Genomic DNA, 46,541 nt, shown 5'->3' with positions numbered 1-46,541 from the left:
ATGTGGCGGAGCCACCTGGCCCGCCACCCCGTGCGTCGAGCGTGCGTGCCGGGCGTCGCGACGCCGCGGAGATCCATCAGAAGGGCCCTAGCCGCACCTCCCCCGCTGCCCCGCGCCCCTGAGTCAGCCGACCCGCGCCCGTCGAGAAGAGCCGTCTGCCCATGACCACCGAACACCACGTCCTCCGTGCCGAACTCGACTCGCTCACCACTGAGGCGTTCAGACCGGAGCTGGCCGGTATCGACACGCTTCCCACCCTCGACATCGCCCGCCTGATGAACGGCGAGGACGCCCAGGTCGCGGCTGCCGTGGGCCGGCGCCTTCCCGAGATCTCGGCCGCCGTCGACGCCATCGCCGCCCGGATGGCGGACGGCGGCCGGCTGGTGTACGCCGGGGCCGGTACCGCCGGGCGGCTGGGCGTCCTCGACGCGTCCGAGTGTCCGCCCACCTTCAACACGCGTGCCGGTCAGGTGGTCGGGGTCATCGCGGGCGGACCGGATGCCCTGGTCACCTCGGTGGAGGGGGCCGAGGACTCGGCGGAGCTGGCCCGGCAGGACCTGGACGCGCTCGGGATCGGCGCCGCGGACACGGTCGTCGGGATCTCCGCCTCCGGCCGCACCCCCTACGCCGTCGCCGCCGTCGCACACGCCCGCGCCCTCGGCGCCCTCACCGTCGGCCTCTCCTGCAACGAGGGCAGTCCGCTGGCGGCCGCCGCCGAGCACGGTGTCGAGGTGGTCGTCGGCCCCGAGCTGCTCACCGGCTCCACCCGGCTGAAGGCGGGCACCGCCCAGAAGCTCGTCCTCAACATGCTGTCGACGATCACGATGATCCGGCTCGGCAAGACCTACGGGAACCTGATGGTCGACGTCCGCGCCTCCAACGACAAGCTGCGCGCCCGTTCCCGGCGGATCGTCGCCCTCGCCACGGGCGCCCCGGACGCCGAGATCGAGGCCGCCCTCACCGCGACCGGCGGCGACGTGAAGAACGCCGTCCTGGTGATCCTGGCCGGGGTGGACGGGCCGACCGCCGCCCGCCTTCTGGAGGAGTCCGGCGGCCGTCTGCGCGCGGCGCTCACCACGGCGGCGGGCTGACCCGCACGCTCGGGGGGTGCAGAGAACGCCGTACGACACCGCCAGCGCGCTGCTCCCCCTCCTGGGCGGCCCCGCGAACGTCACCTCCGTCGCCCACTGCATGACCCGGCTGCGGGTGGGTCTCGCGGACCGCTCGGCGGCCGACGCGGAGGCGGTGCGGGCGGTGCCCGGGGTGCTGGGGGTGGTGGCCGACGGGGACACCCTCCAGGTGGTGATCGGGCCGGGCGCGGTGGTGACGGTGACCGCGGCGTTCGAAGCGCTGCTCGCCACCGCCGAGGGGCCCGGGGGGACCCCCGGCAGCCATCCAGCCGACGGCACGACGAGCACCACAGGGGCGCGGGACAGGGTTGAAGGTGCGGCGAGCACCACAGGGGCGCGGGGCGGTGTCGGCGGTGCGGCGGGGGCGCGGGACAGGGTGAAAGGTGCGGCGGGTGCCGCAGGGGCACGGGGCGGTGTCGGCGGTGCGGCGGGGGCGCGGGGCGGTGTCGGTGGTGCGGCTACCGGCGCGTGGGCGGGAGGCGCCACGTCGGCCCGGCAGTCCCCCACGCACCGCGACCCGGTTCTTCAGGATCTCGACGCATCGGCGCTCGCCGCCCGTGGCGCCGCGTTGCGGGCGGACCGGGCCCGGCGCAACGCGACCCCCTTCAAGACCGCCCTCCGCCGGGTCGCCGACGTCTTCGTCCCGCTCATCCCGGCACTGATCGGGTGCGGGATGCTCGCCGGACTGAACGGCCTCCTCGTCAACGCCGGTTGGCTGCCCGGCCTGACCCCCGCCCTCGCCGCCGTCGCCTCCGGCTTCATGGCGCTGATCAGCGTCTTCGTCGGCTACAACACGGCGAAGGTGTTCGGTGGGACGCCGGTGCTGGGCGGCGCGGTCGCGGCGGTCGTCGTCTACCCGGGCGTCGCGAAGGTGACCGCCTTCGGGGTCGCCCTCTCCCCCGGCCAGGGCGGAGTCCTCGGCGCCCTGGCAGCCGCCCTGCTCGCGACGTACGTCGAGAAGGGGTGCCGGGGTCGCGTCCCGGCCGCCCTCGACGTCCTCCTCACCCCCACCGTCACCGTCCTCACCGCCGGCCTGGCCACGCTCTACGGCCTGATGTACGCCGCCGGTGTCGTCTCCGCCGTCATCGGCACCGCCGCGAACTGGCTCCTCACCACCACCGGCCCCCTCGCCGGACTGATCCTCGGCGGCCTCTTCCTCCCCCTGGTCATGCTGGGCCTGCACCAGGCCCTGATCCCCCTCCACACCACCCTCATCCAGCAGCAGGGCTACACGGTCCTGCTCCCCCTGCTGGCCATGGCCGGGGCGGGCCAGGTGGGCGCGGCCCTCGCCGTCTACACCCGCCTCCGCCACGACACGTCACTGCGTACGACGATCAGATCGGCCCTCCCGGCGGGCCTGCTGGGCGTGGGCGAACCCCTGATCTACGGCGTCTCGCTCCCCCTCGGCCGCCCCTTCCTGACCGCCTGCGCGGGCGGCGCGGCCGGCGGCGCCTTCGTCGGGTTCTTCGCGATGCTCGGCGACCGGGTGGGCGCCACCGCCATCGGCCCCTCGGGCTGGGCCCTGTTCCCCCTCGTCACGGGCAACAGAGGCCCGGCCCTGGCGGCGGCGGTGTACGCGGGCGGCCTGCTGACCGGTTACGCGGTCGGCTTCCTGGCCACGTACGCCACGTTCAAGGGCACCACGCCGACCGGGCGGAGCGCACCGAGCGAGCGGAGTACGGCGGGCGCCCCGCCACCCCGGTGAGCCGGAACGGCCCACCGCCTGAGCCCCCTCGGCGAACCGGCTGACGCTTCACCGCGTGGCGGCGTCGGCCAGGATCGCCCGGAGCCGGGCGAGGCACTGGGCGACGAAGGCGGGAAAGGTCTCCCAGTAGTAGGCGACCCCGGCCACGCCGACGGCGATCGCCCAGGCGCGGGCCCGGATCCAGGTCGGGTCGTCGAGGCCCATGGCGTCCCAGTAGGCCTGCCGGGCCTCCGGCGGCAGGTCCCAGAGCACGGCGTGCTCGGCGTCCGGATGGCCGACCGAGAGGGCGCCGAAGTCGATGACCGCGTGCAGCCTGCCCCGCTGGACCAGCAGATTGGTGGGCCTGAGGTCGCCGTGCAGCCATACGTGCGGCCCGTGCGGATCGGGCAGCGCGAGCGCAGCCCGCCACAGCCGCTCCAGGGTGTCCACGTCGAGTTCCGCACCCTCGATCCGGCGGCAGTCCGCGAGGTACTCCCCGACCCAGTCGTCGCACTCCCGGAGGCTGCCCCCGCGGTACCAGCTCAGATCGTCCGCGCGCACCGCCCCCATGAGGCCGACACCGTGCAGTTCCCGTACGACCGCCGCCAGGTCGGTGCCGAAGGCGGCCCAGTCCCGGACGCTGTCCGGCCCGGCCTCGGCACCGTCGATCCAGCGGTAGACCGACCAGCGGGCCGGGTAGGCGCCGGTGGGCGTCCCGGCGTGGACGGGCGTGGGTACTGCGTACGAGAGGGAGGGCGCCAGGCGCGGCAGCCACTCGTGCTCCTTGCGTAGGGCCGCGCCCTTCTCGACGGTCCGGGGCAACCGCACCAACAGCTCGTCCCCCAGCCGGTACATGGTGTTCTCCGACCCTGCCCCCACCCACGACAGAGACAGCCCCGCCCACTCGGGCCGCTGAACCGCCAACAGCGCCCGCACCATCGCCTCGTCGACCGCGATCTCACCCTCATGAAGAGCCACGTCGGCAGTGTCCCCACCGCCCACTTCGCAGGGCCAACGAATTAGAGGCCACGCAGCGGAGCAGACGACGTGCGGTGATGATCGCGCCGGCAAGGTCAAAGAACGCTTCCATGACGCTGGTGCGGCGCTCGTAGCAGCGGGCGAGGCGGTGGAAGGAGTTCTGCCAGGCGTGGGTGCGCTCGACGTGCCACCGCCGGGTTGCCTGGACGGGCGCTTTGGTCCTCTTGCGTGCGATCTGACCTTGCAGATTCAGCTCGTTGAGTACGGAGCGGGACGTGGCCGAGTCGTAGCCGGCGTCGAGGCGGCGTGAGCCTGACGGCGCGGAAGATCAGGGCGCGACGTGTGCGGCGCTGCACCGGAAGCCTCGGATGGATGTGCCGAGATGGTGCGGCCCTGTGATCTGTGTGGCGTTGGAGATACCGGCTGTCGGTCAGTCACGTCCGCACCGGGCGGGGCTGACTGTCAGCCGACGTCTTGCGGTTGCGGGAAGCGGCGGCGCTTCTTCATCCACAGGGCCGCGCCCCCGGCCGTGATCACGCCGGCGATGGCAAGGGCAGGCCCGCCGAGGGTGATGATTCGCTGGAGGGACGCGGCGGCACCGTAGCCGGCGCCGGCTTCGGCGGTGGCCCACAGACAGGCGGCGGTGGCGCTGTAGGGGGCGATGCAGCGGTAGGACAGGCTGGTGGCGCCTGCGAAGTGGGGGGCGAGGGTGCGTACGACGGGAATGAAGCGGGCCAGCAGGACGGCTCGGCCGCCGTGGCGGGCGGTGAGGGCCTCAGCGCGGTGCCAAAGGGGGGCGGGGATGCGGCGGGCCGCGCGGCCGGTGCGGAGCCGCTGACCGAGAAGGCGGCCGGTGCGGTGGGCGAGGAGGTCTCCGGCGATGACGGCGCCGGCCGCGGCGGCGATGACGAGAGGGAGGCTGATGTGGCCGGCGCGGGCCAGCGCGCCGGCGGTCAGCAGCAGGGTGAGGGTCGGGACGAAGGCGCCGACCAGGAGGATCGACTCGGCCAGCACGGCCAGGGCCAGCACCCCGTAGGCGGCCGGCGCCGGGAGGTGGGCGAGGAGGTCGGTCAGGACGTGCATCGACAGACTCACCTGGTCCGGGCGGCGCTGTGCTGACCGACGGCGGAGGGCTGGGAAGGCAGCGGGGGGCGTTGCAGGTGCCAGACGTGGGCGGGTGGCAGGTTGGCCCACACGCTCCAGCGGGCGGTGGCGTAGCGGCGCTGGTAGGCGGTCATGACGTGGTCCACGGCGGCGTGCCGGCGTGCTTCGGACGGTGAGGCGAGCAGGGTGCGGGCGCGTCGGGTGCCGAGGTAGGCGAAGTAGGTGAGGGTTCCGCCGGGGTGGAGCAGCTCCAGGTAGCGGCCCATGATCCGTTCCACGGTGCGGGGGGCGAAATTGGTCAGCGGCAAGCCGGAAACGATCACGTCGTACCGCCGGTCGGTGTCGAGATCCTCGACGAGGCTCTGGTGGACGGTGATGTCCGCGGACCGGGACGTCGTGCGGGGGTGGGTGGCGGCGAGGATGCGCAGCTGGTCGGCGAAGCGGGGATTGGCCTCGACGATGTCGAGGCGGCTGCCGCGGGGAAGGCGGGGGATCAGATGCCGGGTGACGGCGCCGGTGCCGGCGCCTGCTTCCAGGACGGCGAGCGGGCGGGGCGAGCGGCTGCGGACGGGCTCGGTCAGGGCGTGGGCGAGGGCCTTACCGCTGGGGGCGATCGCGCCGGTGGTGCGCAGATCACGGGCTGCTTCGATCAGAAACAGCCAGCCGTCGGCTTCGCGCTGCGCCAGAACGCGTTCGTGGGAGGTGGTCCAGTCATCCATGCATACGACGCTAGGAATCGCCGCCCGGCAGCAGATCCGCCGTTCTTCGACGGCTTTCCCCGACGAAAGTAGGGGGTGGACGTCGCCGGTCGTCGGGGGGAGGCAGGCAGCTGTCTGCCTAGGATCGTGACGGTGAACAGCAGCAAGATTCAGGCGACGGTGGGGGCCGTCGGGCGCGGCGCGGTCGTGACGTTCTTCGCCGGCGTCGCCGCAGTGAACGGCGCGCAGTTGGTCAGCGATGGCCGGTATGTGGTTCCCATCGGTGCCTCGGCCGTGGCGTGCGCGGTGGTACTGCTCGTGCCGCGGCTGCGCTGGCCCGTCGCGCCCATCGTGGTCGCCGCGGTCACCGCGTGGTGGGGGTGGATCGGCTCGCTGCTGCTGGCTCTTGTCCTGTACGACCTGGCCGCGGCCCGCCGGACGCGGGCGGCGGTCCTTTGCGTCGCCGCCGCGCTGGGCGCCAACCTCGTCGGCTATCCGCCGACCCGGCTGTGGCACCAGCAGGCGTACGTCACCGCGCTGTTCCTCTGGGCCTTCGCGTATGTCGTCGGCATGTGGATCGGCAGCCGTCGGCGTCTGGTGCGGGCGATGGCCGCCGATGTGGAGCACCTGCGCGTCGAGGCGCAGCTGCGCGAGGAGGCCGCGCGGGTCGCGGAGCGGTCCCGGATCGCGGCGGAGATGCACGACGTCCTCGCCCACCGGCTCAGCTTGATCGCCCTGCACACGGGCGTGCTGGCCACCCGCGGCGGCACCCTGCCCGGACCGGTCGCCGAACGACTGGCTCTCCTGCGGGGCGCCTCCACGGAAGCGCTCGCCGATCTGCGGGACGTGCTCGGTGTGCTGCGTGCTCCCGGCGCTGCACCAAACGGTGCCGGCGTGGTGCCCGCGCCGGTTCCCGGCGACGTCCAGCAACTGGTGGACGACGCCCGCGCCGCCTCCCAGCCCATTGCCATGACGGTCCACGGCCGGCCGGAGGACGCGCCCACCACCCACCGCCTTGCCGTGTACCGCATCGTGCAGGAAGCCCTGACCAACGCCCGCAAGCACGCCGACGGCGCCCCGGTGACCATGACGATCGACTACCGGCCGCCGGCCACGCTGGTGGAGGTCACCAACCCCGCCGGTCGCCCCGGGCCGGCGGCCGCCGTCGGTTCCGGCTACGGGCTCGTCGGCCTGCGCGAACGCGTAAGCGCCCTCGGCGGCCAGCTGGACGCGGGACCGGCCGGCGCGGGCTCCTGGCGCCTGGCCGCGCGCATCCACCACCCGGCCGGCACGGAAGAGAACGGCACGGAAGAGAACGGAACTCCCGCATGATCCGCGCAATGATCGTCGACGACGACGCCCTGGTCCGCCTCGGCCTGGCCGACCTCCTCGACAGCGACCCGGAGATCGACCTCGTCGCCCAGGCCGCCGACGGCCTCCAGGCGATCGAACGGGCCAGCGCCCACCGCGTCGATGTCGCCCTGGTCGACGTGCGCATGCCCCGCATGGACGGCATCACCGCCACCGCCCGGCTGAGGGCGCTGCCTCACCCGCCGAAGGTCATCACTTTGACCACCTTCGACCTCGACCAGTACGTCTACGACGCCCTTGCCGCCGGAGCCGACGGCTTCCTCCTCAAGGACACCGATCCCGCCGAGATCCTGCGCGCCGTCCACCTGGTGGCAGCCGGCTCCGCCATGCTCCACCCCGCCGCGGCCCGCCGACTCATCGACCGCTACCACACCGGCAACCAGCCGAAGGCCACTGCCGCGCGGGCCCGGCTTGAGCGGCTCACCCCCCGGGAGCTGGACGTTCTGGCCCTGCTTGCCCATGGCGAGACCAACGCTGACATTGCCGCCCGCCTCGCGATGCGGGAAAGCACCGTCAAAGCCCACGTCAGCCGTATCCTCACTGCCCTGGGCGTCACCAACCGCGTCCAGGCCGCCCTCCTGGCCCGCGACGCGGGACTGCCCACCTGATCAAACGGGCAGATTCTGAAGGACTTCGGCGCGAAAACCTCATCAAAGGCGGCGACGGTCTCGCGGTCGCCGAAGCACATGGTGACGACGACCAGAGCCGCGAAGGTCCCGGAACCTTCCTCCTTCGCCCACTTGTCCGCCCAGCCCTCGATGCCTACGCGATCGAGCTGGAGCCCGAGGTGCGCAGTTGGCACATCGCCCTCGTCGCCCCGTTCTATGGCCGCCCGTAAGGTGTGCGCCGACGATGACGGCGCTACAGACCGAGCCTTCCGGCCCGGTTGACGCCCCGCACCTGCGCCCGCAGTACCTCCTCCGGCGGCGCGGGTTCCAGGCATCCGGCCAGGCAGTCCCACTCCCGGCCGCCGGCCACGGGCCGCACCTGCACCCTCCCGCCGACGTGCCCCCTGACCTCGCCGATCCGTCCGTCCCGTACGTCCGTCACATACGTCCCGACGGGCGGCCGTTCACCCCGGACCACGGAGGCCAGCCGCTCCGCGACTCGCACGTTGCACCGTCCCAACTCCACCAGGGCGAAGGGCTCGTCGCTCGCGCCGGTCACCGGGTCGACGCAGAGCGACGGCAGTACCACACCGACGCCCTTGAGGGCCGCCCGCAGCGACTCCACGACCTCTTCGGTGGTCCGCAGCACCATTCCTACCTCCACGCTGAGTCGGTGATTCACCACACAGCGTGTCCGGTACGCCTCTAACCTGGCCAGATAGGGCATCCCAACAACCTCGTCTGCTGGACAGGGGCGTGCACATGGCAGGGCCGAAAGATCTGGATCCGTCGTCGTCACCGCGCGCCCTGCTGGGAGCGGAGTTGCGGCACGCGCGCGAGCGCAAGGGGCTCAGTCAGGCGGAGTTGGGGCAACTCCTGTTCGTGAGCGGCTCGTTCATCGGCCAGCTGGAGGCGGGGACGCGGCGGATGCAGCCGGAGTACGCCCGGTTGCTGGACGAGGCTCTGGGGACGGACGACTTCTTCCGGCGGAACCGCGAGGCGGCGGCGAGGTCCAAGTACCCCGACCACTTCGCGGAGGCGGCGGAGGCGGAGGCACGAGCCACGGCGATCAGTCAGTACGCGGCACTGCTGATTCCGGGACTGCTCCAGACCAGGGCCTACGCGGAGGCGGTGTTCCGTGCCTACAAGCCCACGGCCCCGGAGAAGACGATCGAGGAGTTGGTATCGGCCCGGATGGAACGGACCCACCTCCTCGCTGACCCAACAGAGCCGTTGTTGTGGACGGTGATTGACGAAGCAGCGCTGCGCAGGTCGACGGGTGGACCCTCCGTGATGGCCGAAGCCCTCGCCCACCTCGCCGGGCTGATCCGCCGAAGGCGGGTGATCGTGCAGGTACTGCCGTTCCACGCGGGAGCGCACGCCGCGATGGACGGCCCCCTCAAACTGATGGAGTTCACCGACGGACCACCGCTCTCCTTCGTGGAGGCCCCGGACATGGGCAGGTTGCTGGACGACCCCGCCGTCGTCGCCCGCCATACCCAGATGTTCAAACTCCTCCTCGCCGCTTCCCTTTCTCCGCCGGACTCCCTGGCCTTGATCGAGTCCGCGGCGCAGGATTACGAACATGAGGAACTTGCCTGAGTACGACCAGAGCCTCGCCACGTGGCGTAAGTCCAGCTACAGCGGCGGACAGGGCGGCGACTGCCTCGAAGTCTCCGACGCCCACCCCGCCCTCGTCCCCGTCCGCGACTCCAAAACCGGCCCCTCGGGCCCGAGGCTCGTGTTCCGGCCGGAGGCGTGGTCAGCCTTCGTCGGAAACCTCAAGAACCTCGGCACCTGACCTCGCTTGAGCTTCGGACGCCCAGCCCCGAGCGCCTTTTTCAAGGAATGGTCGAGGGCCTCAACCCACCCTCCCACCCGGCGCGTTGACTTGACGCGTTCGGCTTGCCACGCATAGTCACGATCGTCTAGCGTGCCCGCATAACGAACGAAACAGCCCCCGCCAGGCGCTACCAACACCTGCGGGGGCCTGACCAACAAGATCGGAACCATCGATCCCATGGCTGACAGCCAGTTTAGTGCTGCCCCCCTATCCGCGCACGCGTCCCCGCACCCCATGGCCAACCCGGGCTACGGAAAGCGGTCCGCGCCGGACCAACACCGGCGTACGGCTCACGACTTCGCCCACCTCCCACCCCGCGAAGCCGCCATCGCCGGGTACGTCGACCGGCTCCCCGACGGCTCCGACATCTCCGTGAAGACGCTGGCCAAGCAGCTTCCCTACGGCCAGTGCGCCCTCCGTACCGCCCTCAACCACCTTCAACGGGCCGGGCACTTGCGGCGGGGCCGGGAACATCTGGCCGAGTCGGGGAGCCGTCGCTGGATCACCCGATCGTGGTGGTCCCGTACCGCGCGCGACGATGACTGGTGGGCGGCGTTCACGCGAGGCGCCGTACCGGAGCCGGAGCAGCCTCCCGACCGGGCCCGCCCCACCCGCTCCCGCGCGCACATCCTCCTGGCCGCCCTCGGCCGCACCGCCCCGGCCCTCTCCCTCTCCCAGGCCGACTGCGCCGCCCTCGCGCCACTGCTCACGGAGTGGTTCGCCCGTGGTTCCACCGACGAGTACGTACGCCAGGCCCTGACCGGCGGCCTCCCCTCGCCCGTCCACCACCCGGCCGCCCTCCTCCGCAAGCGCCTCACCGACAAGCTCCCGCCCGAACCGGCCCCGGCCGCCCTCGCCCGGCCGCCGCTGCGCATTCTGGAATGCGCAAAGTGCGGCGTCCCGGGCCGCCCGGAGGCCCTGGCCGGCGGCACGTGCGGCGCATGCCGAGGCGAACGCGCCCCCAGCAGCCCCCACACACCCCTCCCACCTTCGGAGGTCCGCTCTCGCGCCGCTGAGATCCGTGGCGCGATGAACGGGCGCCGATCAGCAACGGCGCAGAGATGAGCACAGAGACCGCCGAGAGGATCGGCCGCCGGACCTGCCCCGGCTTTCGGGCGGCGCTGTCGGCCCCCTGTGCAACCCTGGTTCCATGAACCACGCCCAGCTCACCGCCCTCGGCCGGGCCCTTCGCGTGCTCGGGGAGCACGGGGACGCGCTGACCGGCGACACGCCCGACGCCAAGCTGTACGAGGTCAAGGACGACCTGCGGCGCGCCCTCGACCTGCTGGAGGAGAGTGTCGGCGCCCCCGCCCCCACCACCCGGTGCGCCGAGCACCCGCAGGGCCCCGTGGACAAGAGTGCCCCTGATCTGTGCCTGCTGTGCGAGACGCGGCGGCGGGCCGCCCGGCGGTCGGAGTTCGCCGGTGGGCCCCGGCCCACCGGGGCGGGAGAGGCCGCGGGGCCGTCCATGTCCCGGTACGGGGTGCGCGCCGACCGGCCGCAGCCGCAGCAGCGCTGGCTGCCGGAGGCGTGGAACGGGCGGGAGTGGGAGCTGTGCGGCACCCCCCGGCGCGACCGGCAGGAGGCCGAGCTGTACCTCGCCGCCCAGCGCCGCGGGTCCCGGCCCGCGATGGCCTACCGGCTGGTGCACGAGTTCACCGACTACGAGGTGCTGAGGGTCTGGGGCAACCCCGTCCACGTCGACGTCGAGCCCCTCGGCAACCTCTGACCCGGGCGTCCCGCCGACGCCTCGGCCGCGGACCCGCCCATGTGAGCCGGGCCGGCGGCCGGTGCGGGTCAGCCGAGCAGGGGGGACGGGGTGAACTCGTACCCCTCCCAGAGCCGCCTCGTCCGCTCCTCCGGGTACGCCGTGACCGTCGGGGTCGCGTCCATGAGCTGGGTGGCGCGGGTCCGGGTGTCGTACGCCGGCCAGCCCGGGTCCCCGGTCCTCGCGAACGCCGTCCACGCGGTGCGGAAACGGGCGGAGAGGGTCTCGGCCTCGGCGGTGACGTCGGCGCCCGCCCAGAGGAGGTTGGCGAGGTCCGCCTCGAAGGTACCGAAGAGGAGGGGGATGTCCAGGCCGTGGCAGGCGCCCAGGACCCCGCCGCTGCCGGGGGCGCTCCAGGTCAGTTCGTAGAGGTGGGTCCGGCCGCCGCCCGCGGTCTGGGCCTCCGCGAGGCGCAGCGACGGCATCGCGAACAGCCAGTCCGTCTGCACCTGTTCGTACAGCGCGGTGGGTGACGCGTCGGGGTGGGCCGCGCGGTAGGCCCGCTCGCCCGCCTCGCCGTCCGGTCCGAACAGGCGCAGTGCGCCGGTCGCCTGCTCCTCCGTGATCCTGCCGTGCATGCCGGCCAGGACGAGGAAGAGGCGGAACTCGTCGCGGTTGTGGCCGACGAGCAGGTCCACGTCGCGGGCGGCGCCGGAGGCGAGTGCCTCCCAGGGGGTGCTGGGCAGCACGTCCCCGTCGACCACCGGGGAGAACGGGGTGACCGTCGGCGCGATCCGGCCCCACCGGTCCACGTACTGGGCCATCTTGGCGCCCAGCGCCTGCCCGGCCTCCGGCAGCCGGCGCGGGTCGGTCGTCGCCAGGTCGGCCACCGTGGGGCGCAGTCCGGCCTCGGCCGCGAGGGCCCTGCCGATGTCCTCGGCCAGCTCGGCGGAGAAGAAGGTGCCCGGGACGCTCTGCGCGATCGCCCGCCGGAACAGGCCGCACGCCCTCGGCATCGCGAGGAGCGAGGCCACCGACCCGGCGCCCGCGGACTCGCCGAAGACCGTGACCCGGTCGGGGTCGCCGCCGAACGCCGTGACGTTCTCCCGTACCCACTCCAGGGCCGCCACCTGGTCCAGCAGGCCGCGGTTGGCGGGCGCTCCCTCGATGTGGGCGAAACCCTCCATGCCGACGCGGTAGTTGAGGGTGACCACGACGACGTCGCCCTCGCGGGCGATGCGCCGCGCGTCGTAGCCGGGGCTGCCGGAGTGGCCCAGCTTGTACGCGCCGCCGTAGATCCACACCATCACCGGGCGGCGGGCGGCCGGGTCCGGGTCGGGCGTCCACACGTTCACCGTCAGCCAGTCGTCGCCCTCGGGGGCCTCCAGTACGCCCGTGCGCCCCTGGATGCCCAGGTCCTGCGGGGGCGGCGGGCCGAAGGCGTACGCCTCGCGGGTGCCGTCCCAGGAGCGGACCGGCCGGGGCGCCGCGAACCGCGCCTCCCCCACCGGGGGTTCGGCGAACGGGATGCCCCGGAAGACCGCCAGTCCGTCCTCCTGGAGTCCGCGCACGGCACCGGCGGCCGTCCGCACGACGGGGCCCTCGGCGGCCGCGGGGGCCGGCGTCCGGGTTTCACTGGCGGTCATGGTCGCTCGCTCTCACCTCGGCGGCTGCTGGTCACCGGTGGAACGCACGGCACTGCGCACAAGTGCCGGTATCCGCGACCGGTGCGTAGAATCCGCCACACCCGGTACGGCGATTTTCGGCCAGTTCACGGGCTGCGATGTCTCGTTCCCCCGTCAGCCGTCGACCGGAGCACCACCGATGACCGGCCTCGCCCAGCAGTTGCGTGTCTCGCTCCTGATCACGCTCGGAGTGCTGGCCTTCCCCGTGTTCAACAATCTCGTGGACGGACTGCTGCGGTGGGACTTCCTGGCAGCACTGGGTGACGAGGCCCTGGGCGTGGCCACCACCTGCACCCTCGTCGCCGTCCTCCACACGATCGTCTACGGCGCGATGCGCGTCGGCCGGCCCGAGACGCGCGGGGCACGCGGTGTCCGGGCCGGGCTGGTGCTGCTGCTGGTGCTCGACGTGGTGCCGTTGGCCGTGGCGGGCCACGTCGTACTGGCCCTCATCCCCGTGTCGGCCGCCGTCGGCGGCTGGGGCTGGGCGTGGCACCGGCGCCTGGGGGCGGAGACAGCGCGGATCTGGGCCCTGCTCTTCGGCGTCCTCTCCCTGCTGGTGCAGGGAGTGGTCGCGCTGGTCATGACCATGTTCCGGTGATCACGCACGTCTCCGCCCGCCGACCCGACCCGCTCGGCTCGGCTCGGAAGCGGCTCAGCTCAGCTCAGCGACTTCAGGGCCGCCGCGTCGTACGGCTTCAGCTCGTCCGTCCTGCCGGCGAGGACCTTCGACGCCCACTCGGGGTCCTGGAGGAGGGCGCGGCCGACGGCGACCATGTCGTACTCCTCGCGCTCCAGGCTGTCGAGGAGGTCGTCGATGCCCCTGACCGGGGAGCCCTCGCCCATGAAGCCCTTGATGAAGTCGCCGTCGAGGCCGACCGAGCCGACGGTGATGGTGGGCCTGCCGGTGAGCTTCTTGGTCCAGCCGGCCAGGTTGAGGTCGGAGCCCTCGAACTCGGGGAGCCAGTAGCGCCGGGTGGAGGCGTGGAAGACGTCGGCGCCGGCGGCGGCCAGCGGCGTGAGGATCGCCTCCAGCTCCTCGGGGGTCTCGGCGAGGCGGGCGTCGTAGTTGTCGGACTTCCACTGCGAGAAGCGGAAGATGACCGGGAAGGTGGCGGAAACCGACGCGCGGACCGCGGCGACGATCTCGGCGGCGAACTTCGTACGGGCCACCGGGTCGCCGCCGTACGCGTCGGCACGGCGGTTGGTGCCCGCCCACAGGAACTGGTCGAGCAGGTAGCCGTGGGCGCCGTGCAGCTCGACCCCGTCGAAGCCGATGCGCTCGGCGGCGGCCGCGGCCTCGGCGAACGCGGCGATCACGTCGTCCAGGTCCTGCCGGGTCATCTCCTTGCCCTCGCCCTCGGTGCCGTCCAGGCGGATGCCGGAGGGGCCGACGGCGGGGGCGTCCGCGAACGGCGGCCGGCCCTGCTTGCGGACCATGCCGATGTGCCACAGCTGCGGGACGATCGTGCCGCCGGCCGCGTGCACGCCCTCGGCGACCTTCGCCCAGCCCGCCAGCTGCTCCTCGCCGTGGAACCGCGGGACACGGCTGCTGTCGCCGGCCGAGTCGTGGCCGACGTACGTCCCCTCGGTGACGATCAGACCGACACCGGCGGCGGCCCGGCGGGCGTAGTACGAGACCACGTCCTCGCCGGGGATGCCGCCGGGGCTGAACTGGCGGGTCATGGGCGCCATCACGATCCGGTTGGGGACCGTGAGCCCGTTCAGGACGATGGGGCGGGAGAGGATCTCCGCCGCGCGGGAGGCGGGGGGCGTGGTGACGGTCACGTGGGGGGCTCCTCGTGAGTGGGTCGGGTACCCGAGTCGTATACGTCGGGTTCATTGACCAGCCGGTATGTGCACGCGCATCGAATACGCGTCGTGCACAACGATCCGTCCGCCCCCGCGCATTCCCGCTCCCGGCGGCGAAGCGGTGTGACCCCCGCCACCACCGGGGGAGGCTTATCGGGTGGCGGCCCCCGCCGGGGCGCTGCGAGCATCTGCGGATGCAGACACTCACCGACGAACTCGGCCACCTCTCCTACTCCGTCACCGGTGACGGACCGCCCGTCGTGCTCGTGCACGCCGGCGTGGCGGATCACCGCATGTGGGACGCGGTCGCACCCGCCCTCGCCGAACGGCACACGGTCGTCCGGTACGACCTGCGCGGCTTCGGCGAGTCCGCGCCGCCGAGCGGACCGTTCGGCGAGAGCGACGACCTGCGCCGCCTCCTGGACCACCTCGGCCTCGACCGGGTCCGGCTGGTGGGCGCGTCCTGGGGCGGCCGGGTGGCCGTGGACTTCACGCTCACCCACCCGGACCGGGTGCACTCGCTGGCGCTGCTCGCCCCGCCGTGGCCGCGGTACGACTGGTCCGCGGAGATGATCGCGTACGACGAGGCCGAGACGGCGGCGCTGGCCGCGGGCGACCTGGACACCGCCGTCGGCGTGAACCTGGACATGTGGCTGCGCGGGCCGGCCCGCGGCTGGGACGACGTCGCCGACGGACTGGCCGACCGGCTCCGCGGCCCGCTGCGCACGTCGCTGGTGAACCAGGACGTGGTGGGCGAGTACTCCCAGGGCCCCACGACCGGCGATCTCGCCGGCATCCGCGTGCCCACCCTGGTGGGGATCGGCAAGCTCGACGTCACCGACTTCCAGGACATCGCCCGCCACTACGCCGCCGGGATCCCCGGCGCCACGCTGGTCGAGTTCCCCACCGCCGCGCACCTGATCGCACTGGACGCACCCACCGAACTCATCGCGGCACTGGGCCCGTTCCTCGCCCGTTGAGGGCTGCCGGGACCGCCCGCGGGACACTCGTCGGTCACCGGCCTCCCCCAGCCTCCGGCCAGGAGGCACCCCACCGCGCCGTCCGCCGCGGCAGCGACCGCCCGGCCACGGCACCCCCGCCCCGCGGCCGGACACACCAGCCCTCGCCCGCCGAGCGCCCCGCGGCTCGGGACCCGCTCCCCGCCTGTCAGGGGCTTGGGGCCGGGCCCGGGTACGGCGAAGGGCGGCACCCCCTGTCGAACAGGGGGCGCCGCCCTCGGTGCTGCGCGGGAGCTGCCGAGCCGTCAGGCTCAGAAGTCCATGTCACCGCCCGGCATGCCGCCCGGGGCGGCCGCGGCGGCCTTCTCCGGCTTGTCGGCGATGACGGCCTCGGTGGTGAGGAACAGCGCGGCGATGGAGGCGGCGTTCTGCAGGGCGGAACGCGTCACCTTCGCCGGGTCGATGATGCCCTCGGCGACCAGGTCGACGTACTCACCGGTCGCGGCGTTCAGGCCGTGACCCGGGGTGAGGTTGCGGACCTTCTCCACCACGACGCCACCCTCGAGGCCGGCGTTGACGGCGATCTGCTTGAGCGGGGCCTCCAGGGCGAGCTTCACGGCCTGCGCGCCGGTCGCCTCGTCACCCTCCAGCTCCAGCTTCTCGAAGACCTGGGAGGCCTGGAGCAGGGCCACGCCACCACCGGCGACGATGCCCTCCTCGACGGCCGCCTTCGCGTTGCGCACGGCGTCCTCGATGCGGTGCTTGCGCTCCTTGAGCTCGACCTCGGTCGCGGCACCGGCCTTGATGACGGCGACGCCACCGGCGAGCTTGGCCAGGCGCTCCTGGAGCTTCTCGCGGTCGTAGTCCGAGTCGGACTGCTCGATCTCGGCGCGGATCTGGTTGACCCGGCCCTGCACCTGCTCGGTGGAGCCGGCGCCGTCGACGATGGTGGTCTCGTCCTTGGTGATGACGACCTTGCGGGCGCGGCCCAGCAGGTCGAGGGTCGTGTTCTCGAGCTTGAGACCGACCTCCTCGGAGATGACCTCGCCGCCGGTGAGGATGGCGATGTCGTTCAGCATCGCCTTGCGGCGGTCGCCGAAGCCCGGGGCCTTGACGGCGACGGACTTGAAGGTGCCGCGGATCTTGTTGACGACCAGGGTCGACAGGGCCTCGCCCTCGACGTCCTCGGCGATGATCAGCAGCGGCTTGCCCGACTGCATGACCTTCTCCAGGAGCGGGAGCAGGTCCTTGACGGAGCCGATCTTGGAGTTGGCGATCAGGATGTACGGGTCGTCGAGGGACGCCTCCATACGCTCCATGTCGGTGGCGAAGTACGCCGAGATGTAGCCCTTGTCGAAGCGCATACCCTCGGTGAGCTCCAGCTCCAGACCGAAGGTCTGGGACTCCTCGACGGTGATGACGCCTTCCTTGCCGACCTTGTCCATCGCCTCGGCGATGAGCTCGCCGATCTGGGTGTCGGCGGCGGAGATGGAGGCCGTGGAGGCGATCTGCTCCTTGGTCTCGACATCCTTGGCCTGCTCGAGCAGGGCACCGGAGACGGCCTCGACGGCCTTCTCGATACCGCGCTTGAGGGCCATCGGGTTGGCGCCGGCGGCTACGTTGCGCAGGCCCTCCTTGACCAGGGCCTGGGCGAGAACGGTCGCGGTGGTCGTACCGTCACCGGCGACGTCGTCCGTCTTCTTGGCGACTTCCTTGACCAGCTCGGCGCCGATCTTCTCGTACGGGTCCTCGAGCTCGATCTCCTTGGCGATGGAGACACCATCGTTGGTGATCGTGGGGGCGCCCCACTTCTTCTCGAGGACGACGTTGCGGCCCTTGGGGCCGAGCGTCACCTTGACGGCGTCCGCGAGCTGGTTCATGCCGCGCTCGAGGCCGCGCCGCGCCTCCTCGTCGAACGCGATGATCTTGGCCATGTGAAGTGGTCCCTCCAGGACTGGGGGTGAGTCTTCGAGGACCGCGCCCGCGCCCGCGACGGACGGCTCGCCGACCCGTGGGTTCCTTGCCCCACCCGGCCTGCGGGCCTCACCGACCCGGTCCTTCTTTGTCACTCTCACCTTCAGAGTGCTAACGCAATGATTAGCACTCGGCCTAGGCGAGTGCAAGCGCCTCCCGGGTATCGGGCGGCGCGCTCAGCCGCCCGCGAACACCCGGGCGGCGACCTCCGGGGGCACAGGGCGGCGCCCTCCGGGGCACGGCGAAGGGCCCGCCCCCCGACGGGAGCGGGCCCTTCCTGGTGTGTGCCGTTTCAGGCGGTGACGCGAACCATGTCGGCCTGCGGGCCCTTCTGGCCCTGCGAGATCTCGAACTCGACCCGCTGGCCCTCTTCCAGGGTGCGGTAGCCGTCCATCTGAATCGCGCTGTAGTGGACGAACACGTCCGCACCACCGTCGACCGCGATGAAGCCGTACCCCTTCTCCGCGTTGAACCATTTGACGGTGCCCTGAGCCATGCCTAACTCCCCTATTACTGGCCCTTGCACAGATCCACACTTCGCGGATCCGGGTCAGACCTCACCCCCCATTGGTTGGGGGCGTGCGCCGGAACGCGTCGACCGCGGCTGAATGTATCTGTCCAACTGCCGTCTGCAACAGGTCAATCGGACGAGAATTCTGGGTGGGAAGGGTCCGGAATGTAGCGAGAATTCGGTCGAATTCAGGGCAAGTCGGGCCCCATAAAAGCCACGAAAGCCGCATATGACCCGCACACTTTGGCTACTTCTTGGCAGGCCCGCGGTATCCAATAACAGGGCCCGCGCCCCGGTGATCGGGACCGTGTTCCCCAACTGTACCGCGCTCAACCACACAGAATTGCCCCCTCCGCTTCTCTCGCGGAGGGGGCAATCCCATTCACAACCGGTGATGCCTGTTACCGAAGGTAATGTTCGGTCATTCGGCCATCAGGTCAGGCGGGCCGGGGGGCTCAGCCGCCGGCGACGGCCGGGATGATGGAGACGCCGGCGCCGTCCGGCGTGACCGTCTCCAGACCCTGCTCGAATCGCACGTCGTCGTCATTGACGTACACATTGACGAACCGGCGCAGCTTGCCCTGGTCGTCGAGGACGCGGGCGGCGATCCCGGTGTGGTTCTTCTCCAGGTCGGCGATGACCTCGCCGAGGTTGGCGCCTTCCGCGGCGACCTCGGCCCGGCCGCCGGTGTAGGTACGCAGGATGGTGGGGATGCGAACGGTGACGCTCACTGTCTAGACCTCCGGTCCGGGCAACGCCCTGGTTTTCTGCGGTCGGCTCAGGCGAGCCCGGCCTCGTGGAAAGACTCGAGATTCGGGCGGATGGTCGCGGTGAGTCCCGTACCCGCCACCGCGTCCAGCGTCTTCAGTCCGTCACCCGTGTTGAGGACGACGATCGACTTCGCCGGATCGATGAGCCCGTTCTCGATGAGCTTCCGGGTGACGCCGACCGTCACCCCGCCCGCGGTCTCGGCGAAGATGCCCTCGGTCCGCGCGAGCAGCTTGATGGCGTCGACGACCTGCTCGTCGTCGACGTCCTCCACCGCGCCGCCGGTGCGCCGGGCGATGTCGAGGACGTACGGGCCGTCGGCCGGGTTGCCGATGGCGAGGGACTTGGCGATGGTGTTCGGCTTCTGCGGCCGCACCACGTCGTGCCCCGCCTTGTACGCGGTCGACACCGGCGAGCAGCCCTCCGCCTGCGCACCGAAGATCTTGTACGGCTTGTCCTCGACGAGTCCGAGCTTGATCAGCTCCTGCAACCCCTTGTCGATCTTCGTGAGCTGGGAGCCGGAGGCGATCGGGACGACCAGCTGGTCCGGGAGCCGCCAGCCGAGCTGCTCGCAGATCTCGTACGCGAGCGTCTTGGAGCCCTCGGCGTAGTACGGCCGCAGGTTGACGTTGACGAAGCCCCAGCCCTCGCCGGCCGGGTCGCCGATCAGCTCGGAGCAGAAGCGGTTCACGTCGTCGTAGTTGCCCTCGATGCCGACGAGCTCGCCGCCGTAGATCGCGGCCATGACGACCTTGCCCTGCTCCAGGTCGTGCGGGATGAACACGCAGGAGCGGAAGCCGGCCCGGGCCGCGGCGGCCCCGACGGCGCCGGCCAGGTTGCCGGTGGAGGAGCAGGAGAGCGTGGTGTAGCCGAAGGCACGGGCGGCCTCGACGGCCTGGGCGACGACGCGGTCCTTGAAGGAGTGCGTCGGGTTGCCCGAGTCGTCCTTCACGTACAGCCCGCCGGTGACGCCGAGCTCCTTGGCCAGGTTGTCGGCCTGGACGAGCTTGGTCCAGCCCGGGTTGATGTTCGGCTTGGTCGCCACGTCCGCGGGGACCGGCAGCAGCGGCGCGTAGCGCCAGATGTTCGCGGGTCCCGCCTCGATCCGCTTGCGGAGCTCCTCGGTGTCGTAGCCCGAGAAGTCGTACGCGATCTCCAGCGGGCCGAAACACTCCTCGCAGGCGAACACCGGGCCGAGCGGCACGCGGTGGCCGCACTCCCGGCAGGACAGCGCGGTGGCGGGGCCGAGGTCTACGGTCTCCGGGGAATCGGTTGCAACAGTCTGCGCAGCCATGTGAGGCGAGGCCCTTTCTCCTCATCTTCCTCACGACGCATCTCGCCGTGAGACGGATTTGGCACCTTCCCTAGCCGGGAGCCTCGCTGTGAACACGAGACCGACTGGAGGGTTGCCGGGGCTTCATCGGGCCGTTTCCCTCTGCCCCTCTGGATGAGCTGTATTCGGTTGTCAACGCACGGTGACCCCAGGACATGCGATGGTCACCCGCGTTGTTCAAGACTGTAACCGAAGGCCAGGACAGTTGAGATAGTCGTCCGTACCGCGAGATGGATCACACCCCGCAGTGTGACCGTGACAGTGAGGAGCCGCTGACTGTGCTGGAAGAAGTCGAGCGCTGGCTGGCCACCCGCTCCTGGTCCGTGACCGACCGTCCGCTGCACCGGATACTCGCCGCCAAGCAGCGCACCGGTCAGTCCGTCTCCGTCGTGCTGCCCGCGCTCAACGAGGAGGAGACGGTCGGCGACATCGTCGCGGTCATCCGTCACGACCTGATGCGGCAGGTGCCGCTGGTCGACGAGATCGTGGTCGTCGACTCCGGGTCCACCGACCGCACGGCGGCGGTGGCCGCGGCGGCGGGCGCCCGGGTCGTCCACCGGGACACGATTCTCCCCCGCATCCCCGCCGTCCCCGGCAAGGGCGAGGTCCTGTGGCGCTCCCTGCTCGTCACCGGCGGGGACGTCGTCTGCTTCGTCGACGCCGACCTGAAGGACTTCTCCTCCGACTTCGTCACCGGCATCGTCGGCCCGCTGCTGACCGACCCGGACGTGCACCTGGTCAAGGCGATGTACGACCGCCCGCTCGCCGGCGCCACGGGCCAGGGCGGCCGGGTCACCGAGCTGATGGCCCGCCCCCTGCTGAACATGCACTGGCCGCAGCTGGCCGGGTTCGTGCAGCCGCTCGGCGGCGAGTACGCGGCCCGCCGCACCCTGCTGGAACAGCTCCCCTTCCCGGTCGGCTACGGCGTGGAGCTGGGCATGCTGGTGGACGCCCTGCACCTGGTCGGCCTGGACGCGCTCGCCCAGGTGGACGTCGGGGTGCGCAAGCACCGCCACCAGGACGGCCAGGCCCTCGGCCGGATGTCCGCCGCGATCTACCGCACGGCGCAGCTGCGGCTGGCCCGCGGCCATCTGATCCGCCCGTCCCTGACCCAGTTCGAACGCGGCGAGGACGGCTTCGAGCCCCGCACCTACTCCGTGGACACGGAGGAACGCCCGCCGATGGTGGAGATCGCGGAGTACGCCGACCGCCGGGTGGCCTGACCTGGTACACGTTCGCCCGTCGTGGCGTGACCGTACGTTTGAGCGTTTACAAGCCGGGCTAGGTTGAGGCGTATGGCTTCCCCCATGGCTTACACCGGCAGTGCAGAGGTGCTGGTCGCGTCGAACCGCGGCCCGGTTTCGTACGAGTTCCGTCCGGACGACGCGGACGGCGCGCTCCGTGCCAAACGGGGCGGCGGCGGGCTGGTCTCGGGGCTCTCGGCGATCGGGCCGGACGCGAACGCGGTGTGGGTGTGCGCCGCGCTGAGCGACGGTGACCGCGAGGCGGTCCGGCGGGCCGGGGGCGGCCCGCTGCCGGCGGCGGACACCGGGGGCCAGCGGGTCCGGATGCTCGACATCGATCCGGGCGTGTTCTCGGACGCGTACAACGGCATCGCCAACTCGGTGCTGTGGTTCGTCCACCACATGCTCTACCAGACCCCGCTGGAACCGGTCTTCGACGCGGAGTTCCGGCGCCAGTGGGAGTCGTACCGGGCCTACAACCACGCGTTCGCCGAGGCGCTGGCCGAGGAGGCGGGCGACGGCGCGGTGGTGGTCATCCAGGACTACCACCTGGCGCTCGCGCCCCGGATGCTGCGACAGCTGCGGCCCGACCTGCGGATCGGCCACTTCTCGCACACCCCGTGGGCGCCGCCGGACTACTTCCGGCTGCTCCCCGACGACATCGCGGCGGAGCTGCTGAGCGGGATCCTCGGCGCCGACCACGCCGCGTTCCTGACCCGCCGCTGGGCCGACGCGTTCGTGGCCTGCTGTCACACGGTGCTGGGCCCGGGGATCCCCTCCTCGTCGGACACCCGGATCGGGGTGCACGGCCTGGGCGCCGACGCCGACTTCCTGCGCGAGCGCGCCCACCAGCGGGACGTGGACGAGCGGATGGCGGCCCTCCGGGAGGAGATCGGGGAGGGCCGCAAGACCATCGTCCGGGTCGACCGCACCGAGCTGTCGAAGAACATCGTGCGCGGGCTGCTCGCCTACCGGCAGCTGCTCGACGACCGTCCCGAGTGGCGGGAGCGGGTGGTGCACGTCGCGTTCGCCTACCCCTCGCGGCAGGACCTCGCCGTGTACCGGGACTACACGGCCGAGGTGCAGCGGGTCGCGGACGAGATCAACTCCGCGTACGGGACGGCGGGCTGGACGCCGGTGGTGCTGCACGTCAAGGACGACTTCGCGCGCTCGCTGGCGGCGTACCGGCTGGCCGACGTGGCCCTGGTGAACCCCATCCGGGACGGCATGAACCTGGTCGCGAAGGAGATCCCGGTGGTGTCGGACGAGGGGTGCGCGCTGGTGCTCTCGCGGGAGGCGGGGGCGTACGAGGAGCTGGGCGAGGACGCGGTGGTGGTGAATCCCTACGACATCGGGGGGACCGCTGCCGCCTTGCAGGAGGCGTTGACGATGCGGGCGGAGGAGCGGGCGGAGCGGTGCAAGCGGCTGGCTGCCGCGGCGACCGCGTTGCCTCCTGCGGCTTGGTTCCTTGAGCAGTTGGGGGCGTTGGGCGGGTAGTTCGTCGGGTGCGGGTCTGTGGGGGCTGGTCGCGCAGTTCCTCCCCCAGCCTTCGGCCGGGGGGACCCCCAGCGCCCCTTACGGGGCGCTCAACTGAGCCAAGTCGTTCAGTAGCCGTACGACGCCCTCCGGGCCGTTCACCACCAGGTCTGCTCGGTCGGCTAGGTCGGTCACCTCCTCGCTGCCGCTGCACACCAGGAGGCCCGGGACGCCCTCCTCGCGGAGTTTCTGCACCGCGGCGAAGGCCGGGATGTCGCCCAGGTCGTCGCCCGCGTAGAGGACCGCGCCCGCGCCGATCTCCTTCGCGAACTCGCGGAGCGCCACCCCCTTGTCCATGCCCGGGGGGCGGAGTTCCAGGACCAGGCGGCCCGGTTCGACGATCAGGGCGTGCCGGGTGGCCAGGTCGGTGAGGGGGGCGCGGAGGGCTTCGAAGGTGGCCTGGGGATCGTCGGCCCGGCGGGTGTGGACGGCCACCGCGAACCCCTTCTCCTCGATCCAGGTGCCGTGCGCGGCGCCGACGCGGTCGAGGAGGGCGGGGAGTTCGGCGCGGACGGCCGCGATGCCGGGGTGCGGGGGCGGGGCGGTGAGTTCGCCGGTGGCCGCGTCCCAGCGTTCGGCGCCGTAGTGGCCGAGGACGACCAGGTGCTCCAGACCGGGGATGTCGGCGAAGCCGCCGTGGCGGACGGCGACCTCGGCCGGGCGGCCGGTGATCACGGCGACGGCGGCCACCTTCGGCGCGAGGGCCGACAGGGCCGCCGCGGCGTCCGGGTGGGCCCGCGCCTGCTGGGGGTCGGCGACGATCGGCGCGAGCGTCCCGTCGAAGTCGAGCCCGACGAGGGCGGTGCGGGGCCGCGCGAGCAGCGCTTCGAGTCCCTCGCGACCGGCGGGGGTGCGTGGCGTCGGGAGGGGTTCCGTGGCGTGGGGGTCCGTGCTGTGGTTGCCCATACGGCTGACAGTATCCGAGCGTCCTCGTTTCAAGCGTCCCGAAGATCCCCTGTGACCGTCAGCGCTCCCCGCGCCGCGTCTCCCGCACTCTGCGCAGCCGGTTCACCGTCACCGGGTCGTGGGCCAGTGCCCGCTCGTCGTCGAGGAGGGCGTTGAGGAGCTGGTAGTAGCGCACCGGCGCCAGATCCAGCTCCTCCCGTATCGCCCGCTCCTTCGCGCCGGGGCTGGGGAAGCCCCGGCGTTCCAGGGCGAGGATCGTCAGCTCGCGTGCGCCCAGTTCTTGCCGGTCCATGCCGAGAACCGTACGCGCTCAGCCGGTCGTGGCCGTCGTACGGCTGTCCGCGAGGGCCGCCTCGGCCTGGATCTGCGTGAGCACGCTGGTCGGGTTGCCGGACGGGCTGACCGCCGTGCCGATCTGCTTCTTGATGTCGGCGCTGACGGCCGCCCAGGACGTCTTGCCCGCCGGGTACAGCTGGGAGGTCGGCAGCTGCTCCAGGAAGGGGCGCAGCTGCTTGTCCTGGGCCTGGCCGGAGTCGGCCATCGTCTGGGACGCGGACGTGGTGACGGGCAGCAGACCGTACTCGCGGGAGAAGTCGAGGACGTTCTTCTCGCTGTAGACGTAGTTCAGGAAGTCGCCGGCCTGCTTGGCGTGGCCGTTCTGCTTGAACGCCGCCATCCAGTCGGTGACGCCCATGGAGGAGGTGGGGGTGGTCTGGCCGGCGCGGGCCGGCATGGCGACCGTGCCGAACTTCACGCCCTTCTTCTCGGCCTGCTTGATCAGGGTGGGGTGGCCGTTGAGCATGCCGACCTGGCCGTCGGCGAACGCGGCGAACGCGGTCGCGCGGTTCAGTTTGCCGGGGGCGGTCGGGCCGGTCAGCCCCTTGCCGACCAGTTCGTCCTTGAGCCAGGTGAGGGTGTCGATGTTCTGCGAGGAGTCGATCGTGTACGTGCCGGTGTCGTCGGTGTAGCCGCTGCCCCCGCTGAGCAGCCACTGCATGGTCTCCGCCTGCGCCTCCTCGGGGCCCAGCGGCAGCGCGTACGGGTACTTCACGCCGTGTGCCTTGAGCGCCTCGGCGTCGGCCGCCAGTTCCGTCCAGGTGGTGGGCGGGGTGAGGCCGGCTTCGGAGAAGAGCGTCTTGTTGTAGAAGAGGACGCGCGTGGACGCGGCGAAGGGGATGCCGTACTGCGCGTGGTTCCACTGGCCCGCCTCGGCGAGCTGGGACGGGAAGTCGGCCTGTACCGGGATGGAGAGCAGGTCACCGGCCTCGTACAGCTTGCCGGCCGCCGCGTAGTCGGCGTACGCGCCGATCTGGGCCAGGTCGGGGGCCTTGTCGGCGGCGACCATGTCCTTGACCTTGCGGTCGACGTCGTTCCACGAGTAGACGGTGACGTCGATCTTCACGCCGGAGTGCGTGGCCTCGTACGCCGCCGCCAGCTTGTCCCAGTACTTCTGGGAGCTGTTGGCGGCGGAGTCCCCGTAGTCGGCGGCGACGAGTCTGAGGGTGACCTCCGAGGATCCGGTCGTCCCACAGCCACCGAGAACCGCCGTCATGCCCAGAGCGGACACCACCGCGGTCATTCCTGCCTTACGCCGCCGCACCTGTACTACCTCGATCTAACTGTCTCGCCGTTCAACATGTGGACCCATAAGGTCTACACCACGTAAGTGGACTAGACCTCTTGCGGGTCGGCGGGTCACACTGTCCCCGTGAGACATGTCATCGCCCTGGACGTGGGCGGCACCGGAATGAAGGCCGCGCTGGTCGGCCCGGACGGCGAGCTGCTCCACCAGGACCGCCGGGCGACCGGCCGCGACCGCGGCCCCGACGCCGTGGTCGCCGCCATCCTCGACTTCGCCGCCGACCTGCGGGTCCACGGCGAACAGCAGCTGGGCGAGCCGGCGGCCGCGGCCGGCGTGGCGGTGCCGGGCATCGTCGACGAACGCGCCGGGACCGCGGTCTACGCGGCCAACCTCGGCTGGCGCGACGTCCCGCTGCGCGCCCTCCTCGCCGATCGCCTCGGCGTCCCGGTCGCCCTCGGCCACGACGTCCGCACCGGCGGGCTCGCCGAGGGGAGGCTCGGCGCGGGCCGGGGAGCGGACCGCTTCTTCTTCGTGGCGCTCGGCACCGGTATCGCCGGCGGCTTCGGCCTGGACGGCCGGGTGGAGTCGGGCGCGCACGGGTTCGCGGGCGAGATCGGCCACGTGGTCGTACGGCCGCAGGGGACCCCCTGTGCGTGCGGGCAGCGCGGCTGTCTGGAGCGGTACGCGTCGGCGGCGGCGGTGAGCGAGGCGTGGGCGAAGGCCTGCGGCGACCCGGAGGCGGACGCGGCGGACTGCGCCAAGGCCGTCGCGTCCGGCGACCCGAACGCCGTACGAGTGTGGGGGGAGGCGGTGGGCGCCCTGGCGGACGGCCTGGTCACGGCCCTGACCCTGCTGGACCCACGCGTCCTGATCATCGGCGGCGGCCTGGCGGAGGCGGGGGACGTGCTCTTCGAGCCACTGCGGGAGGCGGTGCGGGCCCGGGTGACCTTCCAGAAACTGCCGGCCGTCGTCCCGGCCGAGCTGGGAGACACGGCGGGCTGCCTGGGCGCGGGCCTGCTGGCCCAGGACCTGTTGACTACGACGACTGCGGAGGTAACCCCTTGATGGCTGCAAACGAGCGTGAGGAAAGCGCCCCCTCAGGGGCGCGGGGCGCAGTTGCATCTGCGGCTACCGCCGCGGGGGCGCGACCAGCCCCCACGCACCCGCAGCCGGGATCGAACAGCCTGATCCTCGACGGCGCCCGCACAGTCCTCCCCACCGGATTGGTCGAAAAGGGCCAGGTGAACGTCGACGGCACCAGAATCACCGCCGAGCCCCCGGCCAACGCCCAGCTCATCGACCTCACCGGCCACTACCTGATCCCCGGCTTCGTCGACATCCACAACCACGGCGGCGGCGGAGCCTCCTTCAGCTCGGGCACCGCCGAACAGATTCTCACCGGCGTCCACACCCACCGCCTGCACGGCACCACCACCCTGGTGGCCTCCACCGTCACCGACGACATGGACGTCCTCGGCCGCCAGGCCGCCCTCCTCTCGGAGCTCGCCGAGCAGGGCGACATCGCCGGCATCCACTTCGAGGGCCCCTTCATCTCCCCGTGCCGCAAGGGCGCCCACTCCGAGGGGCTGCTGCGCGACCCGGACCCGGCGGAGGTCCGCAAGCTGGTCGACGCGGCGCGCGGGCAGGCGCGGATGGTCACGCTGGCCACCGAACTCCCCGGCGGCATCGAGTCGGTACGGCTGCTCGCCGAGCACGGCGTGATCGCGGCCGTCGGCCACACGGACGCGACGTACGAGCAGACGGTGGAGGCGATCGACGCGGGCGCCACGGTCGCCACCCACCTCTTCAACGCGATGCCGCAGATCGGACACCGCGCGCCCGGCCCGATCGCCGCGCTCCTGGAGGACGAGCGGGTGACGGTCGAGCTGATCAACGACGGTACGCATCTGCACCCCGCCTCCCTCCAGCTGGCGTTCCACCACGCGGGACCGGACCGGGTCGCGTTCATCACGGACGCCATGGACGCGGCGGGCGGCGGCGACGGCCGCTATCTGCTGGGCCCGTTGGAGGTCGAGGTCACGGACGGGGTGGCCCGGCTGGTGGAGGGCGGTGCGATCGCGGGCTCGACCCTGACCCTGGACCGCGCGCTCCGGCGGGCGGTGACCGTCGACGGGCTCCCCGTCGAGCACGCCGTCGCCGCGCTGTCCGCCAACCCGGCCCGCCTGCTCGGCCTCTACGACCGCGTCGGCTCCCTGGAGCCCGGCAAGGACGCCGACCTCCTCGTCCTGGACGGCGACTTCACGCTGAAGGGCGTGATGAGGAAGGGCGAGTGGGTGGTCGTACCCGAACTGCCCTGATCGCGGGGCCGAGAGGTCAGGCCAGGCCGGCCGCGATGGCGCGGCGCACGGCGTCGGCCCGGTCCCGGATGTCGGCCTTGGCGAAGAGGTTGTTGATGTGCGTCTTGACGGTCGCCTCGCTCACGAAGAGCTTCTCGGCGATCGCGCGGTTGGGCAGGCCCTGGCCGATCAGGGTGAGTACTTCGCGTTCGCGGGGCGTGAGGTCCGCGGGCAGCCGCGGTCCGGACGCCGTCGGTCTGGCGCGGACGGTGGCCAGCAGCCGGTCCTGGACCTCGCGGTCCAGGACGGACTGGCCCGCGGCAGCGGCGCGGATCGCGCGCACGATGTCCTTTCGTCCGGCGTTCTTCGTCAGATAACCGCGGGCGCCCGCGCTGAGGGCTGCCAGGATCGAGTCGTCGTCGGCGAACGTGGTGAGCACGACGACGGCCACCTCGGGGTGTCCGTCGCTCAGCCTGCGGGTGGTCTCGATTCCGTCGAGCACGGGCATGCGCAGGTCCATCAGCACGACGTCCACCGGACCGGCGGCGACCGCGTCCAGTACGCCGGTGCCGTCCGCGGCCGCCGCGACGACGTCGATGTCCTCGGCCAGACCCAGCACCGCGGCGAGCGGTTCGCGGACGGCTGCCTGGTCGTCGGCGACGACCACGCGCAACGGCCGGGAGCTCTCGGTGGGTTCACTCATCGCGGGATCACTGCCTCCACTTGCCAGCCGCCTCGGTCCGGTCCCTCGGTGGCCGGTCCCGCCGTGAGGGTGCCGCCCAGCAGAGCGACGCGTTCGCGCATTCCGATCAGTCCCATTCCGCTGCCGACCCCCGCGTTCACCGTACGGGTGGCCTGCCCGTTGCGGATCGTCAGCACCGTCGAGGAAGCCGCGAAGGCCAGCTCCACCCGCACCTCACCGCCCGGGGCGTGCCGCGCGGCGTTGGTCAGGGATTCCTGGGCGATCCGCAGCAGATTCTGGGTCACCCGGGCCGGTACGTCCACGGGGGTGCCGCGCACGGTCAGGGCCTCGCGGTGGCCGGACGTCTCGAGCATCGCGGTGAGGGTCTCCACCAGCGGCAGCGCGTCCTCGCGGAGCGCGTGGACGGTCCACTGCGCCTGCTTCAGGCTCTCCTTGACGAGGCTGTGGGCCTTGTCGTTGACCGCCCTGACCTTCTCCAGGTCGCCGGTGTCGAGCAGCGCGTCGGCCAGTTCCAGCTGCATGTTGATCCCGGCCAGCGAGTGCGCCAGGACGTCGTGCACGTCCCGGGCGATCCGGCCGCGTTCGGCGAGCACGGCTGCCTGCGCCTCGGCCCGGGCAGCGCGCTCCGCGCTCTCGGCCGCCGACAGCGCGGCGTCCACGGCCTGGTGCTGGACGCGGTTGACTATCCCGATCAGGACCGGTGCGCCGGTGGTGAGGCCGACGGCCCAGGGCAGCAGGTGGTGACCTGGTCCGACGTCGAAGTACAGGACGCCGCCGCAGAGCAGGCCACAGGCCAGCGCCAGGACGAGGGCCGGTCTGGTCGGCAGCCGGTATCCGATGTGACCGGAGAGGAAGAAGGCGAAGAGGTAACCCGTTCCGCTGCGGCCGGCGCCGATCAGCGCGGCCGCCGCGAGGACGCCCAGCGACAGCCAGACGACGGCGACACGCGGTGGGACCTTGCCCCGGGGAAGGCCCCGGGCCAGCAGCGCCGCACTGTTCAGCACGAACAGGACCGCGACCACCAGCCCGCGCCCGCTGACGCCCATCGGGCGGATCGTCAGGGCTCCGCTGACGATGACCGCCCAGGTCAGGGCCCACTGCACCCGGGGGTCCCGGCCCGGGATCGGCCGAGGCGCGCCCGATGGGGGCGGGACCTGTCCGGGGGAGGAGGCGGTCTCGGTGGTGGGCACGGCCAGACCATAGCTCACGGTCGGACCGCGACACGGGTCGAGGCGGGGGCGGGCTGCCCGGTGGTCAGCATCCGGCTGCGGACGAATATCGTGGCCAGTCGGGTGACGACCTCGGTGAGCGCCATCAGGACGAAGGCCGCCACCCATGCCTGCTCGCTGGTGATGTGGTGGGCGAGGCTGAACCGGGCGACGTCGTCGGCGCCGCCGTGCTCGGTCCACAGCTGGAAGCCCATCCGGGCACCCATGCCGAGCACCCACAGGATCGCGGCGACCGCGCCCGCCTTGATCAGGACGTGCCCGTCCGCGGTCCTGACCCTGGTGTAGACGCCACCGGCGACGCCGAGTACGGCGCCCGCGGCCATGAGTGCTCCGACCAGCACCAGGTCGTTGCCCTCGGTGGGAACGGAGTCCAGGTACGTGTGGGCCACGTAGGCCACGATCCCCAGGGGGATCAGGAAGGTCTTGAGGTCCAGCCGGCCTTCCCGCAACTGCCGGAAGACGACGAGGATGAGAGCGATGTCGGTGATCCACTCGGTCGTTGTCATGCCCCCAAGCCTGCTGGCCCAGGGCCCGCGACGCCTGGACCCACGGGTGGAAACCAGGGTGGAGAAGCAGGCGGGGCGCCGCAACCACCCTAGGCCCGGCCGCCGACCCTTTGGCATGATCGAGCCTCCCGATCGAACGCCACGGCCGCGCCTGCGGGGGAGGTCTCCCGGTGATCCTGACCGTCACGCTGAACACCGCTCTCGACATCACCTACCGGGTCGGCGCACTGCGCCCGCACACCTCGCACCGCGTCTCCGACGTGACCGAACGGCCGGGTGGCAAGGGGGTGAACGTGGCCCGGGTGCTGGCCGCGCTCGGGCACGAGACGACGGTGACCGGGTTCGTGGGCGGGGCCACCGGGGCGGTGGTACGGGAGCGGCTCGCGGAGACGACGGGGGTGCGGGAGGCGTTGCTGCCGGTGGCGGGGGCGACCCGCCGGACGATCGCCGTCGTGGACGAACTGACGGGTGACACCACCCAGTTGAACGAGCCGGGTCCGCAGATAGCGCCCGCCGAGTGGGGTGCCTTCCTCGACCACTACGAGGAACTGCTGGTTGGGGCCTCGGCGGTGGCGCTGTGCGGGAGTCTGCCGCCGGGGGTGCCGGTGGGGGCGTACGCGGGGCTGGTCAAGGCGGCCCGTGCGGCCGCCGTCCCCGTGCTCCTCGACACCAGCGGCGAACCCCTGCGGCGCGGTGTGGCCGCCCGGCCCGACCTGGTCAAGCCGAACGCCGACGAACTGGCCGAACTCACCGGCTCCCACGACCCGTCCCGCGCCACCCAGGACGCCCGCCGCCGCGGCGCCCGCGCGGTGGTCGCCTCCCTGGGCCCCCAGGGCCTCCTCGCCCTCACCCCGGAAGGCTGCTGGCGCGCCCTCCCACCCACCCGGGAACACGGCAACCCGACGGGAGCGGGCGACGCGACGGTGGCCGCCCTCCTGTCCGCCCAGGTGGAACAACTCCCCTGGCCGACCCGCCTGACCCGCGCAGCGGCCCTGTCAGCGGCGACGGTACGGTCCCCGGCGGCAGGCGAATTCGACCACGGAACCTACGAGAGGCTGCTGGGCCAGGTCACGGTGACGGGTGTCAGCAGCGTGGCCTAGCGCCGGGCCGAGGCTCAGCCGCCGGACTTGACCCAGCCCTTCACCAGCCACATCTGGTCGAGCAGGGCGTCGCACTGGTTGCCCTGTTCGCAGGAGAGCTTGATGGTGTTGGTGCCCTTGTTGAGCTGGACGTAGTTGTAGGTCCGCGTCCAGCCCTTGGTGTAGTCGCCCGAGGCGGCGTGCGCGTAGTTCTGCATGCCGACCGGCGTGTCGGATGCCGTGCCGTTGACCGTGAGGGTGGCGGTGGCGTCCTTGCCGGGGACGCTGTAGGCGACGTACACCGAGTACTTGCCGCTGTCGGGTATGCCGTTGACGGTCCACGTCACCGAGGCGCCGACGGTGTTGAAGCCCGTCACGTAGGTGCCGCCGGCGGCGTTCGCGCCCTTGACGTCGGAGGCGAGGGTCGCGCCGCCGTCCAGGCGCAGCGCCTTCGCGTCGATCTTCGGCAGTTCGCCCGACGCCGACACCGAGCTCGTACTCGACGGGGACGGGGACACGGCCTCCGACTGGGTCGGGGTGGTGGAGGCGCCGCTTGCCTTGTTCTTGTCGCCGCTGCCGTTGATCATGGCGACGCTGATGCCTATGACAACCGCGGCCACGACCGCGATCGCGCCGATGAGGAGACCCTTGGTGTTCGGGCCCCGGCCGCGGCCCGGGGTGGGCGGGGCCTGGCGGGTGGTCGGGGCGCCGCCCGGGAAGGTCTCCGGGGCCTGGTAGGCCGCGGTGGGCTGCTGGCCGTACCCCGCCCCCGGCTGCTGCGGGATGGTCTGGCCGCCGTACTGCGGCGCCTGCTGCTGGCCGCCGTACGTGCGCTCGCCGACCGAACGCACTCTGCTGACGGCGTTCGGGTAGCCGTAACCACCGGAGCCGGACGGCGGCTGGGCCCCTCGGGCCTGGCCGTCGGCGTAGAGGTAGCCGAACGGGTCGTCGTCCTCGGGCGTGCTCGCGCCGTTGTCGCCGGGCGTCATCCCTTGGTACTCCTCAACAGGTGCGGGCGGATGCAGTACAGGTATTGAGTGTCGAGCCTACCCGGTCTGACTGAGCCAAACGGGTGACTCAGACCGCATCAGCGAGCTGACCTGCGCATCATCCGGCACGCCGATGCGCTTTGGGACGAGATCGTTTCTCTACGTACATCCGCTCGTCCGCGGATTTCAGGACTTCGTCCGCCGTCATGCCGCAGTGCGCCCACCCGATGCCGAAGCTGGCGCCCACCCGGACGGCCCGGCCCTCGGCGCGGATCGGCTGGATGATCTCGTTGCGCAGGCGTACGGCGAGGTCCTGGGCGTCGGCCTGCCCCAGCCCGTCGGCGAGGATCACGAACTCGTCGCCGCCGAGCCGGGCCACCGTGTCGCCGTCGCGAACGCCCCTGCTGAGGCGCCGGGCGACCTCGATGAGGACCGCGTCGCCCGCGTTGTGCCCGAACCGGTCGTTGATCGACTTGAAGCCGTCGAGGTCGCAGAAGAGCACCGCGAGCCCCTTGGCGCCGTCGTCGCGGCTCTCGTCGGGGGCGACGGTGTGCACGTGGTGGTCGAACCCGTCGTACGACGACGAGGAGCCGCCCGTCGCGCCGGCGAAGTCGAAGCCGTGGCCGTTGACGTCGTAGGCGGGGTGGCCGTAGGCCGCGTCCAGGGACTCCGGCTCGCCGCTGCGGCGGCAGAGCCGGGAGGTGAGGCGGGAGCGCAGCTCGGCGGAGTTCGGCAGGCCGGTGAGGGCGTCGTGGGAGGCGCGGTGGGCGAGCTGGAGCTCGCGGCGCTTGCGTTCCTCTATGTCCTCGACGTGGGTGAGCAGGAAGCGGGGGCCGTCGGCCGCGTCGGCGACCACGCTGTTGCGCAGGGACACCCACACGTACGTGCCGTCGCGGCGGCCCAGGCGGAGTTCCGCGCGGCCGCCCTCCGCCGAGGTGCGCAGCAGGGTGCCGATGTCCTCGGGGTGGACCAGGTCGGAGAAGGAGTAGCGGCGCATCGCGGAGGCGGGGCGGCCCAGGAGGCGGCACAGGGCGTCGTTGGAGCGCAGTATCCGGCCGTGCTGGTCGCCGCCCATCTCGGCTATCGCCATGCCGGAGGGGGCGTACTCGAAGGCCTGCCGGAAGGATTCCTCGCTGGCACGCAGGGCCTGCTGCTCGCGTTCCAGCCTGACCAGGGCCCGCTGCATGTTGGCCCGCAGGCGGGCGTTGCTGATCGCGATGGCGGCCTGGAAGGCGTACATCTGGAGGGCCTCGCGGCCCCAGGCGCCGGGGTGGCGGCCGTTGCGCGGGCGGTCCACGGAGATCACGCCGAGCAGTTCGCCGCAGGAGCTGCCCGATATGCCGGGCGTGTACATCGGGGCGAAGAGCCGGTCGGAGGGGTGCCACTCGTCCTCGAACCGGGGTGCGGGCCCGTCGGTGTACCACTGCGGGACGTCGTCGTCGTCGAGGACCCAGCCCTCGGTGTGCGGTATGAAGACGAGGTCGCCCCACTTCTCGCCCATCCCGAGCCGCCGCTCCCAGGAGTCGCGGGAGCCGACCCGGCCGGTGATCAGGGCCTCGGCCGCGGAGTTCCCCGAGAAGGCGGCGACCACGAGGTCGCCGTCGGGGCGTACGAGGTTGACGCACGCCATCTCGTAGCCGAGGGCGGAGATGACGCCGTCGGCGACGGTCTGCAACGTGTCCGCCAGGCTGCGGGCCGTGTTCATGTCGGCCATGACCTGGTGCAGCTGTCGCAGGGACGCAAGACGGACGTAAGGTTCCGACTCGGTCTCCATGCTCGCCCTCCCCCCGAGACCTCGCAGCGAATCAAGGGTCTGCTTCGGCGCTACTTTTCCCCGCCACTGAATCACAGCGCGCTGCCCACTCGGTACACAGGGTCAACAATTAATGCCCCTTGTGACTCAAGTCACAGGAAAACGTGAGCAATTGCGTGGAGTTTCTGCGTTTTCCCTGTGTGTTTACCGAACACAGCCTTTGTCGGCCCTCGGCCCCCGGTCCTAGGACCCGGCTCGGGCCGATGGCCGATGCGGTCGCGCGGGGACCGACATTAGCGTTTCCGGCGTGCTGAAGACTCCCTCTCCCGCCGCCGCAGAAGCCACCGGGCATGCTGTGGGGGTGAGCAACGAAGCGTTCAAGGCCGCGATGTCCCGGCTGGCCGCCGGTGTGGTCCTGGTGACCGCGCAGGAGCCGCCGCTGGACCCGGACGACCCGATGGCACCGGCGGGCGAGGACGTCGGCATGACGGCGACCGCGTTCCTCTCGGTGTCGCTGGATCCGCCGTTGGTGCTGGTCAGCCTGCGTACCGGAGCCCGTATGGACGACGTCCTCGACGAACAGCCGCTGTGGGCGGTCTCCGTGCTCACCGAGAGCCAGCGGCACATCGCCGGCCGCTTCGCGATGAAGGGCCGCATCAGCGACCGGCTGCTCTTCGAGGACATCCCGTACGTCCGCGGCGAGGTCACCGGCGCCCCGCTGGTCGGCGGCGCGCTGGCCACCCTGGAGTGCCGCACCGAACAGCGGGTCGTCGCGGGCGACCACACCCTCGTCATCGGCCGCGTCCTCAGCGCCGAACTCCCGAGCGCGGAAGGCGGCCCGCTGATGTATTTCCGGGGCCGCTATCGCCAGTTGGGATGAAACCGCGCGGTCTGTTTTCCGGAATTCCCCGGGCAGACCGCCGAACGCCGCCTTACAGAAGTGACTTCTGCGAATTGACGGCGGGCACATGGGCGCCCTTGCGGAACCGGAACGCCTCCCGTGTGATCGTCGACACAGACCACGCGGTCGGGTTTTCCGCGCTTACCGGGCTTACCAGTCGCGGCCCGTCCGCCCTCGTTTGGTCTCCGAGCGCTGCTTCTTCTCGCGCAGCCGGCGTTCGTTGATACCGCGTGGGATCCGGGTCGGTCTGCGGGGCTTGGGCGGGGGCGCGGTGGCCTCGGCGAGGAGCGCGGCCAGGCGTACGGCGGCGGTCTCGCGGTTGCGCCACTGGGAACGGTGCTCGGAGGCGCGCACGGTCACCACGCCGTCCACGAGCCGGCCCGCCAGCTTCGCCAGCGCCCGCTCCTTCCACACCTCCGGCAGCGCCGCGGTGTTCGCCAGGTCGAAGCGCAGCTCCACCTGCGAGTCGCTGGTGTTGACGTGCTGCCCACCGGGCCCGGAGGACCGCGAGAAACGCCAGTTGAGCTCGGCCTCGGGGAGCGAGACGGAGCCGCGGATGACGTAAGGACCGGACATACCCCCTATGGTCGCGCGCCTGACCGGCGCACGTCACGCGAATAAGTTCATCATCCGTTTGGCAAAGAAGGTAAAGGAAGCTGGAACCTTCGGTACCCCTCGTGGCGTTCATACCGGTAGCTGTAGCTTCAAGCCCGTACGCCGCACGGCCGTACGCATACGAGGGAAAGGACCCCCGACCATGGCTGTAAGCCTCTCCAAGGGTGGCAACGTCTCGCTCACCAAGGAGGCTCCGGGCCTGACCGCCGTCACCGTGGGCCTCGGCTGGGACGTCCGCACCACCACCGGCACGGACTTCGACCTCGACGCCTCGGCCATCGCGGTCAACGCGCAGGGCAAGGTCTACTCCGACGCCCACTTCGTCTTCTTCAACAACAAGAACACCCCGGACAACTCGATCGTCCACACCGGCGACAACCGCACGGGCGAGGGCGCCGGCGACGACGAGGCGATCAACGTCAACCTGGCGGCCCTGCCCGCCGACATCGACAAGATCGTCTTCCCGGTCTCGATCTACGACGCCGAGAACCGCAGCCAGAACTTCGGCCAGGTCCGCAACGCCTACATCCGCATCGTCAACCAGGCGGGCGGCGCGGAGATCGCCCGCTACGACCTCTCCGAGGACGCGGCGACGGAGACGGCCATGGTCTTCGGCGAGCTGTACCGCAACGGTGCGGAGTGGAAGTTCCGCGCGGTGGGCCAGGGTTACGCCTCCGGCCTGGTCGGCATCGCCCAGGACTTCGGCGTCAACGTCTGAGAGACGCTCAGCTGACGGGAGCCCCTGGCCGCGTGGGTGCGGCCGGGGGGTCCGGCGCCGGATCAGTGCGCCGACGCGTACGACACGAAGGCCGCCCAGGCGGAGGGGGCGAGCGCGAGCCGGGGGCCGGGGGCGGCGGGCGGGGGTGTGTGCGGGTACTTGGAGTCGCGGATGTGGATGGTGGTGGGGGTGGGGGCTATTTCGAGGCAGGAATCGCCGTTGGTACCGTCGCTGTAGCTGCTCTTGAACCAGGTCAGGGCTACTTCTACGCAACTGTCGCCCTCAGGGCCATCGCTGTAGCTGCTCTTGAACCACGCCAGGTTGGAGGCGTCCCCGGCCGAGGTCTGGTGGATCATGCTTCTCCCAGCAGTTGCTCGATAAAGGCCCGCGACTCCCGTGGTGTGAGCGCCTGAGCCCGGATGGTGCCATAACGCAGCTCAAGGATGCGCAGCTCCTTGGGGTCGGAGGTCGGTCGCCCGTTGTACGCACCGTCGGATCGGCCCACGGCTGAGCCGTCCGGAAACTTAAGCACCTCGATCTTCCCGCTAAGCCCAGGGTGAGCTTCGGAGTTCGTCGGCATCACCTGGAGAGTGACGTTTCGCAACTGACTCACCTCCAGCAGATGTTCGAGCTGCTGACGCCACACCATTGTGCCCCCGACAGGGCGGCGCAGAGCTGCCTCCTCCTGCACAAAGCTGAGCGCCGGTGCGGGCGTTCGCTCGAAGATCGACTTCCGAGCCATACGGGCAGCCACCAACCGCTCCATCTCGTCTGGTGAATACGCTGGCTGTCCGGCATCGAAAATGGCCCGCGCATGCTCAGGTGTCTGCAGCAAGCCGTGAAGACTGAGCCCGACGTACACCCCGATCTCGACGGCCTGCCCCTCCAGCTTGGCCAGCTCCCGCACCTTCTTGGGATACCGGACCCTCTTCACGTCCTCCCACGTCGCCGAGATCAGCCCACCGGCCCCCAGGACCTCGTCCGCCCGGTTCAGGTACTCCTGCCGGGGGATCCGCTTCCCTCCCTCCACCTTGTAGACCATGTCCTCCCCATAGCCGACCGCCTCCCCGAACTCAGCAGCGCGCATCCCCACCGCCTCGCGCCGCAGCTTCAGTTGGCGTCCGACGGTGGCGATGACCGCCACTCCCCAGTCGTCGTCCGGATCGACCTCCCACCCAGGCTCGGCCACCTCGCCGTCCACGGTCATCCCCCCGCCCCTCTCTCCGACAGCCAAGACAGCCCTGGACAAGCGCCGGACAGTCACGGTACGTAGCGCTTCCATCACTGTTCACGGTACGCACGGGCGGCCACGCTGGGTGACGTGAACGATGAAATCTCCACCCACGTCCGCACCATGAGCCTGCGCCTGTCCCCCACTCCGCGAGGCGCACGCCTGGCGCGGCTACTGGCCGCCGAGCAACTCCGCACGTGGGGACTGCCCCTGGACCCGGCGACGCAGATCGTGGCGGAGCTGGCGGCGAACGCGGCGACGCATGGGCGGGTGTCGGGACGCGACTTCGGCCTCCTCCTCCACGTCGTGGGGAGCACTCTGCGCATCGAGGTCACGGACACGCGCGGTGACCTCCAGCCGCAGCCCCAACCCTTCGCACCGGACGCCGAGTCGGGCCGGGGCCTCGTCCTCGTGGACGCACTCGCCGCCAAGTGGGGCGTGGCACGGGGGCTGTCGCCGCGCAAGACGGTGTGGGCCGAGATCGAGATGGCGCCGTAGCCCGGAAACACGGACCCCGGGTGCGCGGGACGTCACCACCTAAGAACGACGGGAGAAAGAACTCACACCAAGCCCCACCCCTCCCGCCCGTCGCGCAGAGTCACTCCCGCGAGTGAATATGCCCAAGTCAGCTGGATTTGAGGTGGGTTGCCTGCCTTACGCTCAGCGCACCGACCGCAGAAAAACGTCGGCCCCCGCCGGGACGGCAATCCCAATGCGAGGGCCTGACCACCCAGGAAGAAGCACCCTTCCCGATGGATACCGAAAACCCTAGCGCGCCCTCGTGCGCCGAGTCCCGTGTTGCCGCCAGGAAGCACCCGAACCGGGGGGCAGGCGGTCTGTTGCACGACAACGCCCGCCACACCTCTCACTTCGTGGTGATCGGCAACCACCTCGCCCAGCACCCCACCATCTCGGCGTTGGCCATCGGCCTGGGGGTGCACATCCAGTCGCTTCCCAAGGGCGCCCAGGTCGACATCAAGAGCCTGGCTCTGCGCTTCCCGGAGGGGAGGGACCGTATCGGCGCGGCCCTGCGGGAACTGGAGGCGGAGGGCTACCTGCGGCGTGAGCGGGAGCGGATTCCCGGCGGGCGGATCGTCACCCGCACGGTCTCCTGCAACAAGCCTGGGCACCGGACCGCCACGGCCGAGACCCCCGACCGGCCCGCCGGGCGCACGAAGCCCGCCACGGACAAGCCTCCTCCCCGCAAGCGCCTCCCCGCCGTACCGCAGCCCTCCACCCCCTCCCCCGCGCTGCTCGGCACAGCCCTCGACATCCTCGCCGGCCTCCGCCGCCGCGACCCCCGCCTGCTCCTCTCCGCCACCGACGCCGAGCACCTCGCCCCGGGGGTCGCCGCCTGGCTGGAGCGCGACGTCGCCCCCACAGCCGTACGCCACGCGCTGACCGACCACCTTCCGGCGGAACCCCTGATCCGCCCGGCCGCCTTCCTGGCCCACCGCCTGGCGGAACGACTTCCGCCACCACCCCCGTTCCGGCCCCCTGCCCCACCGGCCCCGGAGCCGAGACACCCGTTCCAGACCTGCGACGGCTGCGACCGCCCCTTCCGCGGCCCCACCCCCGGCCCCTGCCGCGACTGCCGAACCGATCACCCGTCGGAGACCTAGCATGAGAGCGACGATCCTTGCCCCTAGGCACAGACGAGGAGCGAGCGCCATGACCATCCCCTCGAACGATGCGCGACAGGGCGCCTCCCACCGCTACCGGGCCATCCGGGATTTCGTCCAGTCCACGGACGATGTCTTGCCCGGCAAGCTGGAAATCACCAAGGAAGGGATCGTCCACGACATGATGGCGCCCGTCGGCCCCCACGAGCTGACCGCAGCACATCTACGGAAGCGTCTGGAAAAGGTGATCCCGGACGAACTCCTGGCCCACACGGGCGAGCCGGATGTCGAGGACGAGGGCGAGGGCATCATGCGTCGCCCGGACCTGATGGTGATCGCCTGGGAGGACATGGATGTACCGGGTTCCTTTGACCCGCGCACGCTCATCGCCGCCATCGAGATCGTCTCCCGCTCCAACCCCGACAACGACTGGGTCGCCAAACTGCGCGACTACCCCCTGATCGGCATCCCCGTCTACGCGATCTTCGATCCCCGTACCGGCACCGGTGCCGTCCTCAGCGACATCCACCCCACCCCCGACGGCCCGCGCTACGCCACCCGCAAGGACTTCGTCTACGGCGAGGACGTGACCATCGGGGAGTGGACCATCACGACGGACAACCTGCCGCTCTACGGCGAATGACGCCCGTCAGTCCAGCCACGTCCCGGCGCGCATGACGGCTCTCCCGCGCAGTTCCGGCTCGCCGCGCCAGGCACGCACCGTTCTCGGGGTAACGCGTATGTACAGGAAGGAGCCCTCTTCCGTGCGTGGGTCCCAGCCGAACTTCTCGGTGAACGCGTCCGCCGCGGCGGCGGGCACCTCCTGGTCCGGGAAGCACTCCGCCGCGCCCTCGATGAGCACCACGTCGAAGGTGTCCGGGAGCGCCAGGCGCACGCGCGGCTCCTCGCGGAGGTTCCGTGCGGTCACGGACGTCGCGCCGGTGCACATCCACACCGCTCGCCCGTCCCACGAGAACCACAGCGGCACCTGGTGCGGCCCGTGCTCGGGGTGAGCCGTCGACACCCATACGTCCCGCTCGGTCGCGAGCCGTTCCAGAGTGTCGCGCTTGCGCTCCGCCGCCTGGCGACGGACGGTCCCCGTGGTCTCCATGCCGACCGACCCTAGCCAGGCAGGCACGAAGGCGCCTGAGGCGCGGGACCTAGTTCCAGCGGCGGTTGCGGATAGGTTGCCCGCGATCCTCCAGCCCCTGGCCGTGCGGCCCGGTGACGACATCCCGGGACCGGTGCTCACCGAGATCACCGCCCTGTACGCCTCCCACCGCGCGTTCCACGCGCTCAGCGGGGACTTCCCGGACCCGGACGACGTGCGGCCCGAGCAGGTGGCGCGGGTCCTGGCGGACGATCTGGCGCATCCGGACGCGGAGGTGTTGCTCGCGCGATGGGGGTCCCCCCGCTCGAGCGAAGCCGAGAGTGGGGGAGAGGGGCGGCTGGTCGGGATCGCGGTCACCCTCGCCCGGCATCCGGACCCGGCCGACCCGGACCCGTGGATCGGGCTGCTGATGGTGGACGCGGGGGTGCGGGGGCAGGGACACGGCCGTCGGATCGCGACCGCCGTCGAGGACCGCTTCCGGGCCGAGGGCCGTACGGCGGTCCGGCTCGCCGTGCTGGAGAACAACCCGGACGGGCTCGCCTTCTGGACCGCCCTCGGCTACGAGGTGATCGGTCACCGCCCGGACCGGGAACACGGGCGCCCGTGCGCCGTCCTGCGCAAGCAACTGGGCGGCGTGGACGGCTGACCCGCCAGGGCCTGTCTGCCGGGCCCTAGGGATGCGCCGGCTTCCCGTCGCCGTAGAGCCAGTCCTTCCAGATCGCGTCGAAGTTCTTGCCCGGCGCCATCTTCTCCACGTACGCGGTGAACTCGGCGGTGTCCGCGTTGCCGTGGCGGTGGGCGGCCGCCCAGCCCCGGAGGATGGCGTGGAACCTGTCGTCGCCGACGGTCTGCCGGATCTTGTGCAGGACCATCGCGCCCCGTTGGTACACCGGCCGCTCCGAGATGTAGGCGGCGCTCGGCGGTTTCGCGGGGGCGAAGCCCCAGAGGGTCGCGTCGTCCGTGGGGGTCGCGTAGACCTCGTCGAATATCTGCTGCGCGGTCCGGCCACCGTGGTCCTCCTCCCAGAGCCACCCGGCATAGGTCGCGAAGCCCTCGTTGAGCCACATGTCCCGCCAGTTCTTCGGGGTGACGGAGTTTCCGTACCACTGGTGGGACAGTTCGTGGACGAGGGTGTGGAGTTCCGGAGCACCGGGGAAGACCGGCCGGTTCTGGGTCTCCAGCGCGTACCCGGCGTCCCCCGGCCGGTCGACGATCGCGCCGGTGGAGGAGAAGGGGTAGGGACCGAAGGTGTGCTGCTCCCACGCGATGATCTCGGGGATCCTCGCGAGCACGCTCTTGCTCGCGGCGGCCTGCGTGGGGTCCACGGCCACGTACACCGGCAGACCGTCGGAGGTGGTGGACCGGGTGATCGTGAAGTGGCCGATGGCGACCGTGGCGAGGTAGCTCGCCATCGGCTCCGCGCAGTGCCAGACGAAGGAGGTCCGGTCGCCGTCGGTCGTCTCGCTCTTCAACTCGCCGTTGGAGACGGCCTGGAGACCCTTGGGCACGGTGATCGCGATGTCGTACGACGCCTTGTCGGAGGGAAGGTCGTTGTCGGGGAACCAGGCCATGGAGCCGACGGGTTCGCCGAGGGCCAGCGCGCCGTCGGCGGTGCGCAGCCAGCCCTCCTTGGAGCCGTCGGGGTCGGTGATCGTCTCCGGGCTGCCCGAGTAGCGCACGGTGGTCGCGAAGGTCGCGCCCTTCTTCAGGTCGTCGTGCGGGCGGATCCTCAGCTCCTGGCCGGCGCGGTTCCAGCGGGCCTTCTTGCCCCCGACGGTGACCGTGTCGACGTCCAGCCCCTTCAGGTCGAGGTCGAAGGCGGTCAGGTCCTGGGTGGCGCGGGCGGTGATGACGGCGGTCCCGGTGAGGTGCCGGGTTCCCGGGTCGTAGGCGAGGGTGAGGCCGTAGTGGCGCACGTCGTAGCCGCCGTTGCCGGCCTTCGGGAAGTACGGGTCGTGGAGGCCCGCGCCACCGGGGGTGCCGTGGACTCCGCCGCTCGCGGTGAGCGTGAGGGCGGCGGAGAGCACGAGGGCGCCTGCGGCGACCGAGAAAGCGCGTACACGTCTGGACACGCGATCGATCCTAATGAGGCCGGGGCGGTTCCCTCAGGCCGATGAGGCGGATGGTTCCGGCCGTGACACCATCGGTTACGTGCTCGACATCGGCTACGCCCTCTCCAACCGCTTCCCGGACCCGCCCCAGACCGACTACCGGCGGGTGGACGTCCACGCGCTGCGCCACGACCTGTTCTGCGGGGACGTCTACCTCGCCGACACCAAGGCGGACCGGGAGGTGTCCACAGCCTGGGGATGGGTGCCGGTGCTCGACTTCGCGTGGGCGCTGTGCGACATCGTGGAACGGCTGGACAGGGATCCGGCGGGGTCCCGGGCCGCCCGGCCCCAGCACGCGGAACTCGACTTCACCGAGTCCACCGACCGCATGCTCTTCGAGCGCCGCTTCGGCTGGGTGGACATCGAGGCCGACTGGATGCCCGCCGAGGAGCCGCCCCTCACCTTCTCCCACGCCGAACTGCGCCGGGAGGCCCGGGACTTCCTGCACGACCTGCTCGCCGACCTCACCGACCTGCACGAGGACCTGGCCGACAACCCGGCGGTCTGGACCCTCCAGGCGCGCTTCCCGAGACTCCCCTGAACCTCCCCGGCGCCGTTGAACGACCTCTTCGTGTACGGGAGTTGACCGGCCACTGAGGCGGGAGTGACAACTGGGGCCGGAGTCGGCGGAAGCCGTCGCGGCTGCCTTGGCCGTGCGTACGTTGACTCCGTGCGGACGCAGCGCCAGGCAGGCGACAACGGAAAAGACGCCTCTCCGGAGGGCTCGAGGGCGCCGGCCGGCGTCCCGCCCACCGGCCCCAGGGAACACGCCGTGCTCGCCCTCCAGGGCAAGGCGGGGAACACGGCCACCACGTTGGCGCTGCGCGGCGGCAAGGGCAAGGGCGTCTCCCGGCCGGCGACGGGACGCGGCCGGTCCGCGCCGCCCGCCCCCATCGAGGAGGAACGCACCGACCCGGGGCTGGTCCTGCCGCCGTACCTCATGGACTTCCAGGCCGCCGGACTGTCCACGGCGTACGGGCTGACCGGGCACGAGTTCGTGCGCAACGCCGTGGCCGCCGTCGTCGGCCACGGCGACGGCGACGTCGCCGCCCTCGCCGCCGACCTGGCGGCCCGCCCCGAGGCGTACTACGGGCAGGGCCGCGCCCTCGCGGTCCAGGGCAGGACCGGCAAGGAGTGGTACGACGTCACCGTCACCGTCTCCCGCGCCCCCGACGACCGGCCGCCCGTCTTCCACCCCGGGAACCTGCTCGCGAAGACCGTGCCGGACCCGGACGGGGCGCCGCTCGCCGCGATCGACGAGGCGGAGGGCAAGGACACCAAGGTCGACGTCCAGCACAACACCGCCGCCACCGTCGCGACCACCGCGACCGGCGGGTCGAGCAAGGGTCTGGGCGGCATGGCCTTCGGGCTCGCACCCGTCGTACCGGGGCTGTGGCTGGGCGGCGCCGGGATGGCGAACGCGCAGCCCTGGCAGTCCTCGCGGGAGTCTCGCAGTCAGCGGAACGTGGCCGAACCACGGGTGCTGCGCAGCGACAAGGGGTCCGTCGAGGCACCCCGCAAGGTGCGCTACGGCGTACGGATCAAGAAGCACGGCGCCGCCGAGGGCGCAGGGACCTTCCACGGCTCCGGCACCCTCACCCAGCGGGTGCCCACCGAGCACCTCGTCCCGGCCGGCACCCTGGCGCCCACGGCCCCGGCGGCCGTCGGGGCGGACACCGCCAGGGGGGTCTCGCTCGCCGACTCCACGGCACCGGTCGCGGTCACCGACACCGGCGCCCCGCATTGGGGCGGCGGCGGGCTCTTCGACGCGGTCGCCTCCGTGCTGCACCCCTCGCTCACCGCCCCCGGGGCCCCCGGCCGCGCCCGGCTCCACGAGGCCACGGCCACCGCGACCGTCCTGGAGGACCTGCCCCGGCTGCTGCGGGACGGCGTGACCGGCGAGGACCTGTCGTCCAAGGACGGCGGCACCGTGGGCAGCTACCGCATGCACGCCGCGATCACCGGGTTGTCGCCCGCCTGGGGCACCGGCGGCACCCAGCTGCGCACCCACCAGCAGACCCAGCACACCGTCACCGAGAGCGCCGGCAAGGGACGGGCGGTCACGGGCGGTATCGGCCCGGCCATCGGTGTCGGCGCGGCCGGGAACGCCGCCGTCCTGCGGGGCACGGCCATGCCGGTCGCGGCGGCCCGCAAGGCACGGTTCACCGTGGCCGAGCAGACCGTGTCCAGCCGCCAGGGCGCGGAGGTGCGCGGCGACAAGGTGCTCTACCTGGCGAGCGTGCAGATCACCGCGGAGGGTACGGGGCCGCGCTCCGCCGAGATGGTCCTGCGTCCCGGCACCCGGGTGTCCCGGCACTCGATGCGGGTGTGGATGAGTCTGCGCGCGGACGAGGCGCGGTCGCTCGGGCTGCCGCTGCCGCCCGGCGTCGAGGCCGGGGAGTTCATCGAGAAGCCCAGGCGGACCGACGAGCACGGGAACGAGGTGGACGTCGAACGCCACCTCCCCTTCGGCGCCATGGGCTCCAGCGTCACCCTCAGCCAACTCGACACCGGCCCCATGATCCGGGCCGTACGGGAGTTGTTCGCCACCGACCCCAGGCTGGCCGGCTACCTGCCCGCCTTCGGTACGGACGCGGTGACGTCGGCGCCGGGCAAGGAGGAGGCCGCTCTCCAGCGGCGCAACCACCGGGAGCTGATGGCCGCCCTGTCCGAGACCAACCTGCGGGTCAACAAGGACCAGCTGACCACGACCGGCATCCGGGTACGGCTGCGCCGGAAGACCACCCTGCACGCGCACGACGTCCAGCTCCGCGTCCGGGGGCGGCTCCGCGAGACCGGCTACCTCGGCGACACCGACAACTGGCTGGTCCGCAGCCACTCCGGAGTCACCGGCACCTCCCAGAGCGGGCGCAGCAGTTCGCGTTCGATCGGCGGTCTGGTGCTCGGCCAGGCCAGGATCGTGCCCGGCGCCCTGACCGGTTCGGCCCGCTACGAGAGGCACCGCACCGGCACCCGCCGCAACCAGGCCGGTCCCACCACCCGCACCGACGTCCTCACCAACGGCTCCGAGAAGGCCGCCGCCTTCGGCGCCGCGCTGCGCCTGGACGTCGACGTCACCATGACCTCCCGGCAGCGCAAGCTCGGCCGCGCCCTCCTCCCCGGCTCCCCGGGCCAGGACGCTCCGGAGGCCACCCCGCTGGCGGGACTGCGCCTGGACGAACAGGACGTACGACTGGTCACCCCGACCGAGTTCACCCTCGACGAGGAGGGCAGGCAGCGCCGGGACGCGGTGCGCGACCGGCGCAGGGCGCAGGATGCGCGGCCCGAGCACGCCGTCACCGCCGAGGGCATCGGCGACCTCGCCGGGCTCGTCCCCCGGCCGTCCGTCGGACAGCCGCTGCGGGACTGGCAGCTGGTGGAGACGGTCGGCGACGGCCAGGCCGTCCGCGACCTCGCCTTCCAGCTGCTGTCCCGGGCCGCCGCCCGCAGCAAGGGCGTCCGCGAGGATCCCGCGCTGGCCGCCGAGGGGCTCGCGCCGCGGCTGGCCGTCGAGGAGCGGTTCGCGCCGCAGGCCATCACGGCGGCGCTGCGACAGGCCGCGTCCTCCGGGTGGGTGGTGAAGAACCTGCGCTACCCGCGGCGGCTCGCCGCGCTGAACGGGGCGGTGGGCACCCGGCTCACCCTGACCAACCCGAAGTTCCTGCACCGGGGCGCGGGGCCCGGCACCGAGACCTTCGTGCTCGGCGGTCACCAGGCGGCCGGCCAGGAGGGCCAGGGCACCACCAGCACCTGGCAGTTCGGCGCCACCGGCTCCGAGAACAACGCCGAGTGGCGGCTCGGCCAGGGCCTCTCCGGGAGCCGCACCACGAGCACGGGCGACACCCGGGCAGCGGCCCTCTCGGGCACGGTCGAGCGCAACGCCCACACCCCGAAGAAGGCACCGCTCTACCTGGTCCAGTGCGATCTGCTGGTCACCATGGTGGCCGAGGTCAAGGTCACCGGCGGCGGCCCGTACGTGGCGACGGCCGCCCGCACCCTGCCGGCCGAGGCGGCGGTGTGGCTGACGGAGGCGCAGTTGCCGGCACCGATCCGCAGACAGCTGAAACTCGACCCGGAACCGACCCTGATGACACCACCCACCCACCCGGGGCGAGCACCGGCAGAGGGGGCGCGGGCGGCGGAGGGCCCCCGCACGGCCGAGGGGCCGCGGGCAACGGAGGGCTCGCACACGGCCCAGGGCCCGCGCACGGCCGAGGCCCCGAGGGCAGCCGATGTACCGCTCAC

General features: G+C 71.8%; 46 protein-coding genes, 1 pseudogene and 1 riboswitch. Of the genes and pseudogenes, 23 read left to right on the top strand and 24 right to left on the bottom strand.

Going from position 1 to position 46,541, the window contains the following annotated elements; genetic code table 11:
* Positions 1–161 precede the first annotated feature (161 nt).
* Both murQ and AB0958_RS32255 read left to right on the top strand, forming a co-directional pair.
* Positions 162–1,091, top strand: coding sequence for an N-acetylmuramic acid 6-phosphate etherase (gene murQ, locus AB0958_RS32260; RefSeq protein WP_366894007.1), 930 nt, complete (start codon positions 162–164; stop codon positions 1,089–1,091).
* A 16-nt stretch (positions 1,092–1,107) separates the two neighbouring features.
* Positions 1,108–2,835 carry a PTS transporter subunit EIIC gene (locus AB0958_RS32255; protein ID WP_366894005.1) on the top strand — a complete coding sequence of 576 codons (1,728 nt, stop codon included), beginning with the start codon at positions 1,108–1,110 and terminating at the stop codon, positions 2,833–2,835.
* 48 nt (positions 2,836–2,883) lie between these two features.
* On the opposite strand, the gene AB0958_RS32250 is transcribed toward AB0958_RS32255, so the two are convergent.
* The 4 genes and pseudogenes from AB0958_RS32250 to AB0958_RS32235 form a co-directional block, all read right to left on the bottom strand.
* Positions 2,884–3,792, bottom strand: coding sequence for an aminoglycoside phosphotransferase family protein (locus tag AB0958_RS32250; protein WP_366894004.1), 909 nt, complete (start codon positions 3,790–3,792; stop codon positions 2,884–2,886).
* Positions 3,779–4,093 (bottom strand): annotated as a pseudogene (locus tag AB0958_RS32245) (transposase); the annotation flags it as partial. The pseudogene AB0958_RS32245 and the gene AB0958_RS32250, both read right to left, overlap by 14 nt.
* A gap of 161 nt (positions 4,094–4,254) precedes the next feature.
* Positions 4,255–4,875, bottom strand: a complete 621-nt coding sequence (locus tag AB0958_RS32240; protein ID WP_366894003.1) for a VTT domain-containing protein — start codon at positions 4,873–4,875, stop codon at positions 4,255–4,257.
* An 8-nt stretch (positions 4,876–4,883) separates the two neighbouring features.
* Positions 4,884–5,615, bottom strand: a complete 732-nt coding sequence (locus AB0958_RS32235) for a methyltransferase domain-containing protein (protein WP_366894002.1) — start codon at positions 5,613–5,615, stop codon at positions 4,884–4,886.
* Positions 5,616–5,747: 132 nt separating this feature from the next.
* On the opposite strand from AB0958_RS32235, the gene AB0958_RS32230 reads away from it, so the two are divergent.
* Together AB0958_RS32230 and AB0958_RS32225 are read left to right on the top strand one after the other, a co-directional pair.
* Complete coding sequence (locus AB0958_RS32230) at positions 5,748–6,926, top strand: histidine kinase (RefSeq protein WP_366894001.1); 1,179 nt, start codon at positions 5,748–5,750, stop codon at positions 6,924–6,926.
* Complete coding sequence (locus AB0958_RS32225) at positions 6,923–7,573, top strand: response regulator transcription factor (RefSeq protein WP_146468372.1); 651 nt, start codon at positions 6,923–6,925, stop codon at positions 7,571–7,573. Before AB0958_RS32230 ends, AB0958_RS32225 begins: the two co-directional genes overlap by 4 nt.
* Before the next feature lie 253 nt (positions 7,574–7,826).
* Here AB0958_RS32225 and AB0958_RS32220 read toward each other — a convergent pair whose 3' ends face one another.
* A complete protein-coding gene (locus tag AB0958_RS32220; protein ID WP_366894013.1) occupies positions 7,827–8,219 on the bottom strand; it encodes a hypothetical protein in 393 nt (130 codons plus the stop codon).
* A gap of 116 nt (positions 8,220–8,335) precedes the next feature.
* Here AB0958_RS32220 and AB0958_RS32215 point away from each other — a divergent pair, with 116 nt between their 5' ends.
* From AB0958_RS32215 to AB0958_RS32200, 4 genes are all read left to right on the top strand, one after another.
* A complete protein-coding gene (locus AB0958_RS32215; protein ID WP_366894000.1) occupies positions 8,336–9,175 on the top strand; it encodes a helix-turn-helix transcriptional regulator in 840 nt (279 codons plus the stop codon).
* A complete protein-coding gene (locus AB0958_RS32210) occupies positions 9,159–9,374 on the top strand; it encodes a DUF397 domain-containing protein (protein WP_366893999.1) in 216 nt (71 codons plus the stop codon). Before AB0958_RS32215 ends, AB0958_RS32210 begins: the two co-directional genes overlap by 17 nt.
* A 276-nt stretch (positions 9,375–9,650) precedes the next feature.
* Complete coding sequence (locus tag AB0958_RS32205; RefSeq protein WP_366893998.1) at positions 9,651–10,481, top strand: hypothetical protein; 831 nt, start codon at positions 9,651–9,653, stop codon at positions 10,479–10,481.
* Positions 10,482–10,566: 85 nt separating this feature from the next.
* Positions 10,567–11,145 (top strand): hypothetical protein, encoded by a 579-nt coding sequence (locus tag AB0958_RS32200; protein WP_366893996.1) that lies wholly within the window; start codon positions 10,567–10,569, stop codon positions 11,143–11,145.
* A 68-nt stretch (positions 11,146–11,213) separates the two neighbouring features.
* Here AB0958_RS32200 and AB0958_RS32195 read toward each other — a convergent pair whose 3' ends face one another.
* Positions 11,214–12,770, bottom strand: a complete 1,557-nt coding sequence (locus AB0958_RS32195) for a carboxylesterase family protein (protein WP_366893995.1) — start codon at positions 12,768–12,770, stop codon at positions 11,214–11,216.
* Positions 12,771–12,948: 178 nt separating this feature from the next.
* Here AB0958_RS32195 and AB0958_RS32190 point away from each other — a divergent pair, with 178 nt between their 5' ends.
* Entirely contained in the window at positions 12,949–13,407 is a 459-nt protein-coding gene (locus tag AB0958_RS32190) for a hypothetical protein (protein ID WP_366893994.1), read from the top strand.
* A gap of 59 nt (positions 13,408–13,466) precedes the next feature.
* Here AB0958_RS32190 and AB0958_RS32185 read toward each other — a convergent pair whose 3' ends face one another.
* Positions 13,467–14,594 carry an NADH:flavin oxidoreductase gene (locus AB0958_RS32185; RefSeq protein WP_366893992.1) on the bottom strand — a complete coding sequence of 376 codons (1,128 nt, stop codon included), beginning with the start codon at positions 14,592–14,594 and terminating at the stop codon, positions 13,467–13,469.
* 218 nt (positions 14,595–14,812) lie between these two features.
* Here AB0958_RS32185 and AB0958_RS32180 point away from each other — a divergent pair, with 218 nt between their 5' ends.
* On the top strand, positions 14,813–15,598 hold the full coding sequence (locus AB0958_RS32180) for an alpha/beta hydrolase (protein ID WP_366893991.1): 786 nt from the start codon (positions 14,813–14,815) through the stop codon (positions 15,596–15,598).
* Between the two features lie 290 nt (positions 15,599–15,888).
* Here AB0958_RS32180 and groL read toward each other — a convergent pair whose 3' ends face one another.
* From groL to thrC, 4 genes are all read right to left on the bottom strand, one after another.
* Positions 15,889–17,511: a chaperonin GroEL gene (gene groL / locus AB0958_RS32175; RefSeq protein ID WP_046730948.1), complete on the bottom strand. Its 1,623-nt coding sequence runs from the start codon at positions 17,509–17,511 to the stop codon at positions 15,889–15,891.
* Positions 17,512–17,843: 332 nt separating this feature from the next.
* Positions 17,844–18,047 carry a cold-shock protein gene (locus AB0958_RS32170; RefSeq protein ID WP_004986573.1) on the bottom strand — a complete coding sequence of 68 codons (204 nt, stop codon included), beginning with the start codon at positions 18,045–18,047 and terminating at the stop codon, positions 17,844–17,846.
* A 470-nt stretch (positions 18,048–18,517) separates the two neighbouring features.
* A complete protein-coding gene (locus AB0958_RS32165) occupies positions 18,518–18,793 on the bottom strand; it encodes a MoaD/ThiS family protein (protein ID WP_132892004.1) in 276 nt (91 codons plus the stop codon).
* 47 nt (positions 18,794–18,840) lie between these two features.
* On the bottom strand, positions 18,841–20,124 hold the full coding sequence (gene thrC / locus AB0958_RS32160) for a threonine synthase (protein ID WP_366893990.1): 1,284 nt from the start codon (positions 20,122–20,124) through the stop codon (positions 18,841–18,843).
* Between the two features lie 18 nt (positions 20,125–20,142).
* Positions 20,143–20,284: riboswitch (SAM riboswitch) on the bottom strand.
* Positions 20,285–20,441: 157 nt separating this feature from the next.
* Between thrC and AB0958_RS32155 the strand changes: the two genes are divergently transcribed.
* Both AB0958_RS32155 and AB0958_RS32150 read left to right on the top strand, forming a co-directional pair.
* The gene (locus AB0958_RS32155; RefSeq protein WP_366893989.1) at positions 20,442–21,386 is read left to right on the top strand and encodes a glucosyl-3-phosphoglycerate synthase; all 945 of its coding nucleotides are present in this window, start codon (positions 20,442–20,444) and stop codon (positions 21,384–21,386) included.
* Between the two features lie 84 nt (positions 21,387–21,470).
* On the top strand, positions 21,471–22,904 hold the full coding sequence (locus tag AB0958_RS32150; protein ID WP_366894012.1) for a trehalose-6-phosphate synthase: 1,434 nt from the start codon (positions 21,471–21,473) through the stop codon (positions 22,902–22,904).
* Between the two features lie 78 nt (positions 22,905–22,982).
* Here AB0958_RS32150 and otsB read toward each other — a convergent pair whose 3' ends face one another.
* Genes otsB through AB0958_RS32135 form a run of 3 tightly spaced genes read right to left on the bottom strand, consistent with a single transcriptional unit; the run spans position 22,983 to position 25,428 of the window.
* Positions 22,983–23,849, bottom strand: coding sequence for a trehalose-phosphatase (gene otsB, locus AB0958_RS32145; protein ID WP_366893988.1), 867 nt, complete (start codon positions 23,847–23,849; stop codon positions 22,983–22,985).
* Between the two features lie 58 nt (positions 23,850–23,907).
* On the bottom strand, positions 23,908–24,141 hold the full coding sequence (locus AB0958_RS32140; protein WP_132892008.1) for a DUF3263 domain-containing protein: 234 nt from the start codon (positions 24,139–24,141) through the stop codon (positions 23,908–23,910).
* 18 nt (positions 24,142–24,159) lie between these two features.
* Entirely contained in the window at positions 24,160–25,428 is a 1,269-nt protein-coding gene (locus AB0958_RS32135) for an extracellular solute-binding protein (protein WP_366893987.1), read from the bottom strand.
* A gap of 129 nt (positions 25,429–25,557) precedes the next feature.
* On the opposite strand from AB0958_RS32135, the gene AB0958_RS32130 reads away from it, so the two are divergent.
* Entirely contained in the window at positions 25,558–26,496 is a 939-nt protein-coding gene (locus AB0958_RS32130) for an ROK family protein (protein WP_366893986.1), read from the top strand.
* A 122-nt stretch (positions 26,497–26,618) separates the two neighbouring features.
* Positions 26,619–27,749 carry an N-acetylglucosamine-6-phosphate deacetylase gene (nagA, locus tag AB0958_RS32125; protein ID WP_366894011.1) on the top strand — a complete coding sequence of 377 codons (1,131 nt, stop codon included), beginning with the start codon at positions 26,619–26,621 and terminating at the stop codon, positions 27,747–27,749.
* Between the two features lie 16 nt (positions 27,750–27,765).
* Here the strand turns inward: nagA and AB0958_RS32120 are convergent, their stop codons facing one another.
* The 3 genes from AB0958_RS32120 to AB0958_RS32110 all read right to left on the bottom strand — a co-directional run bounded on the left by AB0958_RS32120 (position 27,766) and on the right by AB0958_RS32110 (position 30,166).
* Positions 27,766–28,431: a response regulator transcription factor gene (locus AB0958_RS32120; RefSeq protein WP_366893985.1), complete on the bottom strand. Its 666-nt coding sequence runs from the start codon at positions 28,429–28,431 to the stop codon at positions 27,766–27,768.
* A complete protein-coding gene (locus AB0958_RS32115) occupies positions 28,428–29,534 on the bottom strand; it encodes a histidine kinase (RefSeq protein WP_366894010.1) in 1,107 nt (368 codons plus the stop codon). Before AB0958_RS32115 ends, AB0958_RS32120 begins: the two co-directional genes overlap by 4 nt.
* 101 nt (positions 29,535–29,635) lie before the next feature.
* Complete coding sequence (locus tag AB0958_RS32110; RefSeq protein WP_366893984.1) at positions 29,636–30,166, bottom strand: hypothetical protein; 531 nt, start codon at positions 30,164–30,166, stop codon at positions 29,636–29,638.
* Positions 30,167–30,336: 170 nt separating this feature from the next.
* Between AB0958_RS32110 and AB0958_RS32105 the strand changes: the two genes are divergently transcribed.
* Positions 30,337–31,266 (top strand): 1-phosphofructokinase family hexose kinase, encoded by a 930-nt coding sequence (locus AB0958_RS32105; protein WP_366893983.1) that lies wholly within the window; start codon positions 30,337–30,339, stop codon positions 31,264–31,266.
* A gap of 14 nt (positions 31,267–31,280) precedes the next feature.
* Here the strand turns inward: AB0958_RS32105 and AB0958_RS32100 are convergent, their stop codons facing one another.
* Positions 31,281–32,234 (bottom strand): CBM35 domain-containing protein, encoded by a 954-nt coding sequence (locus AB0958_RS32100; protein ID WP_366893982.1) that lies wholly within the window; start codon positions 32,232–32,234, stop codon positions 31,281–31,283.
* Positions 32,235–32,352: 118 nt separating this feature from the next.
* The gene (gene cdgB / locus AB0958_RS32095; RefSeq protein ID WP_366893981.1) at positions 32,353–34,008 is read right to left on the bottom strand and encodes a diguanylate cyclase CdgB; all 1,656 of its coding nucleotides are present in this window, start codon (positions 34,006–34,008) and stop codon (positions 32,353–32,355) included.
* A gap of 340 nt (positions 34,009–34,348) precedes the next feature.
* Between cdgB and AB0958_RS32090 the strand changes: the two genes are divergently transcribed.
* Entirely contained in the window at positions 34,349–34,867 is a 519-nt protein-coding gene (locus AB0958_RS32090) for a flavin reductase family protein (protein ID WP_358974381.1), read from the top strand.
* Between the two features lie 171 nt (positions 34,868–35,038).
* Here the strand turns inward: AB0958_RS32090 and arfB are convergent, their stop codons facing one another.
* Positions 35,039–35,473: an alternative ribosome rescue aminoacyl-tRNA hydrolase ArfB gene (gene arfB / locus AB0958_RS32085; RefSeq protein WP_366894009.1), complete on the bottom strand. Its 435-nt coding sequence runs from the start codon at positions 35,471–35,473 to the stop codon at positions 35,039–35,041.
* Positions 35,474–35,645: 172 nt separating this feature from the next.
* Here arfB and AB0958_RS32080 point away from each other — a divergent pair, with 172 nt between their 5' ends.
* Complete coding sequence (locus AB0958_RS32080) at positions 35,646–36,221, top strand: TerD family protein (RefSeq protein ID WP_132892015.1); 576 nt, start codon at positions 35,646–35,648, stop codon at positions 36,219–36,221.
* Between the two features lie 62 nt (positions 36,222–36,283).
* Here the strand turns inward: AB0958_RS32080 and AB0958_RS32075 are convergent, their stop codons facing one another.
* Both AB0958_RS32075 and AB0958_RS32070 read right to left on the bottom strand, forming a co-directional pair.
* On the bottom strand, positions 36,284–36,577 hold the full coding sequence (locus tag AB0958_RS32075) for a DUF397 domain-containing protein (RefSeq protein WP_366893980.1): 294 nt from the start codon (positions 36,575–36,577) through the stop codon (positions 36,284–36,286).
* Positions 36,574–37,428 carry a helix-turn-helix transcriptional regulator gene (locus AB0958_RS32070; RefSeq protein WP_360561442.1) on the bottom strand — a complete coding sequence of 285 codons (855 nt, stop codon included), beginning with the start codon at positions 37,426–37,428 and terminating at the stop codon, positions 36,574–36,576. Before AB0958_RS32070 ends, AB0958_RS32075 begins: the two co-directional genes overlap by 4 nt.
* Before the next feature lie 147 nt (positions 37,429–37,575).
* On the opposite strand from AB0958_RS32070, the gene AB0958_RS32065 reads away from it, so the two are divergent.
* From AB0958_RS32065 to AB0958_RS32055, 3 genes are all read left to right on the top strand, one after another.
* Positions 37,576–37,950: an ATP-binding protein gene (locus AB0958_RS32065; RefSeq protein ID WP_366894008.1), complete on the top strand. Its 375-nt coding sequence runs from the start codon at positions 37,576–37,578 to the stop codon at positions 37,948–37,950.
* Between the two features lie 254 nt (positions 37,951–38,204).
* Complete coding sequence (locus tag AB0958_RS32060) at positions 38,205–39,074, top strand: helix-turn-helix domain-containing protein (RefSeq protein ID WP_366893979.1); 870 nt, start codon at positions 38,205–38,207, stop codon at positions 39,072–39,074.
* 49 nt (positions 39,075–39,123) lie between these two features.
* Positions 39,124–39,717 (top strand): Uma2 family endonuclease, encoded by a 594-nt coding sequence (locus AB0958_RS32055; RefSeq protein WP_366893978.1) that lies wholly within the window; start codon positions 39,124–39,126, stop codon positions 39,715–39,717.
* A gap of 6 nt (positions 39,718–39,723) precedes the next feature.
* Here AB0958_RS32055 and AB0958_RS32050 read toward each other — a convergent pair whose 3' ends face one another.
* A complete protein-coding gene (locus AB0958_RS32050) occupies positions 39,724–40,185 on the bottom strand; it encodes a pyridoxamine 5'-phosphate oxidase family protein (RefSeq protein WP_366893977.1) in 462 nt (153 codons plus the stop codon).
* Positions 40,186–40,261: 76 nt separating this feature from the next.
* Between AB0958_RS32050 and AB0958_RS32045 the strand changes: the two genes are divergently transcribed.
* A complete protein-coding gene (locus AB0958_RS32045; RefSeq protein WP_366893976.1) occupies positions 40,262–40,831 on the top strand; it encodes a GNAT family N-acetyltransferase in 570 nt (189 codons plus the stop codon).
* Positions 40,832–40,856: 25 nt separating this feature from the next.
* On the opposite strand, the gene AB0958_RS32040 is transcribed toward AB0958_RS32045, so the two are convergent.
* Positions 40,857–42,257, bottom strand: coding sequence for a M1 family metallopeptidase (locus AB0958_RS32040; protein WP_366893975.1), 1,401 nt, complete (start codon positions 42,255–42,257; stop codon positions 40,857–40,859).
* A gap of 79 nt (positions 42,258–42,336) precedes the next feature.
* On the opposite strand from AB0958_RS32040, the gene AB0958_RS32035 reads away from it, so the two are divergent.
* Together AB0958_RS32035 and AB0958_RS32030 are read left to right on the top strand one after the other, a co-directional pair.
* Positions 42,337–42,837 (top strand): hypothetical protein, encoded by a 501-nt coding sequence (locus tag AB0958_RS32035; RefSeq protein WP_132892023.1) that lies wholly within the window; start codon positions 42,337–42,339, stop codon positions 42,835–42,837.
* 129 nt (positions 42,838–42,966) lie between these two features.
* On the top strand, positions 42,967–46,541 hold a 3,575-nt coding region (locus AB0958_RS32030; protein ID WP_366893974.1), incomplete at its 3' end, for a hypothetical protein.

Origin of the sequence: Streptomyces sp. NPDC006655 (genome assembly GCF_040703965.1) — a bacterium.
GTDB lineage: Bacteria > Actinomycetota > Actinomycetes > Streptomycetales > Streptomycetaceae > Streptomyces.
Note: the sequence above shows the minus strand (reverse complement) of the source record. Positions and strands in the feature narration are given on the sequence as shown.

Bases quoted from the DNA above. Each gene is read 5' to 3' on its own strand.
- murQ (WP_366894007.1), top strand. From the start codon at position 162: ATGACCACCGAACACCACGTCCTCCGTGCCGAACTCGACTCGCTCACC.
- AB0958_RS32240 (WP_366894003.1), bottom strand. From the start codon at position 4,875: ATGCACGTCCTGACCGACCTCCTCGCCCACCTCCCGGCGCCGGCCGCC.
- AB0958_RS32235 (WP_366894002.1), bottom strand. From the start codon at position 5,615: ATGGATGACTGGACCACCTCCCACGAACGCGTTCTGGCGCAGCGCGAA.
- AB0958_RS32225 (WP_146468372.1), top strand. From the start codon at position 6,923: ATGATCCGCGCAATGATCGTCGACGACGACGCCCTGGTCCGCCTCGGC.
- AB0958_RS32215 (WP_366894000.1), top strand. From the start codon at position 8,336: ATGGCAGGGCCGAAAGATCTGGATCCGTCGTCGTCACCGCGCGCCCTG.
- AB0958_RS32210 (WP_366893999.1), top strand. From the start codon at position 9,159: ATGAGGAACTTGCCTGAGTACGACCAGAGCCTCGCCACGTGGCGTAAG.
- AB0958_RS32205 (WP_366893998.1), top strand. From the start codon at position 9,651: ATGGCCAACCCGGGCTACGGAAAGCGGTCCGCGCCGGACCAACACCGG.
- AB0958_RS32200 (WP_366893996.1), top strand. From the start codon at position 10,567: ATGAACCACGCCCAGCTCACCGCCCTCGGCCGGGCCCTTCGCGTGCTC.
- AB0958_RS32195 (WP_366893995.1), bottom strand. From the start codon at position 12,770: ATGACCGCCAGTGAAACCCGGACGCCGGCCCCCGCGGCCGCCGAGGGC.
- AB0958_RS32190 (WP_366893994.1), top strand. From the start codon at position 12,949: ATGACCGGCCTCGCCCAGCAGTTGCGTGTCTCGCTCCTGATCACGCTC.
- AB0958_RS32180 (WP_366893991.1), top strand. From the start codon at position 14,813: ATGCAGACACTCACCGACGAACTCGGCCACCTCTCCTACTCCGTCACC.
- groL (WP_046730948.1), bottom strand. From the start codon at position 17,511: ATGGCCAAGATCATCGCGTTCGACGAGGAGGCGCGGCGCGGCCTCGAG.
- AB0958_RS32170 (WP_004986573.1), bottom strand. From the start codon at position 18,047: ATGGCTCAGGGCACCGTCAAATGGTTCAACGCGGAGAAGGGGTACGGC.
- thrC (WP_366893990.1), bottom strand. From the start codon at position 20,124: ATGGCTGCGCAGACTGTTGCAACCGATTCCCCGGAGACCGTAGACCTC.
- AB0958_RS32150 (WP_366894012.1), top strand. From the start codon at position 21,471: ATGGCTTACACCGGCAGTGCAGAGGTGCTGGTCGCGTCGAACCGCGGC.
- otsB (WP_366893988.1), bottom strand. From the start codon at position 23,849: ATGGGCAACCACAGCACGGACCCCCACGCCACGGAACCCCTCCCGACG.
- AB0958_RS32140 (WP_132892008.1), bottom strand. From the start codon at position 24,141: ATGGACCGGCAAGAACTGGGCGCACGCGAGCTGACGATCCTCGCCCTG.
- AB0958_RS32135 (WP_366893987.1), bottom strand. From the start codon at position 25,428: ATGACCGCGGTGGTGTCCGCTCTGGGCATGACGGCGGTTCTCGGTGGC.
- AB0958_RS32120 (WP_366893985.1), bottom strand. From the start codon at position 28,431: ATGAGTGAACCCACCGAGAGCTCCCGGCCGTTGCGCGTGGTCGTCGCC.
- AB0958_RS32110 (WP_366893984.1), bottom strand. From the start codon at position 30,166: ATGACAACGACCGAGTGGATCACCGACATCGCTCTCATCCTCGTCGTC.
- AB0958_RS32100 (WP_366893982.1), bottom strand. From the start codon at position 32,234: ATGACGCCCGGCGACAACGGCGCGAGCACGCCCGAGGACGACGACCCG.
- cdgB (WP_366893981.1), bottom strand. From the start codon at position 34,008: ATGGAGACCGAGTCGGAACCTTACGTCCGTCTTGCGTCCCTGCGACAG.
- AB0958_RS32080 (WP_132892015.1), top strand. From the start codon at position 35,646: ATGGCTGTAAGCCTCTCCAAGGGTGGCAACGTCTCGCTCACCAAGGAG.
- AB0958_RS32075 (WP_366893980.1), bottom strand. From the start codon at position 36,577: ATGATCCACCAGACCTCGGCCGGGGACGCCTCCAACCTGGCGTGGTTC.
- AB0958_RS32070 (WP_360561442.1), bottom strand. From the start codon at position 37,428: ATGACCGTGGACGGCGAGGTGGCCGAGCCTGGGTGGGAGGTCGATCCG.
- AB0958_RS32065 (WP_366894008.1), top strand. From the start codon at position 37,576: ATGAGCCTGCGCCTGTCCCCCACTCCGCGAGGCGCACGCCTGGCGCGG.
- AB0958_RS32060 (WP_366893979.1), top strand. From the start codon at position 38,205: ATGGATACCGAAAACCCTAGCGCGCCCTCGTGCGCCGAGTCCCGTGTT.
- AB0958_RS32055 (WP_366893978.1), top strand. From the start codon at position 39,124: ATGACCATCCCCTCGAACGATGCGCGACAGGGCGCCTCCCACCGCTAC.
- AB0958_RS32050 (WP_366893977.1), bottom strand. From the start codon at position 40,185: ATGGAGACCACGGGGACCGTCCGTCGCCAGGCGGCGGAGCGCAAGCGC.